This is a genomic window from Rhodospirillaceae bacterium, from assembly GCA_018660465.1.
In the GTDB taxonomy this organism is placed as follows: domain Bacteria; phylum Pseudomonadota; class Alphaproteobacteria; order Rhodospirillales; family JABJKH01; genus JABJKH01.
Map to the genome: position 1 here is coordinate 1 of JABJKH010000073.1, position 42481 is coordinate 42481.

The following is a 42481-nucleotide window of genomic DNA, read 5'->3' on the forward strand; positions in this document are numbered from 1 at the left end:
ACTTCCTCTGCGGCTTTGGCCGCGGCCTCGCGGGTGCTGTCTTCACCTTCGCGGGATTTTTCAATCTCAGCACGTTCGCCTTCAAGGCGTTCGACCGCAGCCTTGGCATCAGAAACCAATGTTTCTTCTCGTGCGCGGTCAGCGGCGATTTGTTCCAGGCGAGTGGTGTTGTCTGCCCGTGCGGTCTCGATCCGGGCCTCTTCTTCTTCCAATCCTTCGCGCGCAATTACCAGTCGCTGTAGCTCCGCTGCGGTCGCGGCTTCAGATTGGCGAAGTTCAGGCAGGCCACTGGCGCGTTCAGCCTGAACCGTCGCAGCATTTGCAGCCAAACCGGTTAGTTCGCGTACCGCGTCTTGGGTCGACTGAAGCTCGGTTCTACCTTCCGCAAGGTTCAGTTGTGCGGCCAACCAGCGGAGATGAAACAGCATTGCTTCTGTGCGGCGAATGTGGCCGCTGATGTTGCGATAGCGAGTCGCCTGGCGGGATTGCTTTTTTAGGTTCAGCAGCTGGGTATCCAGGGTGATGAGAATATCATCGAGACGTTCCAGGTTGGTTTCTGCACCCCGCAGGCGAAGCTCAGCCTCGTGACGGCGGGAATGAAGGCCAGTGATACCAGCGGCTTCTTCCAATAATGTTCTTCGTTCTGTCGGTTTTGCGGCAATCACGGCACCAATTCGGCCTTGGCTGACCAGGGCCGTCGACCGTGCGCCGGTGGCGGAGTCGGCAAATAATAACTGAACGTCCCTGGCGCGAACGTCTTTTCCGTTAACCCGATAGGCCGAGCCCTTTTCCCGTTCAATCCGACGGGTTACATCCAAGTCTTCGAATTCGTTGAATTGGGCAGGGGCGGTGCGGGCTGTGTTGTCGAGCGATAAAATAACTTCGGCAATATTACGGGCCGGTCGATTGGCGGTGCCGCCAAAGATGACGTCATCCATGCCGCTGCCGCGCATTTGTTTGGCGGACGTTTCGCCCATGACCCAACGTAACGCCTCCACCAAGTTGGATTTGCCGCAGCCATTGGGACCAACAACGCCGGTCAGACCTGGTGAGATCAGCAGTTCCGTGGAATCCACAAAGGATTTGAATCCCGTCAGACGTAGCTTATTGAACTGCAGCACTTAAGTTTAACCCCCGTCTCTCACGAACGCCCCCCAATTATTCCCCGGGGGATGTGATCGTTATTTTGCCTTCGCAAGCGCCTCGTCGATGACCTTTTTGAAACTCTCAAAAGGCTGCGCGCCCTCCACCTTTGTCCCATTGATAAAGAACGTGGGGGTGGATCGAACGTCGCGTTTTTTGACGGCTTCATCCGCACGTTGGCCAATGGCTTTTAGCAAAGCCTGATTTTTGAGGCATGCCTGAACATCCTTATCAGACAGACCTCCAAAACGACCGACCCGTGCCAGTTCGCCAATGACGTTACGACCAGAAGACCATTGCCGTTGGCTGCGGAATAATACTTCGACAAATCCGAAAAACTTTTTCGTCCCGCCACACCGCGCCAAGGCAGCAGCGGCCAACGCCGGGGTGCCGAACGGCATGTCTTTAAAAATTAGCCGAACTTTGCCGGTATCGATGTAATCTTTCTTAATTTGAGGCAGAGTTTCGCGATGAAAGGCTGCACAGTGGGGGCACCCGAGTGACGAATATTCAATGATCGTGACGGGCGCGTCCTTCTTGCCCATGGCTTTCTCAGACAAGGCGTCCTCTAAAGACGCGATGCCGGCACTGGCTGATTGGCTCAACGCGAGAAAAAGAGCGAATGCTATACCTAGTAGTTTTTTAGACAAAATGACCCCTCCAGATACAAGATGTTGGTGAATATAGAATTGCATTTGCGACTCCGCAAGATGCCGACGGGTGGTCGAATGTCAGATTCCTGGGGATAAGTCGGCTTAAATTTCATTTTTTTTGATCTCCGCATCAGAGCGGCCTATCAGACCGGCTGAGAATCGACCTACCGAGTTTCTCCAAAGCCTCGCGAATTTCTTCATCGTCTACGTCTGAAAGCTCCTGATTAAGGGTGTTTTCTTGTGCGGCATTCAAGGTTTTGGATTCAGGTTCACTTGTTTTTTGCTTTTTGGGTAGCGGTCCCTGGATCGTTTTGACCGACCCCACGGCCTTGTAGCCGAAATAGGTGTTAATGCGTTCGATCAGTTGCGGCTCAAAATGTTGAATTTCCAGCGCGAAACTGCCGCTATCGACCCGCAGTCGCAATATACCATCGGTCTTAACGTTGCGCGGGTAATCGATTTTCTCAGGCACTGTGTGCTGGGCTAACAGGTCACCGGCAATGGCAGGCCATTCGGCAATTACAGCGCCGTCCGCAAAACCGCGCCGGGAAAAAATCGGTTTGGTAATGCGTCCAATGGTCTTCGCGAGTGCGCGGGGACCGTGCTGAAATTTTGCCATCTGCCTGCCTTTGATATAACCGGTATGGTAAATTCACCCATTCTGCAAAACAACAGGGCAATTTGCCCGTATTTTTAGGGCGATTATAAGGCAAATGTCCCAGGATTATCCAAAATCATTCAGCCGGGATTTATTGGCTTGGTATGATGTCGCTCACCGTCGATTGCCGTGGCGTGCGGAAGCGGGGGAGGTAGCAGACCCGTATGCGGTTTGGCTTAGCGAAATTATGCTGCAACAAACCACCGTGGTAACGGTAAAGGGCTATTTCGAATTATTTCTGAAGCGCTGGCCGAGCGTGTCTGATCTTGCGGCAGCGGACTTGGATGATGTCCTGCATGCATGGCAGGGGTTGGGGTACTACGCCCGAGCGCGCAACCTGCATAAATGCGCGCGTGTTGTGGCAAATGAATTTGACGGTCGGTTTCCTGATTCAGAAGAAACCTTGATGACGTTACCAGGAATTGGCCCGTATACGGCGGCGGCGGTCGCAGCAATTGCGTTCGGTCGGGAGACGGTTCCCGTTGACGGTAACATAGAACGTGTGATTTCCCGACTGTATGTCATTAAAGAGCCTCTACCAGGATCAAAACCTCGTATAAAGAAACTGGTTTCAGCGGCGTTAGATCGGAAGCGTCCAGGCGATTATGCGCAGGCGCTGATGGACTTGGGGGCGACGATTTGCACGCCGCGCAGTCCACGGTGTGCGACATGTCCGGTGTCTGTTGTTTGTGACGGATACAAATTGGACAACGCCGAGCAGTTTCCAAAGAAGGCTCCTAAAAAACCTAAGCCGACACGCCGGGGCATTGTGTTTTGGGCTGTGCGAGACGATGATGCTGTCTTGATCAGGCGGCGTCCAGAAAAGGGGCTGTTGGGCGGAATGATGGAATTCCCGTCGACCGATTGGAACGAAGCGACGTGGACTGATGAGGCCGCGCTAAAGTACGTGCCAGTCGAAGCCCTTTCATGGCAACGGCTACCTGGAACTGTGCGCCACACATTTACTCATTTCCATTTGGAACTAGTGGTCTTGGCGGGGAAAATTGATGAACCGGGTCCGGAGTCATGCGTCTGGTGCCCCGTTGAACGTTTGTCTGACTTCGCTCTGCCGACGGTCATGAAGAAGGTTGTGAATTTGGCGGTGGCGGAGCTTGTTGCCAAATAGAAAAACAGCGCGCCCGATGAGAATTACAGAGGAGCACGCTGACAATTTCTGGTCTCGGCAGCGCCCCGCCAAAGTACGGGACGCTGAAATTCTTCTATAAAGCGCTGCCCTTAGGCGGCTTTTTTCTTAGCAGCTTTCTTTTTCGGTGCCGGACCGAACAGAGCTTTGTAGGTGTACGGATCGTAGAACTTGAGCATGTTCTTAACAAATTCGGAGCGCTCCACATCAACGGCTGCGGCGTAGGCTTCATACAAGTTGGGTGGAATACGACCGGCGCCGTTTTCGATTTGGCTGATAAACGTATAATATTTAAACCCTGTCTTTTCGGCCAATTCTATTTGCGTCAAACCGGATGACGCCCGTAGTTTTTTCAAATACGCGCCGCCTTTTTTGCGTAGTTTACGAGCGTTTTCTCCACTTACTTTGTGATGTGCATGCATTAATAAATCTCCTGTGTGCGTATGCAGTAGGTCTCGGATGAAATAGAATGTAACACAGCAATGTGAACCTAACCTTACAGGTCACCGCTGAATTAGTCAATAATGTAATGTTGTGTGAAAGTTGAATTAAATACCGCTCATGCAAAGGTGGCCGTCAGTCTCAATGTAAATAGTGCTATTCGTCGTATGAAATTAACGCATCAAATGGAATGTTAAGCTTATCGCGACCCTTCAGAAATGTCAGTTCTATGAGGCAGGCAGCGCTGGTTACTTTGGCCCCTACTTTGTTGAACAGATCAACAGAGGCCGCCATGGTACCGCCAGTCGCTAAAAGGTCGTCTAAAATAACCACCTTTTGACCGGGTTTGACCGCGTCATCCTGTATTTCAATGGTATCAGTGCCGTATTCCAAGGCGTAGTCATGGGATATCAAATTTCCCGGTAACTTGCCTTTTTTACGAACCATGACGAATCCGCACCCCAGCTTTAGCGCCAAGGGTGCTGCAACCAGAAACCCGCGGGATTCAATGCCGGCCAATACATCAGGTTGATGCTGACGAATCATCCGCGCCATTCGACCCATGGCAACCTGCCACGCATCTTCATGAGCAAGGAGGGTTGAAATGTCGTAAAACTGGATGCCCGGCTTCGGGAAATCGGGGATTGATCGGATGTGGTCCTTGAGGTCCATAATTTTTGCCTAACCAATAATTAGAAACTGTAGCAAAGTTGAAACTAAAACGCCCCGCCGGTATGGCGAGGCGCTTAACTTTATTGTACCGAAGCCCAGTATTAAATGGATTTCAAGTACGCAATGACGTTTGCTCGGTCTTTAGCTTTCTTCAGCTTGAAGACCATCGAGGTTTTGCGGCTTCGGCTTTTAGCAAATTTCTTAGGGTTGGAGAGCCACGCGTCGAGCGTCTTCTCGTCCCAGCTCCAGTCGGCTTTTTTGAGGCCTTTATATTTCTTAAAGCCTGCCGCGGTCCCCGCCTTACGGCCAACGACGCCTGAGAGAGAGGGGCCAACCTTGTGCTTACCAGCTTTAACAGCATGGCATGCTTTACATTTCTTGAAAACTTTTGCGCCTTTTTTCGCATCGCCAGCGGCAAATGCGCTGCCGCTTGCCATAATGATGGCCGCAGTCATTCCAAGGGCAACTAATACGCTTCTTCCCATAAGGGTTCTCCTAATTATCCAACTTAAAGACTCTAAATTTAAGGCCCGCATTAATAACGGTGCGTCCACTTGCTTGCAACCGTTACAATCCATATCAATAAAATCACTAACGACTTTATATGGCAAGATTATGCCGAGCCGTTCGAAACTTGTTACTGGCTAAAATCATTCCAAATACTGTAATCGCGTCGAAAGCGGGTGAGGGACTCCCAGACACGCCGAAAGTCACTGTCGGCATTTGACGATTCTATAGCTTGTCGTCGCCATGCTTTCTCAAGCGCTGCAAGAATTTCTGTCGGCCAGCGGTGAATTTGGACTTTTTTGGCTTCAATCGCCTTTAAAGCAGCAAACTGAGCCGCTTCGCCTTCAGCTAATCCTAAATTGATATTTTGCGCGCAGACGGTGTTGATTTGGGTCTGCTGAGGTGCCGGCAAGGCGTTCCATTTCTTTAAATTGATGATGACGTCAAACAACATCGCCGGGCGATTCCATCCGGGATAGTAATAGTGTTTGGCCACCTTATGGACGCCGAGCTTTGCGTCCACGGACGGCAACGAAATAGCGGCACCGTCTAATTTGTCGGTCTCGAAGGCGATGAAGATGTCTCTTGCGGCCATGGTTTTAATTTTCACACCGAGTTTCTCCAAAACGCCAGCGCCGAGGCCGGAAGAGCGAACTTTAAGGCCTTTCAGGTCTTCCACGGTTTTAATTTCTCGGCGGAACCAACCCGACGCACCATTTGAGACCAAACCACAGAAAACCCCATGAACGCCTTCCTTGTGAAGAATATCATTATAGATCGCCTGACCACCGCCACCGAAAATCCATGCCAGGTGTTCCATCGGCTTTGGACCAAAAGGAACAGATGAAAACAACCCGAGAGACGCGAGACGCTCTACCCACATCTCCGGTGTTGTAAAGGCGGCGTCGATTGCGCCTGATGAGACAGCGTTGAAGAGTTCACGTGGTGGTACTAATGCATTGGGTTCGTGGAACTTGATCTCAAACCCGCCATCAGACACCCGCCAAATCCCCGTTTCCAATCGCTTGGCCATCGTCCCTAACAACGGTAACTTGCTGTGGTAGGCGCTCGCCATTTGCCACCGGCGGATGGTCTTCTGGACAGGGGCGGATGTTAGTTTAGGTAGTGGTTTAACAATGTTTTCGGGCGACTTTGATGCGGGGATTGTGGTGAGCCGAGGGGCGATAATCGTGGCGCCAAAGACCACGCCAACGACGAGGCCAATAACAATGCCGATCACTGCAGTTCGCATAGGAAAACCCTGATTAAGATGTCGTGAAATGATTATCGGCGTACGCTATCGTACCCGTTAAATCGGGACAAGAGGTATTGCGGAAGAGTTATACTAATCTATCCAGACGCAACCGGTGCCGATTGTCGCTCAGCCTATACACGCCGCCATAAACTGCAGACAACAGACCCAGTCCCGTGCCGCCCGCGATTAAGAACATGATAAGGATCTGATACTTCACGGCTTCCACCGGGGGGATACCAGCGAGAATTTGTCCTGTCATCATACCAGGAAGCGACACAATGCCGGCTGCCGCCATGGCATTTATAATAGGGATCAATCCTGTTCGAACCGCTTCGCGGACGATGCCACTCATTGCGGTGCGAATATCGTGGCCAAGTGCCAGACGTGCCTCTACCGCACTCTTTTCCCGAACTGCCCCTGTAATAAGGGCGTTCAACCCCAAGGCGACGCCGTTCATGGTGTTGCCAAGAATCATCCCCAACAATGGCAAGGCGTATCTCGGGTCATACCAGGGGTCAGGCTTAATCTGCGTGGTGAGCGCCAACACTGTGACGATAAGCCCAGCCGCCATCATGCTGGATGTTCCCAGACCATAGGTCCACCACCCGGAAAAACGTTTGCGTTGGCGGGCCGATGCCTCGTGACCGGCGAACAGTACCATGATCAGCGCCGCAACCGCTGTCCACAAGGGCGAAACGAGGGCGAACAGAGTTTTTAGAACCAATCCCATGAGGCTGAGTTGAACGACCATTCGTGCCGCTGCGATCAAAAGCTGACGTTCCAACCCGAGCCCAAGCATAAGGGAGAGGCCGCCGTTTATAATGACGAGCAATGATGCGAGAGCTAAGTCGGTTGCGCCGAGGGTGATAAAATTCACGATGCCAGCCTACCATCTACCAGCCCGCCATTTATAAGCGCGAGTTTGCGGGTGGCCAGCCTTTCAGTTTGTCCGGGGTCGTGGGTCACGAACAGAATGGCGGCACCGTTTTCTGCACGTTGCAGTAACATTTCCTCGACAACCCGGGTCGAGTCAGGATCCAAGCCTGAGGTAGGTTCATCCAGAAGCATGATGTCTGGAGCGAGCAAAAGTACGCGGGTCAGCGCCAAACGTTGCTTCTCACCTGTGGAAAGCCTGGAAACAGGCCAAGTTAGGATATCGCTGGGCAATCCCAATCTTTTGAGCAAATCTAATGCGTGATCCGGCTCAGAGAAATGGTCGCCCACGACATCCGTCCACCATCCCGAATCGGTTGGTAGGTAACAAACGTGTCTGCGCCACTGCGGTGCGGGTAGGGTGGAACGATGAATCCCATCTAATTCAACGTCCCCTTTGTGGGGATCAAGATCGGCAAGCGCTCTAAGAAAAACCGTCTTTCCGGCACCTGACGGACCAGACAACGCCACCAGTTCACCGGATGATAAGGAAAAATCCAGAGGTCCCAGATGGAGTCTTGTCAGGGCGCGGACGATAAACACCGGTCAGACAGCCTTTTTTCATATCATGGGGATACCAAAATTTACCCTATAATGATAATGCATAATTACAATGTATCTGGGCAAATGATTATCCTGCAAAATATTAATTCCTGTGCGGTTGGTCGGAGAGAAGTAATTCGCGGAACGAAAGCTTATGTGGCGTGACCTCGTAGGGTCGAAAGCGGCTCTAGAATCCACTCCAAAGGAAAATTGTGGGTTTTCCGCCACACGAGAACCATAGTCGATACGTGCGTGGAGAGGGGATTGGCAGTAACATATGTTTGTTAAACAGCTCGTCTCGGCCCTTTAAGGAACACATAAAAAATGCCGAAAAGCTATATCAGGCATGGGTTACAGCTAGATTTATGTGCGATCAATTTGCCAATTTCTCGAATGTTAGTGGATTGCCCCTCAATAAGATGTGTTGCAAAAGAAACACACGCCTCTCATGAAAATCTCAAAAGAGCCACGATATTCTTGAATTCCGCGCTGGAATGTCGAGACTACAACTAACTTCTCTAGGTATTAGGGGGTGTCGGCGCGGTGAAGAAGCCAACGATAAGGCGAAACACAGTCGGTGAACCTAAGGAACGGGAGTTATTTCAAGGCCAAGTCGAAAGCAATTTTAAAGTTGTTGAGATGAGGCCAGATTTCTCAAGGGACAAAAAAGGATTAAATTGTCATGAAAAGCTACAAAGGTTTACTGCTTGGGGCAGTCGCCGCTTCGGTCTTCGCCGCAGGCGCTTTGGTTACCCCCGCACAGGCTGACGGCAGCGCTGTCTTAGGCCACAAAAAAGGTAATTTCTACCTCAAGTCAAAGGACGGCAACTACAGCGTTCTTCCTGGTATGAAGTTCCAGTTTGATAGTACGAATGCTCTAACTGACGATTCGTTCACTGCGAACGTTGATACCCGCCAGCTCGACATTCCTAGAATTCACTTCGGCTTTAAAGGTCGTGCAGGTAGCCCGAACTTGACGTACAGCATGCTCTTTAACGTTGAAGGTGGCGCATTCATCGATGCTCAAGTGAACTACAAGTTCATCCCTGAAGTTCAGGTTAAAGTCGGTAACTACAAGTCACTCGGCGTCAGCGCTGGTAACCGTTATAGCAGCAGCAGCGGATGGTTGGTTGATGATCCTAATGGCGCTGGTGATGTCGCATCCGGTCGTAATATCGGTATCTCTCTTAGAGGTACGGTTGCTAAGGTTCTGTCATATGAAGCCAAGCTTTCTAATGGCGCCGGTAACGGTGTTGAGACTGCGAGCCAAGCTGTTATGTATGATTTTGGTTTATCCTATCAGCCGTTTGGTCGGTATGGTGCACTTAACCAGCCTGATTATTCCGCCAAGAACAAGCTTCGCGCTGTGGTACAAGTCGGTTATCAAGGTGCTCAAGGTGCGGTTGGCTCTGGTGACTACGCTGCCTATGCCGCTGCAGCGACCTCTGGCACAGCCGATTTGAAATATTGGCATGCTTTGGTTGGCGTGAAATATGCTGGTTTGCACCTGACTGGTACATACGAGCATGGTAACTTCCAAACAGATTCTGTAGGTTTTGACAGTGCTAGCCAAAACGGTCGTCGGCAATACGTGTGGATGGCTGCTGCTTCCTACATGGTCGTTCCGAAGAAGGTTCCTTTCGCGATTACGTATACCGTACACAACAGAGACACCCAACAGAACACGTCTGGCGATTCCAACGGCGGCGCAGTTAACGTTGCTGGCGGTATTGAGCGGCAGTGGGGCTTTGGTGCGGCATATCTCATCAATGGCCACAAAAACAAGCTTCATTTTTCGTATGACAGAATTTCTACCCATACGAATGCTGCAGCGATTGATGGTTCAGATAACAACACCATCGAAAACGACACCTTCAAGCTTCGTTGGCAGGTTTTGTTCTAAAAACAGCCAACAAAATAATATAACCGTGTAGGGTTTTAACTCCCCACAAGGTTCAAGACTTAAACCCCCGCTTCGGCGGGGGTTTTTTTTGACTGAGATTATGAAGAACCTTGTAAATTAACCCGCAAAAACTAATGAACGTTAGCGAGCATTAATCCAAATCAAATGCTGATTTGTAAATTTTCTTAAGGGGGCCCCAACGCTCTTTTCTGAGTAGACAATTACCAATAGCCAAAACATCTAGCCCTATACCCGTAAAGCAATTGATTGCGTCTTCATGCGAACAATCGATCTGGTCCGTTCCTCTGTTCCCTCTGTCAGCTAGATCAAGAGAATTCCTAATGGAACTACAACCAGTCTAGGGATTTCTTAGAAGGAGAAGCTCCAATGAGTATCTGGAACATTGGTAACGGGTCTGACGTGACCGTGAATTAATATGATAAAAATACGGCGGCACTCTTACCAGAGTGGGTAAATATCATTCGGCGCAGCATCTTTTTTAATTTTTTTCCGCCGATAAATGAAGAAAATTGTAAGGACGATCAACCCGCCAATGACGGCATAAATGAGCCAGTTATCCACAATTTCCTCACAAATTATTTCTGCAACGCTTGTGTACTTATACTGACTCTGAAATAAATTGTCGAGGTGGAGATTCCTGCCGCGTGATTGACGTTAATCGCATCGTCAGACAGCCTATTTTCCCTCAATTGCTTTCTCAACAAACGGCAGCATGGCGTCGGCGATCATCTCATTTGCATCTTCGGAAACATGGAAAGGATCAATGTAGCAGCCTTCCTCAACGTCATCCAACACGCCACTTATGTCGATTGTATTGCTGCGGTCTGTAAAAAACGAATCGGATTTTCGAGTTTGGTATACCGTGGAAAAGATGGGCCGACGAAGATTAGGCTTTGCCGTTCCTTCGTACTGATATTTTTCTTCATGCTCGGTTAGCGACTTCTTGCTCACCAGCGATGGTTGCCAAAAGAAAAGTGTCTCAAATCCCCAATCCTTCGCAATGGCATCAATTATTCGAACATTATCCCGATATTGTTCGACGATTTTGATGCTTAAGGGCTCAATATCTTCCTCACGTAACAAGGTGTATTCTTTTAATTTCGGTTTGATAAGTGCGAACACGAGCCCAATTTCTTTCAGGCGTCGTAAGGTCCGCGGGATCAATGCTTTTATGCCTTCTTCGATCAGTTCATTACGTCGTGAAAAATGCAAAATATTAAATTCTTCGCGCCGATTGTGTTCGTTAAACATTCGGTCGGCCTGACCTGTTTGTTCAGCGGGAATAATTTCGTTTATGCCGTCATAATACAATGCCAGATCCGGCACCGAATGTTTCTTCAATGCCTGAATAAGCGAGATAACTTCCTGCGTAGAAGAATGGCCGGGTTGGCCAAAATTTGTAATCTCTACGTTCTTGCCCAAGGCTTGCAGTTTTCGCGCAAGAATAGAGGGAATTGTCATTTCATCCCGCGATCCAACGCCAAGCAATGTCGATCCACCAAACGCAAAAATTCGGATGGGTTTGCCGCTAAGGTTGATCGAATTACCCGCATCGGTGTTTCGGATACCATCTTCATTTATCTTGAAATAGGTCAAGTTCATTGGGTGTTGCCACCATTGTACGAATGGTGCCCAAACGACTTTAGCTTCCTTCTGATACTCTGTGAAATACGTGTGTGCCCAATCCTTGTCGCGGAAAAAGTCGGCGTTAGAACTGGAATCGAGGGTATTGGCGGACTTTCCACGCAGCCGTCGGCTTGTTTTCTTTATGAGCGGAATACCGAACTCAATAAAGACAACAAACACCACAATTAGGCCAAGGACGGCCCATACGCTCCTCCAAGATTCCCAAAACACCTGTTCCCACCCGTTCATTTTCGGTCGTCTCCTACGGCTTGGCTGGTGCTGAAAACTCCGGGGCTCATTTTAATTTCTTCAAGCGAATTGGCCGGTATTTTTTGAGGGCGCTTCAGACAGTCGTTCCAAAGATAACACATTGTTTTTATTGGGTAAATATTGGTCGGGGTGATAGGATTTGAACCTACGGCTTCATCGTCCCGAACGATGCACTCTACCAGACTGAGCTACACCCCGTTTATGTCTTGCGGTCGCGTTTATAACGCCCGTGCTACTTGAGGGCAAGGAGCCCTCCTAAATATATTAGCCGGGCGAATTAGTAAGCGCGGTCGATACAGAAGTCGATGAGGTCGATCAGCGCTGCTTTCTCGGGCTTGTCCGGGAAAATTCCTAATGCATCTCGTCCGATGGCGCCATAATGGCGGGCGCGTTCGACGGTATCGGACAGGGCGTTGTGTCTTTCCATCAGTTCAATGGCGTGGTTCAGGTCGCTATCGGTTTGTTCCAGCTTCTCCGTTGTCCTTCGCCAGAAATTGCGTTCTTCCTCATCACCCCGATGAAAAGCCAGGATGATTGGAAGGGTGATCTTGCCTTCCTTAAAATCATCGCCGATGGTTTTGCCTAATTCTGCCTGCTTGGCTGAATAATCCAGCATGTCGTCGATCAACTGAAAAGCGATGCCGAGGTTCAGGCCGAATGTTTCCAAGGCTTCTTCTTCGACTTTAGGACGGTCCGCAACAACCGCCCCGATGCGACACGCGGCGGCAAACAATTGTGCAGTTTTCGCGGTGATGACATCCAAATAGGCTGCTTCACCAGTTTCTGTGTCATTTGCCGTAATCAATTGCGCCACTTCGCCTTCGGCGATCATGGCGGAAGCACGCGACAGAATAGCTAAAACATCTAACGAGCCGTCTTCGACCATCAATTCAAACGACCGGCTGAATAGAAAATCACCAACCAATACGCTGGCCTTATTCCCCCAGACTGAATTTGCCGTCGCGAATCCGCGTCGCAGATCACTTTCGTCAACCACGTCGTCATGCAATAGGGTCGCTGTGTGGATGAACTCGACACAGGCGGCGAGCCCGGTATGGCGTTCACCTTCGTAACCGCATAACCGGGACGAAGCCAACGTCAGCATCGGTCGAAGCCGCTTGCCTCCAGCCGCAACAATGTGCCCGGCCAATTGCGGGATCAAGGCAACAGGCGAATCCATCCGTTCAATGATTTGCCGATTAACGATCTTCAGGTCGTCTGCGACCAGTTCCGTTAAGGCATCGAGAGACGGTTTGTCTTTTCGCTGGCCCTCTAGGCTAACAACTACACCCACGTTAAGCTTTCCCCCTTGAGCTTCGTAACAACCACAGGCAGCATAGGAAGTGCCCCCGTATTCGGTCAAGCATGCTCTTTCGTTTCAGGCTTCTGAAAAAAGGCTTTAATATTAATACCATGGTCGAATTGGTTCGCACAAATAACCTGGTAATGCTGTCCTGGCTGGTGGCCCAACTGCGTGAGGAGAACATTGAGCCGGTGATCTTGGATTACAACATCAGCATTGTCGAAGGCAGCATCGGCGCCTTTCCCAAGCGGGTCATGGTAGATGAAGTCGATTATCCTCAGGCACGGGTGATCTTGGCCGAAGCCGAGGCCATCGAAAGAAAGCCTCAGCCGTCAAAAGATGAGCCGTCATGAAAGATGGGCCGTCATGACGGTTGAAACGACTGAGGATGCTCTTCTGGGGGGGCGGGTGAAATTCACTCAGCCCAAGTCCGGCTATCGGGCCGCTATTGATCCGGTATTGCTGGCCGCCGCCGTCAACGCCAAAGGAAATAAGAAAATCCTAGATGTAGGCATTGGTGCCGGGGCGGCGGCTTTATGCTTGGCGGCACGCCTGCCAAAGATTCAAATCGCAGGCATTGAAATTCAAGAAGAACTGGCCAAGCTCGCGCGTCACAATGCTGAGATTAACGAATTTTCAGAACGAATCGAGGTGACCCATGCGGATGTGTTGTTCCCTCCCAAGAATTTGGCTCCAGGTACATTCGACCATGTCATGACCAACCCGCCGTTTGTCGAACATAGCCGAGGCCGGGGTTCGCCGAATTCAAGCAAAGCGCTGGCCAACTTCGAAAGCTCGGTGCCTTTGGAAATTTGGATAAAATTTTGCCTGTCGATGCTTCGGCGCAAGGGAACGCTGACTATGATTCACAGGGCCGACCGTATGCATGAGGTGTTGACGGCATTGGCAGGCCAGGCTGGCGAAGCGATTGTGTATCCGCTTTGGCCAGGGCCGGATAAAAAACCCTCGAAGCGGTTCCTGATCAGCTGCCGGAAGGGTGTGCGGACGCCGATGTTGTTGTCCACGGGCCTGATTCTTCATCAGGCGGATGGAAGCTATACCGCATCAGCGGATAAAATTTTGCGGGACGGTGAGACGCTTGATCTTTCCGAAACTGTTTCGGCCTTTGACCAATAGGGCGGGGCGCTTTAAAAGAGTCACATGTTCGGATTTAGTCTTCTCAAACTCGCAGTCTTAGGCATCATCGTGCTTGGGGTCTGGCACGGCTTCAAATGGTTCAACCGCTATCAACAAATTAAGGACGCGGAAACCCAGGCCCAAGTGCGCCAACAAACCGGCGAGAGTCCCCCGTCTGATAATGCCGAAGAAATGGTGAAGTGCAGCCAGTGCGGCTCATTTGTTATGGCAAGTGCGGCAAAATCTTGTGGTCAAGACGGGTGCCCGTATTAGGGCCTATAATTAAAGTTCGCCATACGCATCCAAAAATTTCTGTAATTCATCCGCCCATCCCTGCCAATCAACAGACGGCGCGCGGTGGCCGTTGTCGCTGTCGAGTTCAAAAAATTTCGCATTAACGCCTGCGCCCTGGAGAATCTTCATCGTGTCTGGTGCGATAGAGGGTGGGAATAAATTATCGGTGCGGGACAGGACGTAGAGGAGAGGTGCTTTAATTGCCGAAACCTTCTCCCGAACATCAAATTGGATGACTGCCTTGCGCAGCACGATAAGTGAGTTGGCATCAAACTGATCTGCCCAGGGTTCGGCGAGATCAACCAATCGCTGCTCGATGATGTCTGAGTTATCGCCCACTTCTTCGCGAATTTTAGTATCAAACCCATAGTTCTTTAGGGTTTCGATTCGCTGTTTGAGCAATTCTGCAAAAACGCCGCCGTCTTTCTTGTTGTCGTAATACTGACCATGATTCCAGCCAGGGCATTGGCTAAAGCGCGCGATGAGAGCGTCCACCGTGCCCTGGTCACCGCGCCCCCTGAGGTCGCTAACGGTCACGACAACTGCACGCACCTGATCAGGAAAGTGCGCTGCTCGATCAAAGGCGAGGTGCCCCCCCAACGAATTACCCATAACAGCAGCTAACTGTTTTACCCCAAGGTGTTCCAGCAGGCGGTTCTCAGCATTCACCATGTCGCCAACAGTAATGTCAGGGAAGTCGAGGCCATAGGGTTGTTCGGTCTCAGGATTTGTACTGGCAGGCCCGGTACTGCCGTAGGAGGACCCCAGCAAGTTAGCGGCGACAACGAAATAACGCCCTGTATCGACGGCCTTGCCGGGGCCGATTAATCCTTGAAACCAGCCTTTATCATCGCCGGCGGCGTGTGGATTATTGGTGTATCCATGAGACACCAATACCGCGTTATCACCGGCATCGTTGAGTGCGCCCCAGGTTTCATAGGCGACGGTTAATTCAGCCAGTTCACCGCCGTTTTCAAGCGCCAAGGCGCTGCTGTTAAAAATCTTCGATGTCGGCAGTATCATGGTTTCATTCTTCCTAATATCCTTGATTTTACCCCTGTCAGGTCTGACAGTGTGTACTCGCTTAATTCAGCGGAGCAAGCGCTTTTCGCCATGCAAAATGCTGCCTTTCAATTATCGGCTCTATCGGAGCACACAGGTGCCGCGGTCGAAGGGATCGACCTGTCGGAGCCCGTGGATGAAGCAACGCGCAGGGACCTCAATCAGGCATTTGCTGAAAACTCGGTTTTGGTAATTCGAAATCAAACCCTAACGGCGCAACAGTTTGTCGGCGCAGTTGAGAATTTCGGCGACATATTCCAACAGCACAATACCCGCTTTGCCCTGCCGGAATGCCCGCAAATTCACTATCTATCGAATAAAGACCACTATGAGGATGGCAAGCGTTATATCCCGGGAGAGGGGTATCATACCGACCATTCAAACGACGCCGTGCCGCCGAAGGCGACGGTGCTGCTGGCCGTTGAATTGCCAGACAAAGGCGGCGACACCCAGTACGTCAACATGCACGAAGCGTATGAAGGTCTACCGGATGATATGAAGGAACGGATCGCTGACCTTAAGGGCATCCACGTTTATCAAAGCAAGCACAGTGAACGCAAACTGATGGCCCTGTCGCCTGAAAGACAGAAGCAGGTTGCTCAGACCGTCGTGCATCCGATTGTAAAGACCCACCCAGTGACCGGTCGGAAATCGCTGTTTATCAACCCAATTCGCATTGAAGAGATCATCGGCATGCCGGATTCTGAGGCATTGCCCTTACTTGATGAACTGCTGGCCCATGCCATCCAGGAAAAGTATCAGTACCGCCACAAATGGCAGCAAGGCGATCTTGCGATGTGGGATAACCGTTGTCTTTTGCACAAAGCCAATGGCGATTACGATCATGACCAGACAAGATATCTCTACCGCGTCATGCTTAAGGACGATGCGTAAACTGATTTGAGGAGGGGGCCGTGAACGAAATACGCATCTTATCGCCGACGGGCGTTATCGGATCGGGCTTTCGCGAAGAATCATTCCAGCGAGGCGTCGACCTAAACCCTCATTTCATCGCCTGCGACGCCGGCTCCACAGATGGTGGCCCGGCTTTTCTGGGTGGCGGCGTCCCACATTTTGCCTGGGAAGGAACCAAGCGGGACCTGCGGCTGATGATGCTGGCCCGTCATGAGTTGGGTATTCCCCTCATTTTAGGGTCCTGTGGTACCGGTGGCGGAGATGCAGGTTTGGCATGGATGCGGGAGATCGCCCTCGAAATTGCGCGCGAGGAAGGCCTTAAATTCAAGCTCGCCTGCGTGCATAGCGAACAGGATAAAGACTACGTGAAGCGCCGCCTCAAGGAAGGCCGGATCGAACCCTTACACCCAGCCCCCCATTTTGACGAAGACACCATCGATCGCGCCACCCACATCGTTGGCATGATGGGGCCAGAGCCTATTGCCGCCGCGATAGAGGCCGGGGCGGATATGGTGCTGGCGGGACGGGCCTCAGACACGTCCCTGTTCGCCGCTGTTCCGATGATACATCAGGCCAACATGGGTCTCGCCTGGCATTTGGCCAAGATCGTCGAATGCGGGGCCGCCTGTGTGGTTCAGCGGAAACGTCCCGATAGCGTCTTTGCGTGGCTGCGGGAAGATCATTTTGTCATCGAGCCGTTGGACCTCGATAACCGCTGCACACCACAAAGCGTTGCCTCGCATACGCTGTACGAGAACGCAGACCCTTTCTTGATTACAGAACCCGGTGGCACCATCGTCACCACGGATGCACGCTATGAGGCGGAGACGGATCGTTCCGTGCGGGTCACAGGGTCGCGGTTTGAGCCTGCGGATCGCTATTCGATTAAGCTGGAAGGTGCTGAGCGCGTGGGGCATCAGTTCGTCATCATCGGCGGCGTGCGTGATCCCTACATTTTGAAGCAACTGGACAGCTGGCTTGAACAGCTTCTGGAGCGCTTTAAAGAACGGGTGATGGATTTATTCGGCGACGATGTTGGCGATGATGATTATTCGATCGTGCCGCGTGTCTTTGGTCGGGATGCGGTGATGGGGCCGCTAGAGCCCACGCCAAATGTAGGCCACGAGGTCGGGATTATATTTGAACTCACCGGACCCGACCGTCAGATCGCCCATGCCCTGGCGCAGACGTTTTCGCACTTGGCGCTGCATTTCCCGATCCCTGAATGGCAGGGGTTGATTACCGGTCTTGCCCAACCCTATACGCCGGCAGAATTGGATAAGGGTGAGGTCTATCGCTTCTGTGTTAATCACGTGGTTTACCCAGATGATCCGTGTGAGATGTTCCGAACAGAATTTGAGGAGGTTTAGGTGGCAAAGTTAGGCGACCTCGCAAAACTGATCCGATCCAAGAACGCCGGTTCGTTCTGGCTTACGTTCGATATCATGTTTGATGATGAGGAAAGCTATCGGAGAGTGATTGAGTCCAAAGCTGTCACGCCTAAATCTTTCGCAGCAATCTATAAGGTGGCCTTGGACGAAATTAAGTTCGTCCACCATGACGCAGCACGCGCGATAAAAATTTCCATTCCACGCCCAATATTTCAGGGAGAGGTCGAAGATGCCGACCTTTACGGGGGGCAGCAATATGGTCCTCTCGTTGAAATTGAGGTGGCTTGAATGCCGCCGAAGCCCCTTGTCTTGACCCTTCTAGAGTCGGCAAGTATGTTCCGCCTTTCTACAATAGTTTAAGCACCTCGCACCATGGCGAACGCACCCGATAAATCGACCTCATTTCAGTCGCTAATTTTGTCGTTGCAGACATTTTGGGCGGATAAGGGCTGTGTGTTGTTGCAGCCCTATGACATGGAAGTGGGTGCTGGCACATTCCACCCGGCGACGACTTTGCGCGCACTCGGGCCAAAACCTTGGAAGGCGGCGTATGTGCAGCCATCGCGCCGCCCGACAGATGGGCGCTATGGCGAAAACCCAAACCGGTTACAGCATTACTATCAGTTTCAAGTGATCTGGAAGCCGTCACCCGAAGACAGCCAGGGATTGTATCTGGAAAGCCTATATCACTTGGGCATTGATCCAAGTCTCCACGACATCCGCTTTGTTGAAGATGACTGGGAGAGCCCAACCTTGGGTGCGGCGGGTCTCGGCTGGGAAGTTTGGTGCGACGGCATGGAAGTCAGCCAATTCACTTATTTTCAGCAGGTTGGTGGGTTTGAATGCAATCCTGTGGCGGTGGAACTAACCTACGGCCTCGAACGCTTGGCGATGTACATCCAGGGGGTCGAGAACGTTTACGACCTGGATTGGAACGGCGAAGGCGTGAAATACGGCGACGTGTTCCTTCAGGCCGAAAAAGAATATTCCGCGCACAATTTTGAATTCGCCAATACCGACGCCTTGCAGCGCCAATTCACGGATGCCGAAGCCGAGTGCATGTCCTTGTTGGAGCACGACTTGGCTTTGCCCGCCTACGATCAATGCATCAAGGCGAGCCACAGATTTAACCTGTTGGACGCCCGCGGTGTAATCAGCGTAACCGAACGCGCGGCCTACATTGGTCGCGTCCGTGCCTTATCCAGGGGGTGTTGCGAAGCCTGGTTGAAGTCTCCCGAAAATTCCCAGGGGGTGGAGGTCTGATATGCCGGAACTCCTGCTAGAACTGTTCAGCGAAGAAATCCCGGCCCGCATGCAGGCCCGTGCAGCGGACGATCTCAAGAGGTTGGTGACGGAGGGGTTGAAGAAAGAAGGCCTGGAATTCAGCGAAGTCAAAGCCTTCGCAACACCCCGGCGGCTCGCCCTGGTCATCGATGGTATTCCTGAGAAACAAGCCGACGTTAGCGAAGAAAAGCGCGGACCTCGGACCGATGCACCTAAACAAGCCATCAATGGTTTTCTCGGGTCCGTGGGCTTGACCTTGGATCAAGTCGAACAACGCGAGATGCCGAAGGGGACTTTCTATTTCGCAGTGATTGAGAAGAAGGGCCAAGCAACGTCCGATGTACTACCGGGCATTCTTCTCAACGCGATCAAAGCTTTGCCTTGGGCTAAATCGCAGCGTTGGGGGAATTCGACCTTCCGTTGGGTTCGGCCCCTTCATTCGATTATTGCTCTGTTTGACGGTGAGGTTCTTGAAGGCGGGATTGAAATTTCCAATAAGGAAGTTTCTGCAGAGACACATGCGGATGCGCCAACCCATTGGAAGGCCATGCAGGTTCCCCTTACCATAGACTTTGGCGACCTAACCTATGGTCACCGTTTCCTGGCAAGTCCATCCATATCGATCCAGGTTAAAAACTTCGCCGATTACGAGGCAAAGCTCCGCAATGCACATGTCATGCTGGACCCCGCCGAACGCCGGGCCTTAATCAAGGAAGAGTCTGATAAGCTGGCGGCTGGCGAAGGTCTAAGCGTTCAAGAAGATACGGCGCTGTTGGCAGAAGTCGCGGGTCTGGTTGAATGGCCTGTCGTTCTGATGGGGCAAATCGATGATGAATTCATGGAAGTTCCGCCGGAAGTCCTGACCTCCTCCATGGCCAAGCACCAAAAATATTTCTCGTTGGAAGACAAAGACGGCAAGCTGGCGCCTCGCTTTGTTGTGGTCTCCAACATGGTGGCCAGCGATGGCGGTGATGCAATTCGCGCAGGTAATGAACGGGTACTGCGCGCACGGTTGTATGATGCCAAATTCTTCTGGGATCAGGACCGAAAGCAGAACCTGCTGTCCCGTGTCGCCGATTTGGAAGACATTGTTTTCCACGCAAAAATGGGCAAGTTGACGGCCAAGGTTTACCGGGCGGAAAGACTGCTCAAGCACATCGTACCTCAAATTGAGGGGGCCGTCATAGAAGACGCCCATCGCGCCAATCGATTGTCTAAAGCAGATTTAACCACGGGCATGGTTGCTGAGTTCCCGGACTTGCAAGGCGTCATGGGTCGATACTACGCCCTGCACGATGGCGAGAAGCCAGAAGTCGCGGACGCCATCGCCGAGCACTATTCGCCGTTGGGACCAGGCGATACCTGTCCGAGCAAGCCCTTGAGTGTGGCCGTAGCATTGGCGGATAAGATCGACACCTTGGTTGGTTTCTTCGCCATTGACGAAAAGCCGACTGGTTCCAAAGACCCCTTCGCGCTACGCCGTGCGGCGTTGAGCGTGATTCGATTGATCGTAGAGAATAATTTGCGCCTGCCTCTTCAAGATGTCTTCAAGGCGGCTCATTCGCATTACGAAGACTTGGTTACTTCTGATCCTGATGCCGTGGCGGGCGACGTCCTCAGCTTCTTCGCCGACCGTCTGAAAGTTCACCTGAAAGACAAAGGCGTGCGGCACGACTTGGTTTCGGCCGTGTTCGCCCTGGGCGGCGAGGATGATTTGGTGCGGCTTTTGGCGCGGGTCGAGGCGCTTTCCAATTTCTTAGGCACCGACGATGGCGCAAACTTGCTGACGGCCTACAAGCGCGCTGCCAATATCTTGCGCATTGAAGAGAAGAAAGACGACAAAGAATACGCGGGCGTTGCCGACTCGGGGGCCTTGGAACAGGACGAAGAACGAGCCTTGTTCGATGGATTGACTGCGGCCGAAGCCGAAATCGCCACCGCGCTAAAGGGCGAAAATTACGAGAGTGCTATGAAAATATTAGCAAATCTCAGGGCGCCTGTGGATAAGTTTTTTGACGAGGTAACCGTCAATTGCAATGACTCGAATTTACGGGTAAACCGACTTCTACTTTTATCACAAATTCGCTCGGCCTTGGGTGGCGTTGCGGATTTTTCATTGATCGAGGGTTAAGGTTAAAAGGATTACGACGTTATGACCAAGTGGGTATATGCGTTCGGAGATGGCAAGGCCGATGGCCGCGCAGAGATGAAGGAATTACTAGGTGGCAAGGGTGCCAACCTAGCGGAAATGAGCAGCCTTGGGCTGCCGGTCCCGCCTGGATTCACCATCACCACCGAAGTCTGTACCCATTATACCAGTCATGATGATAGCTATCCTGAGGAGCTTAATGCCCAAGTCGAGGATGCGTTGAGCGCGATTGAGAATGCTCTTGGCACTAAATTCGGCGATACGGAACAGCCGCTGTTGGTTTCGGTGCGCTCGGGTGCGCGGGCTTCCATGCCTGGGATGATGGATACGGTCCTGAATCTAGGACTCAACGACGCGACGGTCGAAGGCTTGGCCAAGGCCAGCGGTGACGAACGGTTTGCCTACGATAGCTACCGTCGGTTTATTCAGATGTACGGCGACGTGGTCTTAGGGGTCGAGCACTATAACTTCGAAGAAATTCTCGAAATCCATAAAGAAGACCAAGGCTATTCTCTAGATACAGATATGACAGCTGACGACTGGAAGACGGTCGTTAAACAGTTTCAGGCGAAGGTTCAAGAGGAACTCGGCCGTCCCTTCCCGCAAGACCCCACCGAACAACTTTGGGGGGCAATCAGCGCGGTCTTCGGCAGTTGGATGAATCAGCGCGCAATTACCTACCGCCGCTTGCACGATATTCCTGAAAGCTGGGGGACTGCGGTTAACGTTCAGTCAATGGTATTCGGCAACATGGGCGATGACTGCGCGACGGGCGTTTGTTTTACGCGTAATCCCTCAACTGGCGAAAACGCGTTCTATGGCGAATTCCTGATCAACGCACAGGGCGAAGACGTGGTCGCGGGAATTCGTACACCGCAATCGCTGACCATTGTTGAGCGTGAAGCCGGCGGCTCCGATATGCCCTCCATGGAAGAGGCGATGCCGGAGTCTTATAAGGACTTGGTTGCCGTCCGTGAGAAGCTTGAAAAGCACTACACTGACATGCAGGACATGGAATTCACCGTCCAGCAGAACAAGCTGTGGATGCTGCAAACCCGCAACGGCAAGCGCACGGCAGCAGCAGCCATCGCCATTGCGGTTGATATGGTGAAGGAAGGGCTGATCGATAAAAAGGAAGCCATTCAACGTATTGATCCGGCTTACCTGGATCAAATATTACACCCAAGGCTCGATCCTGACGCGCCGAGGCAAATGTTGTCCCGGGGCTTGCCTGCATCGCCGGGGGCGGCCTCTGGCCAAGTTGTGTTCAGTGCAGAGGATGCGGAATCCTGGGTCGGCCGGGGCCGGAAAGTTATCCTGGTCCGGATTGAAACCAGCCCCGAAGACATCGGCGGCATGCACGTTTCCCAAGGCATTTTGACCACCCGTGGCGGCATGACCAGTCACGCCGCCGTGGTCGCGCGCGGCATGGGCATTCCTTGTGTTGCTGGTGCCGGTGATATTCGCGTTGATTACAATGCGAAGACATTGATGGCGGGTGGCGAAGTCCTGAAGGAAGGCGACATTGTTACCATTGATGGGGCCACCGGCGAAGTCATGCTGGGCAAGGTCGCCACCATCCAGCCCGAACTTTCGGGTGCGTTTGGCGAGCTGATGGAGTGGGTCGATGAAATCCGCACCATGGGTGTGCGTGCCAACGCAGAAACCCCCTTGGATGCCGCAACAGCGCGCAAGTTTGGCGCCGAGGGCATTGGTCTCTGCAGGACAGAACACATGTTCTTCGATGCTGAACGCATCATCCACATGCGCGAAATGATATTATCGGAGACCGAGGAAGAGCGCCGGACCGCCTTGGCGAAATTGCTGCCCTACCAGCGCAAAGACTTCACGGAATTGTTCACCATTATGGAAGGCCTGCCGGTAACGATCCGTTTGTTGGACCCACCATTGAACGAGTTCTTGCCCCATACCGAAGAGGACATGGCGGAAGTCGCGGAAGCCACGGGCCTAGACATAGCCGCTGTAAAAGCGCGCAAACATCAATTGGATGAACTAAACCCAATGCTCGGCCATCGTGGTTGCCGCTTGGGGATTACCTATCCTGAAATTTACGAGATGCAAGCCCGTGCTATTTTTGAAGCCGCTTCCGAAGTCGCTAAGAATGGCAAGTCTGTGCTACCCGAAGTGATGATCCCGTTGATCGTTACCAAGGATGAACTTGATATCCTAAAAGCAATTGTGGACCGAGTGGCGGGTGAGGTGAAGGCGGAAACCGGCACCACCGTTGACTATATGGTCGGCACCATGATCGAACTGCCACGTGCGGCGTTGAGAGCAGGTGAGATTGCCGAGACAGCTGAATTCTTCAGCTATGGCACCAATGACCTGACCCAGACGACCTATGGCTTGTCACGTGACGATACTGGCGCGCTGATCGAAGAATTCTGTCGCCAAGGGATTTTTGAAATCGATCCGTTCATCTCCATCGACCAAGAAGGCGTTGGTGAATTGGTTCGTGTCGCAACCGAACGGGGTCAGAAAACCCGCCCTGATATCAAGCTCGGTGTTTGTGGGGAACACGGCGGCGACCCCGCATCGGTCAAATTCTTCCAGGATGTCGGATTGACCTACGTCGCATGCTCACCTTACCGGGTGCCGATTGCTCGATTGGCAGCAGCCCAGGCGGCACTAGATTTCGAATCGACGAAGGAAGACGCTTAGTCACCTATTATCGACGGACAAAGATGGTCCATTCGTCTGGGTGGTAATCGTTGAGAAGTTGGACATTGGGTGAGAGTTCTTGTTTGCAGAACTCAACGTAGGGACCGGACGTTGCGGTATAGAGGGCCGAGTCTGCTGGCATGCTTCCCGCGTTCAGAATGTTAAAGCCTAATCCCTTCCGGGTTTGCATCCATAAATCGACGAGGCTCGCACGGATGTAGTCTTCCCAATCTTTGATCGGGGTATCGCTCATCATACTGTAGGTCCCGCTGGCGATTGTATAGTCTGCCGATTGGTGGGCGATCAATGCTTGGGTAAAGCGGGCATTCGGATCTTTAATTCGGGATTCGCATTTCTTAATCATTTCCTCAGAAATATCGATGCCAAAGTAACGAAACGGCTTTTTCATTTTGAGCTTTTTGAGGAAGGTATAGTAGGCACCGTAGCCACAGCCAAAATCGTTAACGCTGAAGTCGCCATTCTGGGCATCTTCGCCAAACAGCGTCGTCAGAATTCTAAAGCGTTGAACTTGATTGTCCCGGCTGCTCCAATACACACCCTTGGCTTGCGCACCGTATTTCTTGACTCTTTGATCATAAATGACCGCCACAGGGGCTAGAATTTCGGGCGCTTTTTTTAGAGTTTCAGATACCATAACCAATTAATTCCAAGTGTGACCTAGAACTTAGCCCAAAGTGGTTTCTGAGGTGTTAACCGAACGCCATCGGCAAAAAACTCTGCGCTAGGTGTTTCCAGATATTCGAGCCGCATGAGGGCCAGTCCTTGGTCATTTGAGGCAGAGCGGACTTCGCCAGCTTCTTTGTCACCGACCATGATCAGCGTACCTTCAGGTGGGGGTGTGCCGTCAAATTGAACCGGGATTAATCTCTTTTTGATTAAGCCACGGTGCTTGGTTCGGGCTGTCAGTTCCTGGCCAATGAAGCATCCTTTGTCCCAATCAACGCCGCCCAGTTCATCAAATCCGTTTTCCAGCAAGATGGCTTTTTCGACAACCATATCGCGGGACCCGTCCGGCAGGCCCAGGCTTATGCGGTGTGAGTCGTACACATCAACCGACGCTTCTGAGAATCCCAGGTCCTCGATAACAGAACGGGCTTGGTCCGTCGGTAGGATGGCGCGGGCTCCCATCTCACTCAAACGAGGATCGGTATAAACGATGCCGTCGCCGAGGACCTTGGCAGAACCAAGTTCGGTCGGAAGCCCAAGCGTGGACAGGGCGTCTTCACCGTATAAAGCCATGACACAAAATTCTTGGCTTTCATCGCCAAGATCGACTTTCGAGCGGAGCTTGTACATTTTAAGTTTGCGGATCAGACCTTCGAGTCGGCCGCCTTCGCTGTCCAGAATATACGTGTCGTGACGACGGGCCATGAAGAAGTCATACAGAAACTTTCCTTGCGGTGTCAGCAGTGCGCCATAGGCCGAATGTTCGCCAGTGACTTTTTCTACATCATTGGAAACGAGCCCTTGCAGGAAAGCAGCGCTGTCTTCGCCGCCAACAGAGATAACGCCGCGACGGTCGAGAAAGGTAAAATTAATATCTGTCATGCGATTCTTGTAGTCTATTTAGGGTCGGACCTTCAAGCCTGCTAGTACCCTTGGCTCTTGCAAGTTTAGGCCTTCGCCGTATAAAAGCCGACAGGGGAAAATTTCAAGGCCAATTGGCAAGGAAGACAGGCACAAAATAGCCATGAAGCTATTGTTCATTACCGCAACCCGGGTGGGAGACGCCGTGTTATCGACAGGGCTGTTGAACCATCTGATTGAAAGCAACCCCGGCATTCGTGTGACCGTTGCCTGTGGTCCGGCTGCGGTTTCCTTGTTTGAGGCAGTACCAAACGTAGACCGGGTGATTGGAATTGAAAAAAAGACGTTGTCCCTGCATTGGGCAACTCTTTGGACAAAGTGTTTTGGGCAGTTCTGGGATGTCTTGGTCGATCTTCGTAATTCCTCTATGTACTACGCACTTTTGGGCGGTAAGCGCTATCACATGACAGGTAGCAAAGAACCTGTGCATCGGTTGGTGCAATTGTCCAAGATTTTGGGGCTGGAGAATAATCCGCCCTTGCCCAAGCTTTGGACGGGTCCCCAACACGAAGATGCCGCCGTTCAGCATATACCAGATGGCAACCCCGTGTTGGCCCTAGGGCCGACGGCCAACTGGCGTGCCAAAACCTGGCGAGCGGAATTTTTTGCAGAATTAATGGAGCAGCTTACAGGCCCGACGGGAATTTTGGCTGGGGCGCGGGTGGCGGTGTTTGGCCATGAATCAGAACGAGAAATGGCGGAGCCGCTGATCAAAGCTATACCTGAAGAACGCTGTTTGGATTTGATCGGCCGGATTGATCTTCTCACTGTGGCGGCATGCCTGAAACGCTCCGATCTTTATATCGGCAATGACTCAGGCTTGATGCATCTTGCTGCTGCCGCAGGAGTGCCGACGCTTGGACTGTTTGGCCCCAGCAAGGAAGAACATTACGGCCCCTGGGGAACGCATTGTGGCGTGGTGCGGACGAAGCAATCGTACGACACTGTCTTTCCGCCTGGGTTTGATCACTTAACGTCAGATACGTTGATGGACGGCCTGAGTGTTAACGCGGCTGTCGAGGCCGCGACGACTCTTTGGCAACGGACTAAGGAGGCAGCGTGATGGATGACATTAAACTTTCCGCTGTGATCTCGATTAAGAACGAGGAAAAACAACTGGCCGATTGCCTTGATTGTCTAGGCTTCGCCGATGAGATCGTTGTCTTGCTGGATGATTGCAGCGATGGATCGGAAGAAATTGCATCGGGCTACACAGACCGACTGCTAGAAGGAAATTGGCCGACGGAAGGACAACGCCGAAATGCGGGCATCGAATTCTGCCGCGGCGAATGGATATTTGAGATTGATGCGGACGAAAGGGTACCCGAAGAACTGGCCCAAGAAATCAGACAAACCATCGAAACAACGACGGCAGACTGGCACGAAATTCTTGTCGATAATTACGTCGGGGGGAAATTGGTCCGTTGGGGCTGGGGCGCGTCGTATGGTAAGGCGGCCTATCCTGGGCTGTTCAAGAAAGGCGTTAAGAAGTGGGGCGATGATCGGGTGCATCCTAGATTAACCTGGAGCGGTACAAAGGGGCCGATGCTGAAAAAACACCTGAGCCATTACGTTGACCGCAATATTTCCGACATGATCCGGCGCTTGGACAGTTATTCAACGGCGCGGGCGAAGGACCTTCGGGCGTCCGGTGAAATCGGCTCGTTTGCCAACAATTTCCGGCGGCTGTTTACGCGTTTCTTCAAGTGTTACGTCCGGCGAAAGGGCTACCGGGAAGGCGGCTATGGTTTCCTAATCGCGCTGTTTGCCGGATTGTATCCGCTGTTGTCTCATCTAAAAGCCAAGTTGGAGGACGATTAGTGCGGGTGGTGCTTGCTGACGATGGCATCCGCTTTGACGGTCGGACGCTGGAGAATGAACCGCTGGGCGGTGTCGAAAGCTCGGTGACGTTCCTTGTCCGCGAATTGGCCAAGCGCGGGCACACGGTCTCCGTCCACAATAGATGTGATCAGGCGATGTCGAGTGATGGCGTGGACTGGGTACCATTGTCTGAGGGGCTGCCTGACGAAGCAGATCTTTATATCGCCAATCGGGCAAATCAATTGATTGGTCTGATGCCCAAGGCGCGCAAAAACATCTTCTGGATACATAACCCAGCCCGCTATCTGTTGAAATGGCGCTACCTTTCCAAACTGTGGCGGTATCGCCCGACTGTGGTTTTTATTGGCGATGTTCATGCGACGACGTTGCCGAACTGGACACCGGATGGCGGACGGAAAGTCATCCCCTACGGAATCCCCGATATGTTCCGAACTGCGGAAGTGGCGTCGTCACCGCCTGCACCCCGGGCTGTGTTCACATCGAACCCGCTTCGATCCCTGGATTGGTTGCTGAATCTTTGGGACACATCAATTAGGCCCCGTTCGCCAGAGGCTGAATTGCATATATTTTCTGGCCCCGCGACCTATGGTGATATCGGTCAGGCTAAGGCTGCCGAAATGGAAAAGGTTTTTGATCAAGCCAGGGGCTTGGCCGATAAGGGCGTTGTTTTGCGGGGACCCGTCCCCAAAAATCAATTGATCGAGGAGTTGCGCCAGGCTCGGGTCATGCTTTACCGTGGCGACGAAAATGAGACCTTCTGCTTGGCAGTAGGAGAAGCCCAGGCCCTAGGAGTTCCCAGTATCGTGCAACCGATTGGCAGTGTGACCGAACGCGTGATCGACGGAGAAACAGGTTACGTGGCAGCAACCGATATAGCCTTTGCAGATGCCGCCGTGAAATTGCTCGGTGACGATAACCTGTGGCAGGCCCAACACAAGAGGGCACTGGAAAAGCAAAGGTCTTGGGGTTGGCCAGAGGCGGCTCAAGCTTTTGAGGAGTTGGTTTCCTAATGCGCGTGATGCAAGTCATGGCCGGTGCTGAATACGGTGGCGCGGAAGCGTTCTTTACTCGATTGGCAATAGCACTTCATAAGGCGGGGCTATCGCAACGCGTGGTCATTCGCAAAGATGAAGGCCGGGCAGCTTTGTTGCAGGATGCAGGCATCGCGCCGGTACAGCTAAGCTTTGGCGGTCCCTTAGATTTGAAAACAAAGATGTCCTTAAAACGGGAGATCAAAAAATTTGAACCTGACGTGGTCATGACGTGGATGAGCCGAGCAACTCAGAAATGTCCGCGCGGTAAGTTTGTCCACGTGGCCCGCTTGGGTGGATATTACGACACCAAGTATTATCAGCATTGCGATCAATTGGTCGGTAACACCCATGACATCGTTGGCTATCTGACGAACGAGGGCTGGCCATCGGAAAAGGTCACTTACCTGCCGAACTTCGTAACAGAGGAAAAAATGCCGTCGCTGGACCGGAAGCGGTTCTATACGCCGGAGACGGCGCCTTTGGTCTTGGCCATGGGGCGTCTGCATGAAAACAAAGCGTTCGATACTTTGTTGCAAGCGGTCGCACGGGTGCCGAACGTCTACCTTTGGATTGCGGGAGAGGGACCGCTCCGGGGCGAGTTGGAATCCATGGCGGAACAATTGGCAGTCAAACCTCGGGTCCGTTTCCTTGGGTGGCGGAATGACACACCTGCGATGTTGGCAACCAGCGATATTTTTGTCTGCCCGTCCCGCCATGAACCCTTGGGCAATGTGGTGATTGAGGCCTGGGCACAGTCGGTGCCCGTTATTGCGGCCGACAGTTTGGGGCCGGGCACGCTGATTGACCATATAAAGACAGGTATGTTGGTGCCGGTTGATGATGCCAAGGAAATGGGAAATTCCATAAAGTACATGGTGGATCAAAATGACTTCCGCGCGAATATCGCGAAGGCGGGTCGTGCCGCCTACGAAGCCAATTATACGGAGTCAATGGTGATCGAAAGGTACATCAAATACTTTGAGGAGATCGTGACTGAGGACATAGCCTAATGTGCGGCATTGCCGGCATTATGACTTTGGACGGCACGGTGCCGGATGGCCCCCTTCTAGATAAATTTATTTCTTCCCTGCGCCATAGAGGCCCGGACGGTGACGGGCGCCATGTAGCCGGAAATGTAGGTCTCATTCAGACCCGCCTTGCGATTATTGATTTATCGACTGGTGATCAACCGATCTATGCTTTTAATAAACACGGCGATAAGTGCGCCTTGGTCGCCAATGGCGAGATCTATAATTATCTAGAACTGCGCGAGGGTTTGGGTCGGCAGGCGTTTATGACGCAATCTGATTGCGAACCGCCATTGTATTTGTACCTTCGCCATGGCTTGGATTTCGTCAACCATTTGCGCGGCATGTATGCCATCGCTATTCATGACACGGCGAAAAATCAGTTGGTTTTGTCGCGTGATCCTTTTGGCATCAAGCCCTTGTATTACGCTGAAACGCAAAAGGGGTTTATCTTCGCATCCGAACCTCAGGCTCTATTGGCGACGGGCTTGGTTGATCGCAGTTTAAACGAAGCGGCACGGGCGGAATTGCTACAATTACAGTTCACGTGTGGTGCGGCGACAGCATTACAGGGGATCAGTCGGGTCCTGCCGGGGGAAACCATCGTTGTCGAGAACGGGCGAATTGTTTCACGCAAACGGATGGATGCTCTGCCAGCGGGCGGAACTGAAAACACTTCCGTCGATCAAGCTTTGATGCGTTTGGATGAAACCCTTAATGACACCATTGGTATCCATCAGCGCTCAGACGTGCCCTATGGGATGTTCCTTTCCGGCGGTGTCGATTCATCGATGGTCTTGGCAATGATGCATCGGCTTAATTCGCAACCCGTGCAGGCTTTTACGGCAGGATTTTCCGGTACCAGTGCGGGCGATGAACGCGACCACGCGCGTGCTGTTGCCAATGCCGCTGGGGCTGAACATATAGAAATCAATTTTTCTGATGAGGATTTTTGGCAGCTGTTGCCCGAAATTGCCAAAGTCATGGATGACCCGGCAGCAGACTACGCGGTGCTGCCGACCTATCTATTAGCCTCCAAAGCAAAGCAGGCAGGATTAAAAGTCATTTTGACAGGCGAAGGCGGTGACGAACTCTTCGGTGGGTATGCGCGTTACCGGCGGGCGCAACGTTGGCGCATACTGGGCGGGCGGCGCATGCGGTCGAAGGGGATTTTCCATGGGCTCGGCGTTCTTCGTGGGGATGTCTCCTGGCGGCGCGGTATGGAGCTTGCGGAAAAAGAGGCAACTCAGCCGGGACGGTCTCGGTTGCAATCTGCTCAGGCGGTTGATTGCGCAGATTGGCTGCCGAATGATTTATTGACGAAGTTGGACCGCTGTTTAATGGCCTTCGGGGTTGAAGGCCGGGTGCCATTTTTGGACCGGCACATGGCTGAATTTGCATATCCTTTGCCGGACCCGCTCAAGGTTAAACACAAGCATGGTAAGTGGCTGCTTAGAAAATGGTTGGAAACGGGAATGCCGGCCTCCAAACCCTTTAGCCGGAAACGCGGGTTCACAGTGCCGGTCGGCGAGTGGATTTCCCAAAAAGGCCGGGTCTTGGGTGAGTTGGTGGCAAATCAGCCGGGTATTCAAGAAGCCTGCAACGTGGATAGTGTGCCCAGATTGTTCCAAGCAACTGACCAAAAGGCTGGCAAGGCCGCGTGGACGTTGCTGTTTTATGCCCTCTGGCACCGCGCTCATATTTTGGGGTTGGACCCTGCGGGCGATGTTATGGAGACTTTATCTGATCATGCCTAAGAAAGAGAATGATTTGGAGAACGGCATGCCGGTTGGTTTTGCGGTGGCCAATTGGGAAGGGTGTGAACGACCGCCACGAACCGCGATGCAGGGTCGCTTTGCTGTGTTGGAGCCGTTGGATATAGGCCGACACGCTGAAGACCTGTTTCAGGCCAATCGCTTAGATGCGAAGGGCCGCAATTGGACGTATTTAAACGCTGACGCCTTCGATGATTTAGAATCTTATAAGGCCTGGCTGGAGTCATCTTGTCTTAGCGATGATCCCTTGTTTTTTGCGATCATTGATCTCAAGACGAAGAAAGCCGTTGGCATTGCCAGTTATATGCGCATTGAACCCAAAAATGGCGTGATCGAAGTGGGGAGTATTAATTATTCTCCGGCCTTACAACGTACAGCCGCCGGGACGGAAGCTATGTTTTTGATGATGAAGCGGGCATTTGATGAACTGGGCTATCGCCGTTACGAATGGAAGTGCGACGATCTTAATGCTGCATCAAAACGCGCCGCCGTGCGCTATGGCTTTACCTTCGAAGGCATATTCCGCCAAGCAATCGTGACCAAGGGCCGCAACCGCGACACCGCCTGGTTCTCAATTATAGATAAGGACTGGCCTGCTATTAAGGCAGCATTTGAAGCGTGGTTGTCGACAAAAAATTTGAGCGATAACGGTCAGCAGGAGAAGGCGCTGGGTGAGTTTTTGAGGAGGTGAAGAGAGGCTTGATCAGCGATACTTTATCTCAGTCATCCCCCGCCGCTTCCGGTATCAGCTCTATAATGGCATCAGTTAACGCGAACATTTGAAATGGCATGGCGAGCACAGCGTGAGCACCTGACATTTTCGCGGCTTCCAGGGCAGCCGCAGCGGGCATGCCTTCTTGATCTGCAGCCGTTGCGATAATTTTGATATCGGGCCTTTCTTCGGCGATTTGCGCGATCGCCTTTATACCGTTACCGCCCCTGGTAAATATGTTCATCACAATGAGATTGTATTTTATTGAGTCTAATCCGATCAGGGCGTCGTTTAGATCACGGGATATGACGGCGTGAAATAATTCCCGATCCATATTTTTTCGTATCTCACCGGTTAATTCTGCGTCTTCCTCCACCAGCATGGTAACGATGGGGTCTCCCCACTCATTGACCCGGGCCTTGCTGACCGCCTTGTTAATTGATGATTTTCGGTCTTCTTCAATTTTCTTTTCAACTTGTCTGCGTTGACGTTCTTCGCGTTCTTTCGCCGCTTCGGCCTCTGCCTCGGCGCGCAGTTCAGCCCGACGCCCTAACGAGCGTTCTCGAACCACGGCGAGTTCTTTCTTTTGCTTAAGTTTCAATATCACCAGATAGATTAATAGAATTACTAAAGGTGGCACGAACGTGGGGACGAACTTGCTTGTTCCTCTATTAAACGTTTTCGTCTTCTTATCTCGGATCAGGGCTTCACGGCAGTCATACTGCTTTCTGCGGTCATCGTTGGCGCACTTCTTCCATTGATCTTGATACTCGGCGGTCGCATTGCCTGATTTAAACTTATAAGGCTCGACACGGATGTACTGATACCAACCCATGCCTGCAATCCACAGTACAATGATGGCAAGAACACCAAGTTTAAGCGTTTTATTATTCATTATGAAGCGCCTCTTACTCCAAAATCCCCTGACGAACATGCTAACATTTTAAGCCATGAGTTCAATACCATGGCTCTAAATTTACTTTAACAAATTCGTGATCCATAATTCTAAAGTTTATTCTGACACGATCTAATAAGATAGTTAAACAATGGCTAAAATTGAAAAAATTACATCACGAAACCTGCCCGCGAAACTGGCTCAATTGGCAGATCTAGATAAAGATTTTGCTCGGGCGTACGCAGTGGCGGGCGTGCCACAGATCCGATCTCGACCTCTGGGATTTGCAACACTTCTAAAAGTCATTTGCGCCCAGCAGATATCTACGGCTGCTGCGGGGGCGATTATGGCGCGGCTGGAAGCTGCGGTCTCTCCTCTGACGGCGGAAGGCTTGCTAGCAGGGTCGGATACAGACCTACGCACCCTTGGGCTGAGCCGTCAAAAAATTGAGTACGGCAAGGCCCTGGCGCGAGCCGTATCCGACGGAAAATTAAACTTTCGCAAAATTCATCGTATGGAAGACGAAGCCGTAATTGAGGAACTTACCAAGATCAAGGGAATAGGGCGCTGGTCGGCGGAAATCTATCTTCTTTTCGCTCTAAGAAGACCAGATATTTGGCCGGTGGATGATTTGGCTGTGGTCGTTGCCATGCAGCGCATCAAAGGACTGTCTGAACGCCCGAGACGCAAGGAAATGATGGCGCTGGCAGAAAACTGGCGACCGTTAAGAAGCGTCGCAGCAAGACTTTGCTGGCACTATTACAACACGGTTCCTTCAAACCCTGAGTAATAAATTTTCTTCTATGGCAAAATTAAAACGGCGTTTCCCATTAAATTGCCATTTTCGAGGTCCACATGAGCATCGGCAATTCTGTTGAGTGGATAGCTTGCCCGGATGGCGTGGATCAAGCGCTTGTCCTTAAGCCATGTATTCAGTTTCGCATGTGCGGGGCGGCGGCTTTCCAACGAGAGGGTGTTAATATTGAGGAACTGCATAGTGATGTTTTTCAGCCGGAGGTCACGCACCGGAATTTCCGCCTGTAAATCAGTGGAACTGTAACTGACAATCCGCCCACCAGGACGCATCAAACCGGGCAACAGGGGGGCATTAGCATTGAGATTTACATCAACGAACCGGTCGACCCCTGTTCCATCGGTAATTTCGGCAACACGAGCAACCACATCTTCACGGGTGTAATCTATTGTATGATCTGCACCTGCGGCGGTGGCGTGATCAGCTTTTTCCTGCGAGCTGACGGAAGCAATGACACTTGATCCGTTCAATTTCGCAATTTGGACGGCATAGTGGCCAACGGCTCCGGCACCACCAGATACGAAGACCCAGTTTTCTGCTTCAGGATTAGAGGAAGTCATTGTGAAGTAGGCCGTCACCGCAGGAATGCCGAGGCAGGCCCCAGCAGAGAAATCGGCCTCATCTGGCAAATCTACCGCTAGTGCTTCTGGGATGGTTACATATTGCGCTGCGGTACCTTGAGAACGCTGAAACTGTGCGCTGAATACCCAAACCCGCTGGCCAATACGTTCAAGGGTCACGCCATCACCCACGCTGTCGATTACGCCTGCACCATCGTTGTGTGGGATAATCGTGTCGCCTGACATCGTGCGCCCTGGCGCGCCAGCCCGTCGTTTAATATCGGTAGGGTTTATGCCAGAGGCATGAAGGCGGACGCGAACCTCACCGGGAGCAGGCTCGGGTGTTGCCAGTTCACCGACCTCAAGAACCTCATGGGCCGCGCCGGTCCGTGAATAAAAAGCTGCGAACATGGATGGGGATGATCAATTTAGAAAAAGAGGGTGTCGTTATCCGAATGATGCTGTTCATTAGCTTGGATTGTAGACGCTACCACCCTTTGATTTTCTTCGTCTTCAGTCAACGAATGGCTTGCCGCAGTCGCGATATTGGTGAGCGCGCTCAGAACGTGAAAGCCTGCGAGCGCACTGACCGGGAAGTTTTTTTGAATTTGCAAGGAGATCTCCTTAAGCTACCCGAAGATGGGGGGCTGGTTTGTCCGATTTAAATTCGTGGAGAAGTTTCTGGGCGATGGCGGGATAACGGTCGATCAAAAGGTCTAACATCTCGTCGGCATCATGTAGCTCGGTTTCATCCGAACCGGCGGCCGTACATAGGGCCTTTGCAATTAGATACTCTGCTCGTTCTTTTGACGCCATGGGATCGTTCCTTCGCTTCTAAAAGCAGTACGTCTTATCCCCCTCTACTTATACCTATGAAAGGTATAGGAAAGTTATTGCCAAATTATTACCAAAACATATCAATTTTTCTAAAATATGACGCAATTTGGATTCAGGAAATACTATTGGATGCTGACATTCGTGGTGACCGGGTTTATGACAAGGGTATGAGTAAAAAAATTGAAATCCGAAAAAGTCTGCAGAGTGACCTAGCCTCTCTTGAAGAGCTATACCCTGCGGCCTTTCCTGACGAAGATCTGTTACCTCTATTGAGAGAGCTATTGCAGGAAAGGACTAACGTTCTATCGCTCGTTGGGATCGCTGGTTCAACTCTTGTTGGGCATATAGCCTTTACGACCTGCAGTATTGCCGGACACACTGACAAGGTCGCCCTCCTTGGGCCGCTCGCTGTCACGCCTGCTTGGCAGCGGCAAGGGATAGGTCGTGCGATTGTTCATGAGGGCTCGAAGTGGATGGAAAAGGCCAATGTGACCCGGGTTTACGTTCTGGGTGACCCTGCCTATTACGGACGTTTAGGCTTTGCGCCTGAGACTGGCGTTACCCCGCCATACCCCTTGCCAGCGGAATGGAATGGAGCATGGCAATCATTACAACTAAGCAGTGCCAAGCAAACTTTGCTGGGCGAGCTCTCTGTGCCGCAGCCATGGCGCCAACCGGACTTATGGGCGCCTTAAAAAAACCGAGGCAGAGAAACTTTAATTTACGGGGCCTAGACTTAGGCCGAATGTGGCCGGTAACTGGCCCCATTAATGTGGATGGTTTGGCCGGAGACATATCGGGCAAAAGGACCAGACAGATGCCGCACCATATAGGCGATGTCCTCGGGCTTGCCGGTTGCTCCCATGGGAATATCGGGCTTCTTCGCCATGACGACTTCTCCGCTGCCACTTTCGCGGTCTGTATCGATACTGCCGACGACGACGACATTGGCTGTAATATTGTGTTTGCCCAAATCCACAGCAAGACCACGAGTGAACCCGCCCATACCGTCTTTGGTCGCTGATTTGTGCGCGCCGCCGGGGCTTCCCGTCATTGCCATCAAGCCGCCGATACCAATGATTGTCCCACCGCCCTGTTTTACAATTTCAGGCGCTGCGCACATGCTCATGCGGATGGCGCCGTCCAGGGCGACTTCGCGGGAGCTCACCCATTTTTCCCAGGTCATATCCAGAAAATCGACCTTGGTTCGGACAGCGGCGTTGTTGATCAGGATATCCAGCCCGCCAAATTCGGTGACCGTTTCTGCAACCAGGCGCTGACAGTCTTCCATATTCGTAATGTCCGCCATGCTGACGATTGCCTTCACACCTAAGGCCCGGACTTCTTCGGCGACCGCTTCGGCCGCGTCCCGATCTTGAACGGCATTAATTGTAATATTCGCGCCACCCTTGGCCAATTCCAGGGCGATGGCCCGGCCAATATTGCGCGCACTGCCCGTAACGATGGCGGTTTTACCGTCGAGTTCACGATTGCGGTCGATATTTTGCTCAGTCATGGAAGGTCCCCCGAATTAATTTTGACGCTCAGTCTACTCATGCAATCGAAATCATCCAGCCTAGAATTTAAGTATTTGAAAAGATGAGGACTGGTATACTCGCGGCATGCATTTAACACGTCGCGCTTGGGTTCGAACTGTGATTGCGGCTGCCGCATTGATGCCGGGCGGTATGGCGACCTTGCTGGCGCGTGCTGTTCAAGCCCAGTCGAACACCTCAAGTTTTAACCAAGTTAGCGGCACCGTGCGGGTGAATGGCCAAATTGCAACGGTGGGAACACCCGTTGGCCTAGGGGACCGCATTACGACCGAACTGGACGGCGAGGGGGTTTTCATCGTTGGCGCAGATGCTTTCTTGGTTCGAGGTGCCAGCGAAGTTGAGCTATCAGGAGAGGGGACCGTTGCGGAAACGCTGAGTGTCCTGACGGGCGCGATCTTGGGAGTCTTTGGCTCGCGCCAGCAAGCGATGGCCATCGATACGCCCATCGCCACCGCAGGCATTCGTGGTACGGCGGCATATACGATTGTCGAGCCGACCCGGTCCTATATCTGTATCTGCTATGGCACGGCGGAATTGGTCTCCAAGGCGGTGCCAAGTGCCGCCGAAAATATTCAAACCAACCACCACGAATCGCCACGGTATTTTAATTTGCCGGGGCAGGGAGCGGCGATTGAGCCCGCCGGCGTGATTGGTCATAACGATGTCGAACTGGCGATGTTGGAAGCGCTGGTCGGGCGGACGACCCCGGCGAGTTGGCTAGACCTCACCCCTGAACAACGATATGAATATCCGGAGCAAACTGATTAACGATAAGTAGGGAACTCCGTGACGACCCTGACAATTCGAAAACCCGATGATTGGCACGTGCATTTTCGCGATGGGGAAATGCTTGCCGCCGTCGCCCCCTATACTGCGCGCCAGTTCGCTCGCGCTGTCGTAATGCCTAATCTGGTGCCGCCGGTAACCACGGTTAAAGAGGCTGAGGCCTACCGGGCCAGGATCATGGGTGTCCTGCCCTCAGACACCGCGTTCACACCATTGATGACGTGTTACCTGACCGATCAAGCGAACGGGGATGAGATTGCAGCCGGCTATCGGGATGGCGTCTTTGCGGCGGTAAAGCTATATCCTGCCAATGCGACGACGAATTCAGCCCAAGGCGTCACGGACTTAGCTGCCATCGCCTCTGTTCTGGAAAAGATGCAGGACGTCGGCATGCCGCTGTTGGTGCATGGCGAGGTAACGGACCCAGAGGTCGATATCTTCGATCGCGAAGCGGTGTTTATTGATCGCGTGCTTACTCCGTTGTTGGCGGATTTTCCGGGTCTCAAAGTGGTGTTGGAGCACATCACAACAGCCGATGCAGTTGATTTCGTTCGCGCCAATACGCCGCGTTTGGGTGCCACCGTGACGGCGCATCATTTGGTTATCAACCGCAGCCATATTTTCGAAGGCGGCATTCGACCCCATCGGTATTGTTTGCCGGTGGCGAAGCGCGAGCGCCATCGGCTCGCCTTGCGTCAGGCTGCGACATCAGGAGAACAATCGTTCTTCCTGGGCACAGACTCGGCCCCCCATACGGCGTCGCTAAAGGAAGCCACCTGTGGCTGTGCTGGTGTTTTCACAGCTCCCAACGCGCTAGAGGTCTATACACAGGTGTTTGATGAGGAAGGCGCGCTTGACCACCTGGAAGCTTTTGCATCGGTGAATGGCGCTAATTTCTATGGCCTGCCGATCAACGAAGGAACCTTAACTCTTCATAGAAAGCCCACCAATATTGATGCGGAAATTTCAATTCATGGCGGCGAAACACTGCATCCCTTTCAAGCCGATCGCACCGTTTCCTGGTCATTAGAATAGTCAAAAATGACCCGGCAAATATCGCCGGGGGCAGAAACTACATATAGAGTTTCACGAGTCATCTCTGAGTTCATCGTCACAACATATTGGAATCGTTGAGTCATTTTTATGTCATTCGAACTGTCCAATTTGGCCCCCTTTTTGCAAATCTTCTGACCAACATCGGTGGAAGTTAAAAAGTGTCCGTTTCCGCCATCTAGATGAACGCCCAAATTGAACGGGAGAAAGAAAATGCAAAAAGGTTTATTTCTCGGTGTCCTGCTGATCGCACTTGGTGCGTGCAGTTACGTGGATGAATACGAAGCTCGGGTTTACGACAAAGACCCTCTGTATTGCTACCAGTCCTTGGGCGAGGTGCAGTGCTACCAGAAACCTCAGGCCCATGATGAACGCCGGTTCGTGAATTACCATGGCCCCCACCCAAGTCGCTACGATAAGCCAGTGGTGAAGCCCGACCCTGTGTTGATCGCGCCCCCACCGGTGGATTTCTACGTGCGTGACCCGGAACCCATTCCGTCGCCGAAACCCCTGCCGAAAGTAGGCGTCAGTAATTATGTTCCTTTGACGGGTGAAAAGCCGAAAGAGAGCGAGTAAACTAGAACCTCGTTTCAAATTTTATCTGAGGTTTTAGGCGTGCTGAGAGCGATAACTATTCTGCTGGCCCTTTTATCCAGCCTTGAGGTGCGTGCCGCGCCGCTGACGACTCACGACATCAATGTGCATCTGGACCCCAAGTCCGGCGCGATAGAACTCACCGATAAGATTACTGTTGAGAAAAAATTAGAATTTCATTTTCGCCTCGCATCATGGCTTAGAATGACGACCGTCCGGTTGGATGAGAAATCCGTTGTGCCAAGTCGGACGCCTCATGGTTGGCGAGTTGTTCTGCCGAACGATGCGGTCCACAGTCTTCACTTTGATATAACGGGAAAAATCCCTCCCTTCCCCAACCGCCCCATGCGGGGAATGACGGGGGACGCGCGCGCTGGTGCGGCAGGCGTGTTTCTGCCGGGGTATGCCGCTTGGGTCCCTGACAGTGGGGAGAGCCAGATTAGCTATCGCGTGCAGGCACACGTGCCTGAGCCCTACCGTATCGTCGGCACTGGACGGTCTGAGGGTAAAGAAACTTTCTCGGCTGCCCAAGCCGTGGAGTTGCCATCGCTTTTTGCAGGACCATATGAGGTAACAGTACGACGTCGCGGCGGTCTTCGGATCAGAACCTATTTCCATAAGGGCTTGGAGGGTTTTGTTGAAGATTACCTGCGCATATCCGAAGACTATATCCGGCGCTATAGCAAAAAAATTGGTGCCTATCCCTATTCCGACTTTCATATAATTTCATCGCCCCTGCCGGTTGGCTTGGGCTTTCCCAACCTGACCTATGTTGGGCGTCGGGTGTTGGCCTTGCCCTTCATGCGCGGTCGGTCGCTGGCGCACGAGGTGCTGCACAATTGGTGGGGGAACGGTGTTGCCATTGATTATAACGGCGGCAACTGGGCCGAGGGTCTGACTACCTTTATGGCGGATTACGCCTTGGCTGAAGACCGCGGCAAGGACGCCGCCCGACAAATGCGACTGGGCTGGCTGCGAGACTTTGCCGCATTGCCGCAGGAGCGGGATATCCGTGTCAGCAAATTTTATGGCAAGCGCCATGACGCGTCCCAGGTGGTCGGCTATGGCAAGGTCGCTGCGATCTTTCATATGCTGCGAGACCAAGTTGGTACGAATATATTTGATCAAGCCTTCCGCTTATTTTGGATGCGTCACAAATTTAGGGCGGCACGTTGGTCCGACATCCAGGCGGCTTTCGAAAAATCAGCAGGGCGCGATCTGACCTGGTTTTTTGATCAGTGGCTACAAAGGCCTGGCGCGCCCAAGCTCGCTTTGGGTGAAAGTCATCTCGCCAAAAAAAACGGCCAACATCAACTGACGTTTAAGGTATCCCAGGAACAACCCGTCTATAGGCTAACGATCCCAGTCGTCATCGAAACAGGAAATGGGCGCGTCACAAATCGGTTGAAATTCAACGGCGAAACCAAAGAAGTTATTTTGACCTTTAATGAAAAACCGACGCGCCTTTCCATTGATCCGAACTTCGACATTTTTCGGCGTCTATTACCCTCTGAATCTCCACCGATCCTGCGCGATGTAACATTGGCGGCGGATGCGGTTACGCTAATTGCGGCGGAGGACGAGGCTATGCAGCTGGCAGCAGTCGAACTATCGAAGCGGTTGCTCGACGTCAGGGGACGGCGCACGGTGCGAGATGCGGGCCAAATCGGTGCGCATCCTACGCTGATCATCGGTTCAGAAAGGAAAATTGCTGAAATCTTGGCACGGATGAAGTGGGCCGACCAGAATTCGCGTCCTCCCACGGCTGGGAGTGCATGGGCCTGGACCCGACGGCAGGCAGGGGGGCACCCTGTTCTAATTGTGGCGGCAAAAGACGCGGCGTCTTTAAAGGCTCTCCTACGCCCGCTGCCACATTACCGCAGCCGTAGTTTCGTCGTCTTCAAAGGCCGCCGCGCCATAGAACGCGGCATCTGGCCGAATTCCCAAAGCCCCTTGACCCGAAGCCTAAGTAATTAGCCGATTTGAAGCGATTTTCAGCCCGCATACCCTTGACGACCAATCACCTTTTACCGTATACGGCCCATTCCCCAAACAGGGGTCCTATGGCGGAGTAGCTCAGCTGGTTAGAGCAGCGGAATCATAATCCGCGTGTCGGGAGTTCAAGTCTCTCCTCCGCTACCAATAATATCAATGCCTTAGCTGGAAACGGCTAAGGTGTTTTTATCATCAGGAAGCATATAGGAAGCAACCGGCATCATTTCGGGGTGCGTTGCCCGATAATAGCGAGACCCTCGCATTGAGCATACCCATTCGCAGGTTTAGCTACGCCCCCCTTACCCCCCACGGGGGGCGGGCACCGCCTCACTGACTCTCCACTCGTTAAACTCGCGCCGTAAAAGAGAACATATAATTGACCGGTTTGCCCGTAATGCTGCGGGGAATTGGTGAAGGGTATTACGTTCCAAAAGTTAAGTGGTTACGGCCAGAATGTCCGCTTTGCGTTTAAGATAAAGTGTTGCGTCGATCAATTGAGACCACCGTAGAAAAGCGGACATATTTCGGAGGTCGCTTAGACCTCTCCTTATAGCCAAAAGGAGACCCCCATAAAATGCAAATGTTTCGGCCTTTCCGTCGATTATGTGAGATCATTGTTTGCGATCTTGAGCTAGAAACCAGTATAGTCTTTGAGGACAAGCGCAAAAAAACGGGGACACGGCGCAGGCGGGAAAGGTCCTGTATCAGGGCTCTTGAAGCCTAAGGGGAAGGTCTACACTAAGATAATCCTGGATGCTCATTCAACGACACTGGTGCCCATAATTGAGGAGAAAGTTGTGCCCGGTAGCGTCGTTTGTTCAGGCTGCTGGCGAATGTACAACGTCCCAGACATATCGTAATTCAAGAATCGCCGCGTCAATCATTCCAAGCTCTTCATCTAATTTATACGGTCAGGAAAAAATAATGTTTTTTAAATGTGCGAACCACGGGCAAGCGAGTGATCATGGTCATGCCCAAACCGTTCGGAACGACAATAAGTTTTTCACCGTAGATATTCATTGCCATATCCACGTCCATAAAGCGGATGACATGTTGACGTCCTTGCCGAATTTGTACGGCGGTGCAGTGGATAACAGCCCCCTGACTGTTTCTATTAATGAGGATCTTCAGAAAACGCTTCATGCCAAGCTGACCGAACCGGAAGAGCGCCTAAAGGATATGGACAAACAAGGCGTGGATGTTCAGGCCGTTTCACCATCGCCCTTTCATTACAACTATGACAAACCTGCCGAATTTGCGCGCGATACTGTCTAACGTCAGCGCCTATGGAACAAATTAGCGGGATTGCATAAGAGAGGATTTTTAGCTCATCGTAGTGACCGAAGGGAACGAAGATGAGACAGAAATCGCAGACACGTCAGACGGGTGCAGCCAAGGCAATCAAG

43 protein-coding genes and 2 tRNA genes are annotated in these 42481 nt (G+C 52.1%); 25 read left to right on the forward strand and 20 right to left on the reverse strand.

Annotation, left to right across the window (positions count from 1 at the left end; all coding sequences use genetic code 11):
- From HOM51_11090 to HOM51_11100, 3 genes are all read right to left on the reverse strand, one after another.
- Window positions 1–1118: AAA family ATPase (locus HOM51_11090; GenBank protein ID MBT5035049.1), on the reverse strand; the 1118-nt coding region annotated here is incomplete at its 3' end.
- Between the two features lie 63 nt (window positions 1119–1181).
- Complete coding sequence (locus HOM51_11095) at window positions 1182–1793, reverse strand: DsbA family protein (protein ID MBT5035050.1); 612 nt, start codon at window positions 1791–1793, stop codon at window positions 1182–1184.
- A gap of 133 nt (window positions 1794–1926) precedes the next feature.
- Window positions 1927–2415 (reverse strand): DUF721 domain-containing protein, encoded by a 489-nt coding sequence (locus tag HOM51_11100; protein ID MBT5035051.1) that lies wholly within the window; start codon window positions 2413–2415, stop codon window positions 1927–1929.
- 94 nt (window positions 2416–2509) lie between these two features.
- On the opposite strand from HOM51_11100, the gene mutY reads away from it, so the two are divergent.
- On the forward strand, window positions 2510–3580 hold the full coding sequence (mutY, locus tag HOM51_11105; GenBank protein MBT5035052.1) for an A/G-specific adenine glycosylase: 1071 nt from the start codon (window positions 2510–2512) through the stop codon (window positions 3578–3580).
- Between the two features lie 110 nt (window positions 3581–3690).
- On the opposite strand, the gene HOM51_11110 is transcribed toward mutY, so the two are convergent.
- The 6 genes from HOM51_11110 to HOM51_11135 all read right to left on the reverse strand — a co-directional run bounded on the left by HOM51_11110 (window position 3691) and on the right by HOM51_11135 (window position 7949).
- Window positions 3691–4020 (reverse strand): helix-turn-helix transcriptional regulator, encoded by a 330-nt coding sequence (locus HOM51_11110; GenBank protein MBT5035053.1) that lies wholly within the window; start codon window positions 4018–4020, stop codon window positions 3691–3693.
- Between the two features lie 175 nt (window positions 4021–4195).
- A complete protein-coding gene (locus HOM51_11115) occupies window positions 4196–4711 on the reverse strand; it encodes an adenine phosphoribosyltransferase (GenBank protein ID MBT5035054.1) in 516 nt (171 codons plus the stop codon).
- A gap of 101 nt (window positions 4712–4812) precedes the next feature.
- Window positions 4813–5196, reverse strand: a complete 384-nt coding sequence (locus HOM51_11120) for a c-type cytochrome (GenBank protein ID MBT5035055.1) — start codon at window positions 5194–5196, stop codon at window positions 4813–4815.
- A gap of 152 nt (window positions 5197–5348) precedes the next feature.
- Window positions 5349–6470 (reverse strand): TRAP transporter substrate-binding protein, encoded by a 1122-nt coding sequence (locus HOM51_11125; protein MBT5035056.1) that lies wholly within the window; start codon window positions 6468–6470, stop codon window positions 5349–5351.
- An 88-nt stretch (window positions 6471–6558) separates the two neighbouring features.
- Entirely contained in the window at window positions 6559–7350 is a 792-nt protein-coding gene (gene fetB, locus HOM51_11130; GenBank protein MBT5035057.1) for an iron export ABC transporter permease subunit FetB, read from the reverse strand.
- Entirely contained in the window at window positions 7347–7949 is a 603-nt protein-coding gene (locus HOM51_11135) for an ATP-binding cassette domain-containing protein (GenBank protein ID MBT5035058.1), read from the reverse strand. The genes fetB and HOM51_11135 overlap by 4 nt, the downstream gene beginning before the upstream one ends.
- Before the next feature lie 682 nt (window positions 7950–8631).
- Between HOM51_11135 and HOM51_11140 the strand changes: the two genes are divergently transcribed.
- On the forward strand, window positions 8632–9852 hold the full coding sequence (locus HOM51_11140) for a hypothetical protein (protein MBT5035059.1): 1221 nt from the start codon (window positions 8632–8634) through the stop codon (window positions 9850–9852).
- 696 nt (window positions 9853–10548) lie between these two features.
- Here the strand turns inward: HOM51_11140 and HOM51_11145 are convergent.
- The 3 genes from HOM51_11145 to HOM51_11155 all read right to left on the reverse strand — a co-directional run bounded on the left by HOM51_11145 (window position 10549) and on the right by HOM51_11155 (window position 13063).
- Window positions 10549–11748, reverse strand: coding sequence for an SGNH/GDSL hydrolase family protein (locus tag HOM51_11145; GenBank protein ID MBT5035060.1), 1200 nt, complete (start codon window positions 11746–11748; stop codon window positions 10549–10551).
- A 142-nt stretch (window positions 11749–11890) separates the two neighbouring features.
- A tRNA-Pro gene (locus HOM51_11150) sits at window positions 11891–11967 on the reverse strand.
- A 79-nt stretch (window positions 11968–12046) separates the two neighbouring features.
- Entirely contained in the window at window positions 12047–13063 is a 1017-nt protein-coding gene (locus tag HOM51_11155; protein ID MBT5035061.1) for a polyprenyl synthetase family protein, read from the reverse strand.
- 119 nt (window positions 13064–13182) lie between these two features.
- Here HOM51_11155 and HOM51_11160 point away from each other — a divergent pair, with 119 nt between their 5' ends.
- The 3 genes from HOM51_11160 to HOM51_11170 are packed head-to-tail and all read left to right on the forward strand — an operon-like array spanning window position 13183 to window position 14482.
- On the forward strand, window positions 13183–13425 hold the full coding sequence (locus HOM51_11160) for a DUF2007 domain-containing protein (protein MBT5035062.1): 243 nt from the start codon (window positions 13183–13185) through the stop codon (window positions 13423–13425).
- Between the two features lie 13 nt (window positions 13426–13438).
- A complete protein-coding gene (locus HOM51_11165; protein ID MBT5035063.1) occupies window positions 13439–14209 on the forward strand; it encodes a methyltransferase in 771 nt (256 codons plus the stop codon).
- Between the two features lie 24 nt (window positions 14210–14233).
- Window positions 14234–14482 (forward strand): hypothetical protein, encoded by a 249-nt coding sequence (locus HOM51_11170; protein ID MBT5035064.1) that lies wholly within the window; start codon window positions 14234–14236, stop codon window positions 14480–14482.
- A gap of 9 nt (window positions 14483–14491) precedes the next feature.
- Here the strand turns inward: HOM51_11170 and HOM51_11175 are convergent, their stop codons facing one another.
- On the reverse strand, window positions 14492–15526 hold the full coding sequence (locus tag HOM51_11175; protein MBT5035065.1) for an alpha/beta fold hydrolase: 1035 nt from the start codon (window positions 15524–15526) through the stop codon (window positions 14492–14494).
- 51 nt (window positions 15527–15577) lie between these two features.
- On the opposite strand from HOM51_11175, the gene HOM51_11180 reads away from it, so the two are divergent.
- The 6 genes from HOM51_11180 (at window position 15578) to HOM51_11205 (ending at window position 23986) form a co-directional block, all read left to right on the forward strand.
- A complete protein-coding gene (locus tag HOM51_11180) occupies window positions 15578–16459 on the forward strand; it encodes a TauD/TfdA family dioxygenase (GenBank protein ID MBT5035066.1) in 882 nt (293 codons plus the stop codon).
- 20 nt (window positions 16460–16479) lie between these two features.
- On the forward strand, window positions 16480–17850 hold the full coding sequence (locus HOM51_11185) for an acyclic terpene utilization AtuA family protein (protein ID MBT5035067.1): 1371 nt from the start codon (window positions 16480–16482) through the stop codon (window positions 17848–17850).
- Entirely contained in the window at window positions 17851–18159 is a 309-nt protein-coding gene (locus HOM51_11190) for a DUF4387 domain-containing protein (GenBank protein ID MBT5035068.1), read from the forward strand.
- Window positions 18160–18243: 84 nt separating this feature from the next.
- The gene (locus HOM51_11195) at window positions 18244–19134 is read left to right on the forward strand and encodes a glycine--tRNA ligase subunit alpha (GenBank protein MBT5035069.1); all 891 of its coding nucleotides are present in this window, start codon (window positions 18244–18246) and stop codon (window positions 19132–19134) included.
- Window position 19135: 1 nt separating this feature from the next.
- The gene (locus HOM51_11200) at window positions 19136–21286 is read left to right on the forward strand and encodes a glycine--tRNA ligase subunit beta (protein MBT5035070.1); all 2151 of its coding nucleotides are present in this window, start codon (window positions 19136–19138) and stop codon (window positions 21284–21286) included.
- A gap of 21 nt (window positions 21287–21307) precedes the next feature.
- A complete protein-coding gene (locus tag HOM51_11205; protein MBT5035071.1) occupies window positions 21308–23986 on the forward strand; it encodes a pyruvate, phosphate dikinase in 2679 nt (892 codons plus the stop codon).
- 7 nt (window positions 23987–23993) lie between these two features.
- Here the strand turns inward: HOM51_11205 and HOM51_11210 are convergent, their stop codons facing one another.
- Both HOM51_11210 and HOM51_11215 read right to left on the reverse strand, forming a co-directional pair.
- On the reverse strand, window positions 23994–24641 hold the full coding sequence (locus HOM51_11210; protein MBT5035072.1) for a class I SAM-dependent methyltransferase: 648 nt from the start codon (window positions 24639–24641) through the stop codon (window positions 23994–23996).
- A 23-nt stretch (window positions 24642–24664) separates the two neighbouring features.
- A complete protein-coding gene (locus tag HOM51_11215; protein ID MBT5035073.1) occupies window positions 24665–25555 on the reverse strand; it encodes a folate-binding protein YgfZ in 891 nt (296 codons plus the stop codon).
- A gap of 142 nt (window positions 25556–25697) precedes the next feature.
- Between HOM51_11215 and HOM51_11220 the strand changes: the two genes are divergently transcribed.
- Genes HOM51_11220 through HOM51_11245 form a run of 6 tightly spaced genes read left to right on the forward strand, consistent with a single transcriptional unit; the run spans window position 25698 to window position 31964 of the window.
- Window positions 25698–26657: a glycosyltransferase family 9 protein gene (locus tag HOM51_11220; protein MBT5035074.1), complete on the forward strand. Its 960-nt coding sequence runs from the start codon at window positions 25698–25700 to the stop codon at window positions 26655–26657.
- Window positions 26657–27415: a glycosyltransferase family 2 protein gene (locus HOM51_11225; GenBank protein ID MBT5035075.1), complete on the forward strand. Its 759-nt coding sequence runs from the start codon at window positions 26657–26659 to the stop codon at window positions 27413–27415. Before HOM51_11220 ends, HOM51_11225 begins: the two co-directional genes overlap by 1 nt.
- Entirely contained in the window at window positions 27367–28446 is a 1080-nt protein-coding gene (locus HOM51_11230) for a glycosyltransferase (GenBank protein MBT5035076.1), read from the forward strand. The genes HOM51_11225 and HOM51_11230 overlap by 49 nt, the downstream gene beginning before the upstream one ends.
- A complete protein-coding gene (locus HOM51_11235; protein ID MBT5035077.1) occupies window positions 28446–29480 on the forward strand; it encodes a glycosyltransferase in 1035 nt (344 codons plus the stop codon). The genes HOM51_11230 and HOM51_11235 overlap by 1 nt, the downstream gene beginning before the upstream one ends.
- Window positions 29480–31255 carry an asparagine synthase (glutamine-hydrolyzing) gene (asnB, locus tag HOM51_11240; GenBank protein MBT5035078.1) on the forward strand — a complete coding sequence of 592 codons (1776 nt, stop codon included), beginning with the start codon at window positions 29480–29482 and terminating at the stop codon, window positions 31253–31255. The genes HOM51_11235 and asnB overlap by 1 nt, the downstream gene beginning before the upstream one ends.
- The gene (locus HOM51_11245) at window positions 31248–31964 is read left to right on the forward strand and encodes a GNAT family N-acetyltransferase (protein ID MBT5035079.1); all 717 of its coding nucleotides are present in this window, start codon (window positions 31248–31250) and stop codon (window positions 31962–31964) included. The genes asnB and HOM51_11245 overlap by 8 nt, the downstream gene beginning before the upstream one ends.
- Before the next feature lie 28 nt (window positions 31965–31992).
- Here the strand turns inward: HOM51_11245 and HOM51_11250 are convergent, their stop codons facing one another.
- Window positions 31993–32880: a hypothetical protein gene (locus HOM51_11250; GenBank protein ID MBT5035080.1), complete on the reverse strand. Its 888-nt coding sequence runs from the start codon at window positions 32878–32880 to the stop codon at window positions 31993–31995.
- Between the two features lie 151 nt (window positions 32881–33031).
- Between HOM51_11250 and HOM51_11255 the strand changes: the two genes are divergently transcribed.
- Entirely contained in the window at window positions 33032–33670 is a 639-nt protein-coding gene (locus tag HOM51_11255) for a DNA-3-methyladenine glycosylase 2 family protein (protein MBT5035081.1), read from the forward strand.
- Between the two features lie 11 nt (window positions 33671–33681).
- Here HOM51_11255 and HOM51_11260 read toward each other — a convergent pair whose 3' ends face one another.
- From HOM51_11260 to HOM51_11270, 3 genes are read right to left on the reverse strand one after another with little or no spacing between them, the layout of a single operon-like run.
- A complete protein-coding gene (locus HOM51_11260) occupies window positions 33682–34665 on the reverse strand; it encodes an NADPH:quinone reductase (GenBank protein MBT5035082.1) in 984 nt (327 codons plus the stop codon).
- 17 nt (window positions 34666–34682) lie between these two features.
- A complete protein-coding gene (locus HOM51_11265; GenBank protein MBT5035083.1) occupies window positions 34683–34868 on the reverse strand; it encodes a hypothetical protein in 186 nt (61 codons plus the stop codon).
- A 10-nt stretch (window positions 34869–34878) separates the two neighbouring features.
- On the reverse strand, window positions 34879–35070 hold the full coding sequence (locus HOM51_11270; protein MBT5035084.1) for a hypothetical protein: 192 nt from the start codon (window positions 35068–35070) through the stop codon (window positions 34879–34881).
- Between the two features lie 188 nt (window positions 35071–35258).
- Here HOM51_11270 and HOM51_11275 point away from each other — a divergent pair, with 188 nt between their 5' ends.
- Window positions 35259–35786, forward strand: a complete 528-nt coding sequence (locus HOM51_11275; GenBank protein ID MBT5035085.1) for an N-acetyltransferase — start codon at window positions 35259–35261, stop codon at window positions 35784–35786.
- A 41-nt stretch (window positions 35787–35827) separates the two neighbouring features.
- Here HOM51_11275 and HOM51_11280 read toward each other — a convergent pair whose 3' ends face one another.
- Window positions 35828–36607, reverse strand: coding sequence for an SDR family oxidoreductase (locus tag HOM51_11280; protein MBT5035086.1), 780 nt, complete (start codon window positions 36605–36607; stop codon window positions 35828–35830).
- A 106-nt stretch (window positions 36608–36713) separates the two neighbouring features.
- Between HOM51_11280 and HOM51_11285 the strand changes: the two genes are divergently transcribed.
- The 6 genes from HOM51_11285 (at window position 36714) to HOM51_11310 (ending at window position 42350) form a co-directional block, all read left to right on the forward strand.
- Window positions 36714–37415 (forward strand): iron dicitrate transport regulator FecR, encoded by a 702-nt coding sequence (locus tag HOM51_11285; GenBank protein MBT5035087.1) that lies wholly within the window; start codon window positions 36714–36716, stop codon window positions 37413–37415.
- A gap of 18 nt (window positions 37416–37433) precedes the next feature.
- Window positions 37434–38468 carry a dihydroorotase gene (pyrC, locus tag HOM51_11290; GenBank protein MBT5035088.1) on the forward strand — a complete coding sequence of 345 codons (1035 nt, stop codon included), beginning with the start codon at window positions 37434–37436 and terminating at the stop codon, window positions 38466–38468.
- A gap of 231 nt (window positions 38469–38699) precedes the next feature.
- Window positions 38700–39062 (forward strand): hypothetical protein, encoded by a 363-nt coding sequence (locus tag HOM51_11295; protein ID MBT5035089.1) that lies wholly within the window; start codon window positions 38700–38702, stop codon window positions 39060–39062.
- A 39-nt stretch (window positions 39063–39101) separates the two neighbouring features.
- Entirely contained in the window at window positions 39102–41057 is a 1956-nt protein-coding gene (locus tag HOM51_11300) for a M1 family peptidase (protein ID MBT5035090.1), read from the forward strand.
- An 88-nt stretch (window positions 41058–41145) separates the two neighbouring features.
- Window positions 41146–41222, forward strand: a tRNA-Met gene (locus HOM51_11305).
- A gap of 777 nt (window positions 41223–41999) precedes the next feature.
- A complete protein-coding gene (locus HOM51_11310) occupies window positions 42000–42350 on the forward strand; it encodes a hypothetical protein (GenBank protein ID MBT5035091.1) in 351 nt (116 codons plus the stop codon).
- Window positions 42351–42481: the final 131 nt, after the last annotated feature.

What these genes read in the sequence shown, in the direction of transcription:
- HOM51_11100 (MBT5035051.1), bottom strand. Translation starts at nt 2,415, where the DNA reads ATGGCAAAATTTCAGCACGGTCCCCGCGCACTCGCGAAGACCATTGGA.
- mutY (MBT5035052.1), top strand. Translation starts at nt 2,510, where the DNA reads ATGTCCCAGGATTATCCAAAATCATTCAGCCGGGATTTATTGGCTTGG.
- HOM51_11110 (MBT5035053.1), bottom strand. Translation starts at nt 4,020, where the DNA reads ATGCATGCACATCACAAAGTAAGTGGAGAAAACGCTCGTAAACTACGC.
- HOM51_11115 (MBT5035054.1), bottom strand. Translation starts at nt 4,711, where the DNA reads ATGGACCTCAAGGACCACATCCGATCAATCCCCGATTTCCCGAAGCCG.
- HOM51_11120 (MBT5035055.1), bottom strand. Translation starts at nt 5,196, where the DNA reads ATGGGAAGAAGCGTATTAGTTGCCCTTGGAATGACTGCGGCCATCATT.
- HOM51_11125 (MBT5035056.1), bottom strand. Translation starts at nt 6,470, where the DNA reads ATGCGAACTGCAGTGATCGGCATTGTTATTGGCCTCGTCGTTGGCGTG.
- HOM51_11140 (MBT5035059.1), top strand. Translation starts at nt 8,632, where the DNA reads ATGAAAAGCTACAAAGGTTTACTGCTTGGGGCAGTCGCCGCTTCGGTC.
- HOM51_11145 (MBT5035060.1), bottom strand. Translation starts at nt 11,748, where the DNA reads ATGAACGGGTGGGAACAGGTGTTTTGGGAATCTTGGAGGAGCGTATGG.
- HOM51_11160 (MBT5035062.1), top strand. Translation starts at nt 13,183, where the DNA reads ATGGTCGAATTGGTTCGCACAAATAACCTGGTAATGCTGTCCTGGCTG.
- HOM51_11165 (MBT5035063.1), top strand. Translation starts at nt 13,439, where the DNA reads ATGACGGTTGAAACGACTGAGGATGCTCTTCTGGGGGGGCGGGTGAAA.
- HOM51_11170 (MBT5035064.1), top strand. Translation starts at nt 14,234, where the DNA reads ATGTTCGGATTTAGTCTTCTCAAACTCGCAGTCTTAGGCATCATCGTG.
- HOM51_11175 (MBT5035065.1), bottom strand. Translation starts at nt 15,526, where the DNA reads ATGATACTGCCGACATCGAAGATTTTTAACAGCAGCGCCTTGGCGCTT.
- HOM51_11195 (MBT5035069.1), top strand. Translation starts at nt 18,244, where the DNA reads ATGGCGAACGCACCCGATAAATCGACCTCATTTCAGTCGCTAATTTTG.
- HOM51_11200 (MBT5035070.1), top strand. Translation starts at nt 19,136, where the DNA reads ATGCCGGAACTCCTGCTAGAACTGTTCAGCGAAGAAATCCCGGCCCGC.
- HOM51_11205 (MBT5035071.1), top strand. Translation starts at nt 21,308, where the DNA reads ATGACCAAGTGGGTATATGCGTTCGGAGATGGCAAGGCCGATGGCCGC.
- HOM51_11210 (MBT5035072.1), bottom strand. Translation starts at nt 24,641, where the DNA reads ATGGTATCTGAAACTCTAAAAAAAGCGCCCGAAATTCTAGCCCCTGTG.
- HOM51_11215 (MBT5035073.1), bottom strand. Translation starts at nt 25,555, where the DNA reads ATGACAGATATTAATTTTACCTTTCTCGACCGTCGCGGCGTTATCTCT.
- HOM51_11220 (MBT5035074.1), top strand. Translation starts at nt 25,698, where the DNA reads ATGAAGCTATTGTTCATTACCGCAACCCGGGTGGGAGACGCCGTGTTA.
- HOM51_11225 (MBT5035075.1), top strand. Translation starts at nt 26,657, where the DNA reads ATGGATGACATTAAACTTTCCGCTGTGATCTCGATTAAGAACGAGGAA.
- HOM51_11235 (MBT5035077.1), top strand. Translation starts at nt 28,446, where the DNA reads ATGCGCGTGATGCAAGTCATGGCCGGTGCTGAATACGGTGGCGCGGAA.
- asnB (MBT5035078.1), top strand. Translation starts at nt 29,480, where the DNA reads ATGTGCGGCATTGCCGGCATTATGACTTTGGACGGCACGGTGCCGGAT.
- HOM51_11245 (MBT5035079.1), top strand. Translation starts at nt 31,248, where the DNA reads ATGCCTAAGAAAGAGAATGATTTGGAGAACGGCATGCCGGTTGGTTTT.
- HOM51_11250 (MBT5035080.1), bottom strand. Translation starts at nt 32,880, where the DNA reads ATGAATAATAAAACGCTTAAACTTGGTGTTCTTGCCATCATTGTACTG.
- HOM51_11255 (MBT5035081.1), top strand. Translation starts at nt 33,032, where the DNA reads ATGGCTAAAATTGAAAAAATTACATCACGAAACCTGCCCGCGAAACTG.
- HOM51_11260 (MBT5035082.1), bottom strand. Translation starts at nt 34,665, where the DNA reads ATGTTCGCAGCTTTTTATTCACGGACCGGCGCGGCCCATGAGGTTCTT.
- HOM51_11270 (MBT5035084.1), bottom strand. Translation starts at nt 35,070, where the DNA reads ATGGCGTCAAAAGAACGAGCAGAGTATCTAATTGCAAAGGCCCTATGT.
- HOM51_11275 (MBT5035085.1), top strand. Translation starts at nt 35,259, where the DNA reads ATGAGTAAAAAAATTGAAATCCGAAAAAGTCTGCAGAGTGACCTAGCC.
- HOM51_11280 (MBT5035086.1), bottom strand. Translation starts at nt 36,607, where the DNA reads ATGACTGAGCAAAATATCGACCGCAATCGTGAACTCGACGGTAAAACC.
- HOM51_11285 (MBT5035087.1), top strand. Translation starts at nt 36,714, where the DNA reads ATGCATTTAACACGTCGCGCTTGGGTTCGAACTGTGATTGCGGCTGCC.
- HOM51_11295 (MBT5035089.1), top strand. Translation starts at nt 38,700, where the DNA reads ATGCAAAAAGGTTTATTTCTCGGTGTCCTGCTGATCGCACTTGGTGCG.
- HOM51_11310 (MBT5035091.1), top strand. Translation starts at nt 42,000, where the DNA reads ATGTTTTTTAAATGTGCGAACCACGGGCAAGCGAGTGATCATGGTCAT.